This is a genomic window from Streptomyces sp. NPDC054834, assembly GCF_053611185.1.
On the sequence record NZ_JBSGZV010000003.1, the window covers coordinates 397,824 to 452,239 of the forward strand.

A 54,416-nucleotide genomic window follows, 5' to 3' on the forward strand; every position below is an offset into this window, starting at 1 on the left:
CACGTCAGGAGCCGACAGCGGCAAGGAGCACGAGATACCAGGCGACCAGTGGGGCGCACACCATCGCGGGGACGAGTTCGGGCAGCCGGTCTCCCTTGCGCACGTGCGTGGTCACAGCACTGGCGAGCAGCATCAGCAGGCCGAGGCCGGCCAGCTCTCCGAACAGCGGCAGGACCGGGCCGAGGGCCACGCCGATGGCGCCTGCCAGCTCCAGCGCACCGATCACCCGGTAGGAGGCGGTGGTGAAGCCGGCGTGGGCGGCCAGCTCGGGCATGGGACCGAGCGCCATGATCTTGGCTACGCCCAGCAGGGCGAAGATCAGCACGATGAGACAGGCCAGGGCGGCGGAAAGGCTCATGAAGCGTCCTTGACGGTGTGCGGGTTACGCGCCTGGCGGCGGTCGGCTCCCAGGGCGGCGAAGTAGGAGACGAGGTCCGGGTTGTCGACCGCCGAGGGATGGAGGACCTGCTCGGCGGGCGCGCCCTGGAGGAGGCGCTTGACCGGGACCTCGAGTTTCTTGCCGGTCCTGGTGTGCGGAATGGCCGGCACGGCGAGGACCTCGTCGGGGACGTGGCGGGGCGAGGCTCCGGTGCGGATGGCGTCACGGATCTTCTCGCGCAAGGCGTCGTCCAGCGTGACACCGGGCGCGGGAACGATGAACAGGGGCATCCAGTAGCCGCCGTCGGGTTCCTCCGCACCGATGACGAGGGCCTCGGTGATCTCGGGGAGGCGTTCGACGATGTCGTGGATGTCGGCACTGCCCAGGCGCACGCCGTTGCGGTTGAGAGTGGCGTCGGAGCGGCCGTGGACGATCAACGAGCCGTGGGAGGTGAGGGTGATCCAGTCGCCGTGCCGCCACACGCCCGGGTAGGAGCCGAAGTAGGCGTCGCGGTAGCGGCTACCGTCCGGGTCGTTCCAGAAGTACAGCGGCATGGACGGCATGGGACGGGTGACGACCAGTTCGCCGACCTGGTCGACGACCGGCCGTCCCGTGCCGTCGTACGCCGCGAGCGCCACGCCGAGGTTGGGGGCGGACAGCTCGCCCGCCCACACGGGGGTCGTGGGGGCACTGCCGGCGAAGGCGGAGACGATGTCGGTGCCGCCGCTGGTGGAGGCCAGTTGGATGCCTGCGCCGACGTGGTCGCGGACCCAGGGGTAGGCGGAGGCGGGCAGGGCGGAGCCGGTGCAACCAATGGCCCGGATCGCCGAGAGGTCGTGTACGGAGGGTTCGATGCCCACTTTGGCCATGGCCAGCAGGTACTGCGGGCTGGTGCCGAAGACGGTGACCTTGTGGCGGGCCGCCAGCTCCCAGAGGATGTCAGGGCGCGCCACCGGCGCGGGGCTTCCGTCGTAGGTGCAGGTGGTGGCGCCGGTCAGCAGGGTGGAGACGACCAGATTCCACATCATCCAGTGGGTGGTGGTGTACCACAGCAGGCGGTCTCCGACGCTCAGGTCGCAGTGCAGGCCGAGGATCTTGAGGTGCTCCAGCAGGACGCCTCCGTGGCCGTGGACGATGCCCTTGGGCAGGCCGGTGGTGCCGGAGGAGAAGACGATCCACAAGGGGTGGTCGAACGGCACCGGGGTGATGGTGAGGTACTCGGTGCGGGTGGCGGCGTCGGCCCAGGGCACCGTCAGGCCGGTGTGCCGGGTCTCGGGCCATGCGAGGCCCAGGTGGTCCACGAGCACCGTGGCCTTCAGCGTCGGGAGGGCGTCGGCCAGTTCGAGGGAGGCGGCACGGCGGTCGTGCGTGGTGCCGTTGAAGAGGTAGCCGTCCGCCGTGATGAGCACCGTCGGTTCGAGCTGGGCGAAGCGGTCGGCCGCGGCCTTGGGGGCGTAGTCCGGGCCGCACACCGACCACACCGCGCCCAGGCTGGCCGTGGCGAGGAAGGCGATGATCGCGTGAGGGGTGTTGGGAAGATAGCCGACCACCCGGTCGCCCTCTCCGACGCCCAGATCGCGCAGGGTGGCGGCGACGGAGGCGACCTGGGCGCGCAGCTGCCGACCGGTGATCTCGTAGCCGGAGCCGGTCTCGTCCAGCGCGGTGATCGCGGGTGCGTCCGGGTGGAGGTTGCGCAGCGCGTGGTGGGCGTAGTTGAGGGTGGCGCCGGGGAACCAGCGCGCGCCGGGCATGGTCTCCTCGGCCAGCACCCGCTCGTACGGGGTGGTCGAGTCGACGTCGAAGTACTCCCACACCGCGGTCCAGAAACCTTCCAGGTCGGTGACGGACCAGTGGTGCAGGCCGTGGTAGTCGGTGGGGTCCTGGATCCCTTCGGCGCCCTGGTGCCGGGAGGCCCAGCGGGCGAAGTCCGCGATGCGGCTGCCGGCGGCCGCCTTCGGGTCGGGCGGCAGGAACGGTTCCGGATACGGCGTCGGGTGCGGGGTGGTCATGGTGCGGTGCTCCTCGGCAGGGGGACGGGCCGGGCATCGGTGGTACGGCGGGCCGTGTGCAGCAGGGAGGCCCAAGCGGTGGAGTCCGGGAAGGCGCCGGTGCCGACAGGGACGGTGTCCATCACGACGCGGTCGGGCCGCAGCAGAACTGCGTCCTCCCGGCCCCGTACCAGCCAGGCGGCCAGCGTGCCGTCGTCGCCCAGGTCGTCGACATGGAGCGTGGGTGCGTCCAGCGCCGTGGCCACGGCCGTCATCTGCGCGGTGGGCGGCACAGCGGTTACGACGGCGAAGGAGTCTGCGAGGACGTCGTCCAGGCGCACTCGCCTGCCGTCGGCGACCACCCAGGGCTGCGGGCAGAAGGTGCCGGCCAGCCCGCGTCCGATGAGCCCGTTACGGCGTCGTACAAGCGGGCCGGCGGTCAGCGCGGGGCTGAGGTCGCGGCTCACCGCCGCGGTCACGCCGGGGACGCGGCAGGCCACGCCCACGACGGCCCGGCGGAGTGCCGCGCCGCGGTCCTGTCCACCTGTCATGGCCCAGCCGATGGCCACCGCGAGCCGGATCACGTGGCGGGCGTGCGGTTTGCGCTCGCGCTCGTAGGTGTCCAACAGCCCGTCGTCCGCGCCCTGTCGGAGAACGCGGGCGAGCTTCCAGGTGAGGTTTCGGGCGTCGCGCAGGCCCGCGCACAGACCCTGCCCGATGAAGGGAGGCGTGAGGTGGGCGGCGTCGCCCAGCAGGAAGACGCGTCCCTGGCGCCACCGGTCGGCGAGGCGGGCCCGGAAGGTGTACCGCGCCTGCCGGATCACCTCGAAGCCGTCGCCCCAGGAGGTGTCGGAGGGGAGCTCCACCCAGGGAGCGACCAGCTCGCGCAGGCGCTCCCGTCCTTCCGAGCCGTCCAGGGCCTCGTCGTCGTCCAGCCGGAACTCCCAGCGGTAGCGGTCCTCGCCGAGGCGCATGAAGGTGGCGGGCTGGGTGGGGCAGCAGATCTGGTCGACGCCTTCCCAGGTGCGCACCGGGCGGCTGGTGCGTACGTCGATGACCCGCCAGCTCTCTTCGAAGTGCAGGTCCTCCCATACGGCGCCGATGGCGTCGCGGGTGAGGCTGCCCGCGCCGTCGCAGCCGAGGACGGCGTCGGCCCACACGTGCTCCTCGTCGGTGCCGCCCTCCCGTCTGAAGGTCACCCGAACCGGAGCCGTACCGTCGGTGTCCTGGGGGGTGACGGACACGACCTCCACCCCGCCCCACAGCTCACACTCCGGGCGGCGCGCCAGAGCGTCGCGCAGCAGGCGCTCCAGGTCCGGCTGGTCGAACATGCTGGTCTGGGGGAAGCCATGATGCCCGTGCGGGGATCGGGTGAATTGGGCGATCACGCGGTGCCGGGCGTCCAGCAACCGCAGCCCGCGCGCCGGTCGGGCGAGGGCGGCGAACTCTTCGTGGATGCCGACGCTCTGCAAGATCCGGCGCGCCTCGTCGTCCACGACGACGGCGCGTGGCAGGGGGTAGACGTCCCGGTGGCGTTCCAGGACGAGGCTTGGCACTCCGTGCCGGGCCAGCAGGAGTGCGGCCGTGACTCCCACGGGCCCGGCGCCGATGATGACCACCGGTCTCCGGGATGGGGCGCTCACGTCGCGTCCGCCACAGCGGTCCGCTGCTCGCCGAGGTCGATGCGTCCGTCGGGGGTGGCGATCGTGGCGGTGACGAGGTCGCCGTCGCGCAGGTAGCGGGGGTTCTTCGCCTGGCTGTTGAAGAACGCCTTCCACTTCAGCGAGGGCGGCAGCAGGGCTGCGATCTTCTCGACCGGCTTGGGCGGGGCCTTCAGGGCGGTGCCGCCGGGAGTGCCGGTGAGCAGCAGGTCGCCCGGATCGAGGGTCTGGAAGCGGGCGAGCAGGGTGAGTGCCTGCGCCGGTCGTACGATCATGTCGGCGAGGGTGCGGTCCTGGCGGGGTACGCCGTTGACGGACAGCCGCAGCCGCAGGTCGATCAGCCGGGCGAAGTCCTCGGGCTCCAGCAGGGTCAGGTACGGCCCGGTCGGCGTGAAGGTCGGGTAGGACTTGCTCTCGTAGAACTGGGTCTTGGTCAGCTGCACGTCGCGGGCGCTGACGTCGTTGGTGAGGACGAGCCCGGCCACGTACCGCGGCAGGTCCGCCTCCTCGACGAAGGTGCCCACCGGCAGGGGCGCTCCCATGACGAGGCCGAGCTCGACCTCGTAGTCGAGGAACCTCACGTGTGCGGGGCGGACGATCGTCTCGTGCGGGCCGCTGACCGAGCCGGACGCCTTGCGGAAGAAGGTGGGCGGGATGTCGCCGGTGAACCCCGAGTCCTTGGCGTGACTGCGGTAGTTGACCATCTGGGCCACCACACGGCAGGGGGTGGTGACCGGGGGCAGCGCCACCAGGTCGGCGACCGGTGTGCCGCTCTCGCCGGAGGCGGCGGCCTCCCTCACGGCACCCCGGTCGGCGAGCAGCTCGGCGGTGGTGACCGCCTTGGTGTCGATGCGGACGGCGCGCTCGTCCCGGACGACCCACCAGCCTCCCCCACTCTCGTCTTCGCTCGAGCGGGAGGTGCCCCCACGGGTGCGCAGAACGTTGGTGCTCATGAGCTCATCGCTTTCATCAGGCCCAGCAGACGTGCGGGGTCGAGTTCGTTGTCGCCGCGCAGGGCCGTCATGACCTCGCGCAGCTTGGCGGGGGACGGGTTGGTGCCCAGGAAGTCACGGGTGACCGGCGGGCCCCACTGGGCCAGGCCGCTCGCCGACATCGGCGCCCACCCGGGTTCGAGGTCGCAGGAGAACAGGTCGCCGTCGGCGAAGTGCTCCAGCATGAAGCGGTCGGGGTCGCGCCAGTAGTCGAAGAGCTGGCTGCCCTGGATGTGCCGGCCGATCCCCCAGCTGCGCCGGTAGCCGCGCTCGGCCAGGTACTCCCCGCCGGCGGCGATCGCGTCGAGGTCGGTGACCTGGTAGGCGGAGTGGACGTACCCGGTACCGGGCCCGAGGTGCAGGGCGAGGGTGTGGTGGTCCACGGGCGTGCTGCCCTGGTCACAGCGGATGAACGCCATGGTCGGCCCGCGCTCGCGCTGCCCGTCCAGGAACAGGAAGTCGGACACGATCATCCCGAGGGTGTCCAGGTACCAGTCCAGAGTGCGGGCGAACGCCCGCGTCTCCAGCACCACATGGCCCAGGCGCTGGATGCGGGACGGCTCCCGGGGCGGACGCTGCGTGGCGTTCGTACGGCGGGGCTCGGTGCCGGTGTTGAGGATCAGTGGCGGCTGCCCGGGTAGCGCGGGCAGCGGTTCGGCGCAGTGCACCACCCGGACCGGAAGGCCCGACGGATCGAACAGGGCGACCGACCGACCGCCGCCCGGTACGTCGATGTCCCGGACGGTGTGTCCGACGGCGGCGGCCAGCCGGTCCACATCGGCCGGCTCGGCCGCGCGGAACGCCGGCCCGAGGAAGCGGGAGGCACGGCCACGCCGGATGACCATGCAGGGAGAGCCCGCGCACGTGCCGCGCAGCCACAGCTCGCGCTCGGTGCGGTAGGCGGTCGCGAAGCCGAAGTCGTGGGCGAACACCTCGGCCCGGTCGAGGTCCGGCTTCTCGAACTCCAGCCAGGCCAGGTCCGCCACCTTGATCACGGGGTTGCGGGCTCGTCCGGGGTGCTCTCCGCGCAGGGCGCCCTGCTCACTGTGGAGGTCTTGGTGGGGCGTCAGGGGACCGCCCTTGTCAACGGGGATGTGGGACATGGTGTCCTCCAAGCAACACTGCCGTAATGAGGAAATCATCAACTCTGTCGTTTCTCATCGTCAATAGGGGTAGCCCAAATAATTGAGGATCTCATCAGTAATGCCAGTGTCATCGCGCTGGCGGTTACACTGGGCCGCATGCCGACGTCAGCCCCGCCCAAGAACCGCTTCGAGCGGCGCCGCGCCGAGACCCGTCAGGCGCTCGTCCGCGCGGCCCGGCAGATCCTCGCGGAGACCGGGGACACCAGCGCCAGCATCCAGGTCATCGCCGAGCGGGCCGATGTCGGTTTCGGGTCCTTCTACAACCACTTCGAGTCGAAGACAGAGCTCTTCGACGCCGCGGTGACGGACGCCCTGGAGGAGTTCGGGCAGGTCATCGACGTGCGCGTGGAAGGTATCGATGACCCGGCCGAGCTGGTCGCGGCCGGTTTCCGGCTCACCGCCCGGATGGCCGACTCCCACCCGGAACTCCTGCGGATCCTGCGCGACCGCGGGCTGTCCCACATCCACTCGGACAGCGGCCTCTCCCCGCGCGCCCTTCGCGACCTGGAGGTCGGCATCGCCTCGGGGCGCTTCACCTGCGACAACGCGACCACCGCCCTGTCCGCCCTGGGCGGCACCCTGCTGTCCCTCGTGGCCCTCAGGCTGGACCGCCCGGACCTCGACGGCGACGAGGCCGCCTCCGACCTGGCCGAGATGGTCCTGCGCATGCTCGGCGTCCCCCCGGACGACGCCCGTGAGGTCACCCGGCGCCCGCTGCCCGACCCCGCCTGACAACGTCCTGCACCTGGAGCGCAGCCGCCTGAGGTGCCACACCGGCGGCGACAAGGAACGCGGTGGCCGCGGCCTCACCCGTGGGGTCCGACCACGTGCACGCGGCGTTCTCCCCGGCGAGGGCCGCCATCAGTGCCGCCAGCGCCTGGGCGAGGAGGGGTGCTGGAAGGTGGTCCACGAAGACGCCTTCGCGCTGACCACGTCGTGGGGTCTCGACGGCCTCTTCGCGGGCCGGTGCCAGGGCGACGCGGATCGCATCCACTCCCAGGTGGCGCCGCCCCAAGGCGATGAGCAGGTACTGGTCGCCTACCGCCCATGCTGCCAGCACCATCCGCGCCATCGCCTCGATCGGGTCGGCAGCCGGGGGACGGTGCATGGTGCTGTCTCTCCACGGTTGCCGGAAAGCCGTGGGCGCCGGTGCTCCCTCACGCACCGGCGCCCACTCACCCCTGCCCGAGGTGGCTTTGATGTCCCGCTGGACGTGTCAAGGGACGAGAATGAGGCGGATCGGGTCGCCGATCTTGTTCTCCAGACGGCTGACCGCGTCCGCCGCGTCGATGAGGGGGATGTGGTCCGTGATGGAGGGGGCCAGGTCGAGGCGGCCTGCCGCGGTCAGCCGCACGAGCTCGGAGACGGACTCGGGGCTACCGCCGTAGTGACCGCGGACCTGCTTGCACAGGTAGTTGAAGGTCAGGCCCTCGGTGATGGTGAGCGGCCTGGGCGTGATGCCCACCAGGATGAGGGAACCGCCCAGGCCGAGCACGGAGGCGGCCTGCTCGCGGACGGCGGGCACGCCGGCGCAGTCGAAGGCGAAGTCCAGGCCCCGTCCGTCGGTGGCGGCGCGGACCTGGTCGGCGAAGTCGGGGACAGCCGGGTCCAGGGCGTAGTCCGCGCCGAAGGACAGGGCGCGCTCGCGGGCGCTGGGCAGCGGGTCCACGGCGATGATCGGTGCGGCGCCGACCAGGCGGGCGAGGCGTACGTTGTGCGCGCCGACTCCGCCCACGCCCCAGACGCCGACGGACTGGGCGGGACGGACGCCCGCGGTGGTGACGACGGCGGCGTAGGGGGTGGAGACCGCGTCGGGGATGATCGCGGCCTGGTCGAAGGGGAGGCTGTCGGGGATGGGGATGAGGGTGTCCTCGCGGGCGATCACATACTCCGCCCAGCCGCCGTCGTAGTCGATGCCGGCAGTGAGCATCTGGGTGCAGGGGCGGCGGCGCACGCATCCCGCGCACTTACCGCAGGTCTTGCCGGCCTCCAGGGTGACACGGGTGCCGACGGGCAGGCCGCGCTTGAGGTCGGGGCCGAGTGTGTGGACCACGCCGGAGACCTCGTGGCCGACGGTGACCGTGTCGGAGGTGGCGAACAGCGGGACGAGGGAGCCGTCGATCAGATGGACGTCCGAGAGGCAGACGCCCGCGGCCTTCACCTCGATGAGGACCTCGCCCGGGCCGGGTACGGGGATGGGGACCTCTTCCACGGCGAACTTCTTGCTGTCCAGGTGGAAGCGTCCGGCGAGCATGGTGTCCATGAGGGTCTGCTTTCTGTGAGCGGCACTCCCGGCGGTTCGGGCCGATGGGCGCCGTGTGGTCTCTGGTGGGCTTGTGGTGGCCGGCAGGCGTGCGGAGTGGCAGGACCGGGCCGCACGCCTCCCGGCGTCGGGGGGTCGCACGCCTCGGCGGCATGCGACGGTCAGGCGAAGACGTCCTGCTGGTAGCGCTCGTCGGCCTCGAGCTGAGCGAGCCACTGCTGGGCGGTCTCGTCGTCGTAGCCGGTCCGCTGGCGGTAGATGGCGGCCAGGGCCTCGCGGACGGCGGGTGCCATACGGCGGCCGTCACCGCAGACGTAGATGTACGCGCCGTCTTCGATGGCCTGCCACACCGTGTCGGCGGCGCCTGCGATGGCGTTCTGCACGAACCGGGCCGGATGGCCGGCCACCGCGGAGAAGGCGGTGTGGATCCGCGCGATCCCGGCCTGCTCCCAGTCCTGCATCTCCGGGCGGTAGAAGTAGTCGTGCTCGGGGTGGCGGCAGCCGACGAAGACCTGCGACAGGCCGACCTGCGTGCCGTTGGCGTGCTGCCAGGCGCGCTCCTCCAGGAAGCCGCGCAGCGGCGCGATGCCGGTGCCGGGGCCGATGAGGATCAGCGGAGTGGCGGGGTCGGCGGGCGGGGCGAACGTCGGGGAGGGGACGCGTACGTAGCCGTACACGACGTCTCCGGTCTCCAGGCCCGCGATGTAGGAGGAGCAGGTGCCGCGGTACTGGCCGTCGCCGGACAGGGCCGGTCCCTCCAGCAGGCCGACGGTCAGGCGCACGTGGCGCGGGTTGGCCGACGGGGCGGAGGAGATGGAGTAGAACCGGGGACGGATCGGGCCCATCATCTCCAGGAAGACCGCCAGCGGCAGTTCGACCGCCGGGAAGCGCTCCAGCAGGCCCAGTACCGAGACCCGCTTGCCCAGGATCTCCTTCTGGTAGTGCTCTTCGGCCTCCTCTGTGTCGGCGGTGTAGGCCTGGAGCTGCGGCCGGGTCCAGGGGCACTGGGTGTACTCGGCCAGGGTCTGGATCTGGGAGCGGGTGGCTACGTCCTGCAGTTCCAGGAACTCGGTGAGCAGGATGCCGGCGGTGACGGGGACGCCGACCGGCAGGTGGGTGCGGCCGCCTGCGGGCTGGTCGAGCCGGAGCACCTGGTCGTACGCGACGCCGACCCGCGTAAGCGCGCGGTCCACCAAGGCGAGTTCGTTCTTGGCGAAGACGGCCAGGTGGTTGCCGGTGTCGTAGGTGACGCCCTCGGGCAGCTCGAAGGTGATGGACTTCGCCGACGGGCGCGGCGGCTCGATGCTGAAGTCCCACAGGCCGGTCGCGTCGGCCACGAGCTCCTCGTTGGCCACCACCGTGAGCGCGTAGGCCTGCTCGGAGACGATGGCGGGGCGTACATCGGCCTCGGTGAGCATCTGGACCTGGTAGCGCGGGCCGCTCGCCTCGGAGGTGTCGGCGGCGTACTCCTCGGCCAGGGTGGCCCACAGGGTGTCCATCCAGCGGGTGGCCATGCCGTCGAAGTCACCGGCGGCGTCCGCGATGCCGCGCTCGACGACCGGTGTGGCACCGGCGGCCAGCAGGCCCTCCTCGATCCGCTTGGGGAAGGCCTGGAAGGTGGCCACCCACTGGGTGTTGCCGGCACCCAGCAGCGCGAACCGCACGTTCGACAGCGAGCCCTCGGGCAGTCCGGCGGCGAGCAGGTCGTCGAATCGCTGGGCGTTGTCGGGGGCCTTGCCGTTGTAGCTGGCGGCGGCGACGACGAGCAGGCCCTCGGTGGGCAGGTTGTCGCCCAGGTCGTCCAGGCTCACCAGCGTGGTCCCGAAGCCGGAGCGCTCGCCGCGGTCGGCGATGGTACGCGCCAGGTCCTCGCAGGAGCCGAGGCTGGAGCCGTAGGCGACGGTGAGGTTGACGCCGACGCCGCTGACCGCTGTCTGCGCCTGCGTGTCGCCGGCCTGTAGGTCGGCGGCACCGAAGACGGTCCGCTGGTGCTCCTGACGCTTGCGGACGACCAGCTGGAAGTCGCCGGGCTTGCGCGTCAGCGCCTCACGGACGTCCATCTTGTAGTCGGTGGTGTCGGAGAACCTGAACTTCTGCAGCACCAGCGCGAGCGCCAGGCGGGCCTCGGTGAGCGCGAACTGGCGGCCGATGCAGGCACGCACACCGTTGCCGAACGGCTTGTAGGCGTGCGGGTGCTGTTCCGCACGGTTCTCCGGCAGCCACCGGTCGATGTCGAACTCCTCCGGCCGCTCCCACGCCTTGGAGTGGGAGTGCAGGGCGCCCATGAGGATGTTGGCCCTGGTTCCCTTCTTCAGCTCGTACCGGTCGCCGATGACGGTGTCGTCGATGGGCGCCTTGGCGATCAGCGGGATGGGAGCCCACAGGCGCAGGGTCTCCTCCAGGATCCGCGGGATCACGTCGAGCTGCATGACCGTGTCGTAGTCCGGGACCGTGTCCCCGGGCAGCAGGCGGTCCACCTCGGCATACGCCTGAGACAGCACGTGCGGGTTGCGCATCAGCGAGTACGTGGCGAACGACAACAGGCCACTGGTGGTCTCGTGACCGGCGATCAGGAAGGTCACCACCTGGTCGCGGACGTTGTCGTCCGCCAGCAGCTTGCCGGTCTCCGGGTCGGTGGCCTCCAGCATCAGGCCGAGCAGGTCCTCCTCGCCGGTGCCCTTGCCCTCACGGCGCTCCTTGATCACGCTCTCGACCAGGTCGCGCATCAGCTGGATGTTCTCGCGGTACTTCCTGTCGTCCGCCTTGCGGAGCTTGGTCATCATCGGCAGCTCCTGGGAGCGCCGCATCGACTCGATCAGCGCCTCCAGCAGTGCGTTGAGGAAGGGGTGCAGCTCCTCCTTGTCGAAGGACCGGAAGCGGTAGCCGAAACCGGACAGGGCGATGGTGTCCAGGGTGAGCCGGGTGTAGTCGTCGGTGATGGCGACCGGCTGACCCTCCCGGCGCTCCCACTTGCCGACCAGGTTCTGGGCGATCTCCAGCATCTGACCGAAGTAGGTCTTCATGGCCCGCTGGCTGAAGGCCGGCAGGAGGATCCGGTGGGCCATGGCCCATTCCTCTTCGTGCTGGTGGGCCGTGAACAGTCCCGCCCCTGTGTAGTCCCGCACGTGGCTCAGCGGCGTCTTCTCGATCTGCTTGAAGAACCGCGTCTCGTCGCAGACCTCGGCCACCAGGTCGGGGTCGTAGACGAAGACCTGCTCGATGCCGGCGATGTCCATGCCGTAGATGCCCTCGGGGAACTGCTTGGACAGCTCGTTGAAGTACTCCACCGGGTTGGTGTCGGGGATCTGCGGCGTGTGGCCGAGCAGGGGGATCCCGCGCGGGGACCGGATGGGGCGAAGGTCGTTCGCGGAGTGCGTGGTCATGACTGCTCCTCTGCGTGGAGGGGGTGGAGGGGATGGGCAAGGGCGCGTTGCGCTGGTCAATGCCATGGCGCCGCACAGAAACATACGCCGTATGGAATTGGTACCGTACGCCGTATGGAAACCTGGTGCAACCCCCGACCGCAGGAGCGACCGCCGCGGGCGAGGCTCTTTCCATACAACGTACGAAACTGGTACCGTACGGGGTATGGAAAAAAAGGTGAGGCGTCCCCCCCGGGGCACGAGGAAGAGAGACGTGCCTCTGACCGAGGCCGGCATCTATGCCGCCGCCCTGCGGCTCATCGATGAGGACGGGGTCGAGGCGCTCACCATGCGCAAGCTCGCCACCGTGCTCGATGCGAACCCGATGTCGCTGTACCACCATGTGCCGAACAAGGAAGCCGTGCTGCGCGGCGTGGCGAGAATGGTCGGCGCCCAGTTCCGCACCGTGACGCTTCAGGACGCTCCCTGGCAGGAGCGCATGCGCCTGCTCGCCACGGACTTCCGGACCCTGGCGCACCGTCACCCCGAGCTGATGGTCTACTCGTTCAGTCACCAGCCGGACTTCATCCAGCCCGACGACCCGTTCTGGACCGCGCTCACCGCGATCGTGGCCGCTGCCGGGGTGTCGCAGCCGGAGGTCCCGGAGATCGCCGCTCTCATGGTCGCCGTCGTCATCGGTGTCCTCAGCGCCGAACTCAACGGCTCGCTCCAGCAGTGGGCGAGCCTCAAGCCCCCCGGTGCGGCTGCCGGCGCGGACGAGGTCACGGACGTAGACCGTGCAGGCCTTGATCAGGACCACATGTTCCGGCTGGTGATCGACACGCTCATCACGGGCCTGGAGGGCCGGCTCGCCGCCGGTCGTAACGGCCAGGGTGCCGGCCGCTGAATCCGTGGTCCGACGGCGTTGCGGCCTGGGCACGTCCATGGCCGGGCGAGTCCAGGCCGTGATGCGCCGTGACGCACAAGGAGCACCCCATCCCCTCCGGAGCGTCCTGCGCCCCGGTTTCCCGCCTGCTGCTCCCAAGCGCACGGGTCGCGGTCGGCTGCGCCCTGGCCGGATCGTCCTCACTGGCGCTGGGCGCCGCGCCGGCCGCCGTACCGGGCCGCGGTCGCCGCCGCCTCGGTCTTCCAGTCCAACCTGGCCCTCACCTGGACACGCGCCTTCGACCGGGTCTTCGGCAGCTTCGTCGGCCTCGCGTTGTTCGCCGCCCTGCTGCCGGTCATCCGTACCGGAGGATCACTCGCCCTCGTACTGGCCGTCCTGTTCTTCCAGGCCGCCACCAAAGCGACGATCAGCCGCGGTTACCGGCTCGGGCAGGTCTGCGTCGTCCAGATGTCGCTGCTGACACCCCAGTTCGCGCATGAGCCGCCCGTCGGCGAGTTGCTGAGGGGCCGGGCCCTCGATACCCTCACCGGCTGCACGCTGGGACTGCTCGTCGCCGTCCTGATCACCGACCGCCGCGCCGCGGACCGCGTCGAGACCGCCCTGGCGGCGGTGAACGCCTCACGGGCGGCCATGTCACGGTTGACGGACCCGACGTCCAGCCCCGAACTCGCCGATCTCGCTCATGCCCGTTGCCATCTGGCGAGCGCCTTGGCCGAGTTGCGCCAAGCCGCCGAAGTGGCCTCCGGCGAATGGGGGCGATGCGCTCTTCCCGAAGAGCGCATCGCCGTCGCCGAGCATGAGAGCCGCCGGACGCTGGCCCTCCTGGCCGCGTCACTCGTCGCAGATCGACCGTCAGCGCAAGGGTGAGTCCACGGTGGGCGTCAGCAGGGTCTCGTCGAGGCCGACGATCTGGCTGATGTCGAAGCCCTCCATGTCCGCGCGGAATTCAGGACTCGACAGGTACACCTCCAGCCGCTCCTGCACGTCGTCGGCATCCCTGTAGGAAACGAGGGCGTACAGCCGGGGAGTCTCGCTTCCGGGCGCCGCGGGCACCGTCCACACGCCGTGCGTGGTGATCCGGTGCTTGGCCATACCGGGAATGTGCTGGGCCCAGATCTTCTCGTAGGCGGAGAGCGCTTCGGGGCTGCGCAGGGTGTAGACGCGAAGCTGGTACTGGGACATGACACTGGTTCCTTTTCTTCTGATCATGGATGGTCGGCGGTCAGCCTCGGGAGAGGAGCTGCGCCAGTTCGGCATCCCAGTCGATGTGCCCGGACTCGGTACCTCGTGGCACCAGAGCCTCCGTGTCCTGAAGGAAGGACGTGATGTCCCGCACGGGGACCTCGAGCAAGGCGGTGCCTGCGGGAGACGCGAGGACGATGTACATCGACTGGTCACCACGACCCACGGCCGACCAGATCCGGACGTCCGCGCAGCCTGCGGAACCCTTCAGGCCGTCAGCCAGAAGATCCCGCCCCAGCACCCATTCGACCGGCTCGTCACAGTCGACGAGGAAGACGGCATGGACGACATAGGGATCGGTGGGCTCATACCGCAGACGTACGCACAGGGGCACTGAGCAGTCGTGCGAGACGACCAGCTGCACGGCTACCCGCCGCTCCACGGTCTTCAAGGACTTCTTCATCGACTTCCGCTCCCAGGCGTGGCTCAGCGGTGCCCCATGTCCCGCCTGTGGCAAAGAGGCAGCACGGGGGGAGGCGGTACAGCAGGGCGCGGGCGCGGGACGGCACCGGCGCACCGCACGATGAGTGGCGCTGCACTCACTCAACCGGCGGTCGGGGACGCCGATCCCCGGCCGCCGGGCGCGTCCCTGCCGCCGGCAGGGACCGGACCGAGGGGAACGGCCCGGGCCCACGGCCTCGACCGGTACTCGTCTCACCGGTCGTCGCTCAGGTCGTGGTGGTCCCTGCCCCGGCCGTCGCGCTCGAAGCGGTTCCCGTCGTGCCGGTAGGACCTGTCGGACTTCCAGCCGTGTCCCTCGCCCTCCCAGCGGTAGAAGTGCCCATCGCGGTAGAAGAGACCCTCGCAGTCGTGCCGGGTCGAATCGGTGACGCGGTGGTCCTGGTGCCAGCCACGGACCTCGTCGCAGGAGTAGCCGCGCTCGAGCAGGAAGCCGACACCGTGGTCCCAGCTGTAATCAGCGACCTCGCCCCTGACAGTCGGGCGCTCGATGTGCGCGGACGCGGGGGGCGCGGCCGAAGCGGTGCCCCCGGCACCGAGAACGGTGACGCCCGCGACCGCCACAGAGGAAACAGTGAGGGCGATGCGCTTGGTGAGCTTCTTCATGAACTTTCCTTCCCGATTGGCGTGATCTGCGCCAACGGCGATCTGGTCAGGCGACGGGTGCTGCCTGGCGTGGTCCGGCGACCATTTCCATACGACGTATGGAACCGTTCCCACCATTATTACCATACGACGTATGGAAACGGCGACGTGACGAAGCCGACCGGGATGACCAGCACCTACGAGGTTCGACAAAACCGCTGCCCACAGGCGAGTTGGTCACCGCCTTGCCGCCGGTGCGCCGGGGTTGCCCGTCCTGCGGCCGCGACGTGCGGGCGCGTGGTTCCCGGCCCATGCTGGAAACGAGGGGGGTGAGACAACGGAGGATGTGGTGAGGATGCGGACCGTTGTCGACCTCACGCGCTGCCAGGGCTACGCGCAGTGCGTGTTCCTCGCGCCGGAGGTGTTCGAGCTGCATGGCGAGGAGGGCCTGTTGTACGCCACGGCCGTCCCCGACGACCAGGTGGAACGCGTACGGCAGGCCGCAGCGGCCTGCCCGGTCCAGGCCATCCTCCTCGGGGATGAGGTGAGCACTGGTGCCCGGTGACCTCAAGGACGGCCGTATCGTCATCGTCGGCGCGTCTCTGGCCGGGCTCAGGGCCGCGGAGGCGCTGCGCGAGGAGGGCTTCATCGGCTCACTGACCGTGGTCGGGGACGAGCCGCACGCGCCCTACGACCGGCCGCCGCTGTCCAAGCAGGTGCTGCTGGGTCAGGCGACGGCGGACACCACCGAGCTGCCGATGCGCCGCGACCCCGAGGCCGAGTGGCGGCTGGGCGTCCGCGCCACCGGTGTGGACCTGCTCGCCAAACGAGTGCTGCTGGAAGACGGCGAGGCGCTGCCGTACGACCGGCTGCTGATCGCCACCGGCACCCGGGCGCGGCCCTGGCCCAACCCTGAGGAAGCCGCCCTGGACGGGGTGTTCACCCTGCGCACGCGCGAGGACGGGAAAGGGCTGGCCGAGCGGCTGGCCGCCGGGCCGGAGCGGGTGCTGGTGATCGGCGGCGGATTCACCGGCTCGGAGATCGCTTCCGCCTGCCGGGAACTGGGGCTTGAGGTCACGGTCGCCGAACGCGGCCCCGCGCCCCTGGTGGGCGCGCTCGGCGGCACCCTGTCGAAGCTCGCGGCCGTCATGCAGCGCAACCACGGCGTGGACCTGCGCACCGGGGTGACGGTCACCGCCCTGAACGGCAACGGAGCCTTCACCGGCGCGGAACTGTCCGACGGCGGCCGCGTCGAGGCGGACGTCTGCGTCGTGGCACTGGGCGCGGTCCGCAACGTCGAGTGGCTGGCGGACTCCGGGCTGGCGGCGGGCCCGCGTGGGATCGCCTGCGACGCCGGGTGCCGCGCCTTCAACATGTACGGGATCGTCACCGACGACGTCTTCGTGGCCGGCGACGTCTCCCGCTTCCCTCACCCGCTGTTCGGCTACCAGATGCTCTCTCTCGAGCACTGGGGCAACGCGGTCGAACAGGCCGAGGTGGCGGCCCACAACATGGTCAACCCCGGTCCGTTGCAGCGCCCGCACCTGGCCATCCCGACGTTCTGGTCGACCCAGTTCGGACTCAACATCAAATCGGTCGGCGTGCCCACCTACTCCGACCACATCGTCATCGCCCAGGGCTCCCTGGAGGCGCGCCGTCTGGCGATGGTCTACGGCTACCAGGGGCGGGTCACCGCCGCGGTCACCGTCGACATGGCCAAGTCGCTGGACTACTACCGGCGCCTGATCGAGACGGCGGCTCCGTTCCCGCCCCCGCCGGGCGCGCAGGACCGGGCGATCGCGGCCGACATACCGATCCCCTCCCTCGTACCGGATCCCTCGGGGCTGTCGCACGGCCCGACCGTCGCGCTCACCGGCCACCTTCCCGACCGCCGGCTGACGGTGGTGTAGCCCGCGTCCCGCCCGACCACGAGGAGCCGTCATGGACTCCGCCACCTTGCTGGCACGCATCACCGACTACGCCAGCCGCCCCAACCCCTATCCGCTGTACGCGGAACTCCGCGGGGCCGGTCCCGTGGTGCGGCAGGCAGACGGCAGCTACCTGATCGGTACCTACCACGAGATCGCCGCCCTGCTCCACGACCCGAGGATGAGTGTTGACCCCCGCAGCCGCGGCGAAGTGACACACAAGCCGCCGTTCCTGCGGCTCGACGACCCCGAACACCACAGACTGCGCACCCTGGCCATGCGGCCGTTCGGCCCGCCGCACAGCCCGGGCCGGGTCGACGCCATGCGCGGCGAGATCGACCGGATCACCAAGGAACTGATGGAGCCCTTCCAGGCGGGTCGGCAGATCGACGTCGTCGACGATGTCGCCTACCCGCTGCCCGTCACGGTGATCTGCCGACTGCTCGGCATACCGCGCGAGGACGAGCCGCTGTTCCGTGCCTGGTCCGACGCTCTGGTCGCAGCCGCCGACGTCAGGCCCGAAGCGGACACCACCGAGACGGACAAGGCGGGCGACCAGGCGCGCATCGAAATGGGCGGATACCTGGTGAACCTCGCCGAGCAGCGCCGTGGCCGACCGGGCGACGACATGCTTTCCGCCTTCGTCAACGAGCCGGACCCCGCGCTGCGGCTCACCCAGGAGGAACTCGCGGAAACCGCCGTGCTGCTCCTCATCGCGGGACACGAGACCACGGTCAACCTGATCGCCAACGGGGTCCTCACCCTGCTGCGCCGGCCCGAGCACCTCGACCAGCTGCGCCGCGACCCCGACCTGCTGCCCCGAGCGGTGGAGGAACTGCTGCGTTACGAGCCCCCGGTCCACATGCGCGAACGTGTCCCGCGCGCCGACATCGAGATCGCCGGCACCCGGATCCCCGAAGGCACCTCCGTCGTCCTGGTGCTGGCCTCGGGCAACCGCGACCCCATGCGGTTCCACGAGCCCGACCGGTTCGACCCCACCCGCCCGGACAACGAGCACCTCGGCTTCGGCAGCGGCATCCACCTCTGTTACGGCGCCCCCCTCGCCCGCATCGAAGCCCAGGCCGCACTGGGCGCACTGCTCCCCCACCTCGGCACCGCACGCCTGGTCCAGGACCCGCCGCCCTACCGGCAGAACGCCATGCTCCGCGGGCCGCGCCACCTGCCCATCCAACTCTGAGGACGGTGGTGGCAGACAGCACGCAAGAGAGGCCATCCACCCCGGCACCTTGCGCAGGCCGCGGGAACCAGTGCGCAGTCGGCGCCGGTCGGCCGGTGCGCGACAGGGTCCTCTTCAGGCGGCAGCGGGAAGGGGCTGCCGGGCGAGGTCGCGGGCCTCACCCCGGGAGAGGCCGAGCATGTGCAGCAGCATCTCGGTCATGGTGCCTGCGGCCTGGTCGCCGTCGACTTCGGGCTTGTTGAACCCCAACTCCAGGAGCGCCAGCAGACTGCCGTTCAGCGCGGTCAGGGCGATGACCGGGTCGACCACGGTGAAGCGGCCCCGGGCCATGCCCTGCTCCACATCGCGCTTCGCGCGCGGAGCCAGTCCATGGCCGGCACATATGCGACCGAGCTCGCTGTGGCACAGGATCCGTATGATCTCCGGGTGTGACTCGGCCATGTATGTGCTGAGCCGCAGGCCTCCAGCGAGACGCTCGGCGGGATCATCGACACCGTGCAGGCGTTCTTCGACGGCTTGGGCGTACTCCTCCAGCGCATCGGCCACGGCCGCGTCGAACAGGTCCGGCTTGCACGCGAAGTGGTTGTAGAAAGACCCGAAACCCACGTCCGCGCGCTCCGCGATGGCACGGATGCTCGCGCTCGTATCGCCGGACTCGGCCAGGATCTGCCGCGCGGCGCGGACGAGTGCCTGGCGGGTCTCGGCACGCCGGCGTTCGAATCGGTTTCTGCGTGAAGCTGGCATCGGCATGCCCCATGAACAAGAGCAGCAGTTCTGATGAATTCATCATTGCACTGGCCGGCCTTGACTGTCCACCCCTGGACGCCCTCGACGAGTCAGTAACCACGCGGGGCATCACAGGCGTGGCGATGCGGACCACGCCCCTGTGTAGCTCATGCCTGATGGTTCGATCAATCTTGGCGGTCTTGACGATTATGCGATCGTCGTTGATGCTTTCATCAGAAATTGGGACAAAGCGGCCTCGATCTGCGAGGTGCCGCGCTGGTGGCCGCTCAATCGCTCGGCCGTCGCGCTCTTGCTCCGCACCCCCACGGAAGGAATCCCAAGGATGAACACAGACCACACGCCACTCACCGAGCCCGTAAGCCCCCTTGAGATACCCGACGCAGCGATAGCGATGATCGATACGCACGGCACGTTGGTGGGGTGGACGCAGGCCGCCCAGCAGCTTGTCGGGTACTCCGCTGAGGAGGTGGTGGGCCACTCCGCCGCTCATGTTCTGGCGACCCCTGAGGACGAGGACGCCCTGAGCGCTTCAGTGTTCGCCGAGCGGTGCCGTGCACAGGGTGGCTGGTCCGGCACCGTGACGGTCCGCCACCGCAACGGCCACACGCTCCAAATGACGCTATGGGTCTCGTTGCTGTGGGGACAGGGCGCCGACACCCGGTGGCTGGTATCCGTGACCGACATAGGCACCCTCTCCTCGGGAGCGACCAACGGACCAGTGCGGGAGTCGCTCCTTGCCCACGCACCGATCGGCATCGTCGTCTACGACCCGCAACTGCGCTGCACCTGGGTGAACGACGCCATGGAGCGCCACGACGGCATTCCTGGGGACCGACGGTTCGGACGCCGTCTGAAGGACTCGGCGCCCGCCGTCGAGGCCGAAGCACTCGAGGTGGTGATGCGGCAGGTGCTGGAGAGTGGCACCACCATGGTCCACGAGTACCGGGCGTGGTCGACGGCGGACACGCACCGGGAACACGCGTTCTCGGCCTCGTTCTTCTGCCTCCAGGACGCGAGCGGCCAGGCGATGGGGTTGTGCTCCATGAGCGTGGACGTCACCGGCAACCGGCGGGCCCGGGAGCGCCTGGCCATCCTCAGCGAAGCCAGCACGCGCATCGGCAGCACCCTCGACTTCATGCAGACCGGTCAGGAACTGGCCGACCTCGCCGTGCCCCTGCTGGCCGACATCGCCGTCGTCGACCTGGTGGAGTCGGTTCCGTTCGGACTCGAGCCCTCCGCACGGATCAGCACGGCCAGCGGCCGCCGCCCTGTGTTGCGCCGTGCCGGGGTGTCCTCCATCGACCTGAACGTCCTGGAATTGCCGGCGGTGCGCGAAGAGGTGATCCACGCACCCCCGACCTCGTCATTCGCCGCCGCCCTGCGCACGGGCAGCTCTCACCTGGAACCCGTGCTGGACACCCATGCCGGCCCATGGGTCGACCACGATCCCACGCGGGCACGGAAGGTCCGCGACAGCGGGATCCACTCGTTGATGGTCGTACCCATCCGTGCGCGGCGTTGCGTGCTGGGATTGGCGCTGTTCGGCCGCTCCAAGGAACTGACGCCGTTCCAGGACGACGACCTCCTCCTCGCCGAGGAACTCGTCACCCGGGCCGCGCTCAGCCTGGACAACGCTCTGCAGTACGCCCGCCAACGCACCGCGGCCCTCACACTCCAACGCGACCTGCTCCCGCACCGGGTGCGAGGCGGCGCCGCCGTCGAGGTGGCTTCGCGCTACGTGCCGGCTGACATGGACCACGGCGTGGGGGGCGACTGGTTCGATGTGATCGAGCTGTCCGGCGCCCGGGTGGGCCTGGTCGTCGGCGATGTGGTCGGGCACGGCATCAGCGCCGCGGCGACGATGGGCCGGCTGCGCACCGCCGTGCGCACGCTCGCGGACCTGGACCTGCCGCCCGACGAACTGCTGACGCACCTCGATGACACGGTCCGGCGGCTGAACGAGGACGATGTCGACGACCCGGACCAGGTCCCCATGGTGGTGGGCGCCACCTGTCTGTACGCCGTCTACGATCCGGTCACCCGGCGGTGCACGATGGCGCGGGCCGGGCACCCCCCGCCCGCGATCATCGACCCGCAGGGCCGTGTCACCTTCCCCGACATGTCCGCTGGATCCCCGCTCGGCCTCGGGCTGGTTCCCTTCGAGTCCGTGGAGCTGGAACTGCCCGAGGGAAGTCTGCTCGCGTTCTACACCGACGGCTTGGTCGAGTCCCGCGACGACGACATCGACGTCGGCCTGAACCGCCTGGGCGCCGTCCTGGCACAGTCCGGCCGGTCCTTGGAAGAGCTGTGCTCCGAGGCGATCGACGCCCTGCCGGCCCAGGCACACTCCGACGACGTCACCTTGCTCCTTGCGCGAACCCGCGCACTCCAACCGGCCCGGGTCGCGTCCTGGGACCTGCCGAACGATCCGACCGCCGTGCGCACCGCCCGGCATCTGGCTGCCTGTCAGCTCAGCGAATGGAGGATGGAGCACCTCATGACCAACGTGGAGCTGATCGTCAGTGAACTGGTCACCAACGCCGTGCGTTACGGCGGCGGGCTGATCCGCCTACGGCTCATCCAGCACCAGGTTTTGACGTGCGAAGTCTCCGACGGCAACAACAGCCACCCACGCCCCCGCCAACCCCAGGTCCTCGACGAGAACGGCCGCGGTCTTTTCCTCGTCGCTCAGCTGTCCCGCAGGTGGGGCTCGCGCTCCGCGATGAACGGCAAGGTCGTCTGGGCCGAACAGGACCTGCCCTCCACAGCCGTTGCGGTGTGACGCGCTGCCGACCGGGCGGCCGACGGCCGCAACCGCCTTCTGCCTGGGGGATGCGCGAGGACACCCCACAACGGTCAGCCCGTCGTGGAGGGGATAGATCCGTCGGCATGGGACATGCGGTGCGGATGGCGCGAGGGGGTGCGTTCGATGATCAGGAAAGCGGCTTCGTCAGTGAGTCGCTCGCCGGTGTGCGCGAGCAGGTCGCGGTGAATGCGGTGCAGCAGGACGTCGGGGCTTGAGGCGGGGAAAGAGGCGACCCGTTCGGCGAGCGGGTAGAACGCTCCGGCCGGTGAGCGGGCTTCGATCACGCCGTAGGTGCAGAGCAGCAGCATGCCGCCCGTTTCCAAGGTGAACCGGTCGGTGCGGTCGTGCCGTACGCAAGGAGCACACGTGCCCAACGGGGTGCCGCCCGACGGGAGTTCAGGACGGTCACCTGGCCACCACGGACCAGCAGAGGCGGCGGATGGCCGCAGTTGAGCTTTTCAGCCTGCGGGCCCTGATGCCCCAGTACCTGTTCCGGCGGAGCGAGGGCGTCATCGGCATCCTCGGCCGGCTCATCACCGACGCAGCCCAGGAAGCCAAGGACAGCGGGCGGGAGACGCTGGACGAGACCTTGCTCGACGAGATCATGATCGGCAGAGAGGACCGCCCCGCCGACGGCGTCGCAGACGAGACTGAACGCGCTGTCCCTCAGTCGCGCACCGAACGGTGTCCGGGTCGAAGCACCGTCTTCGACGACCTCGGTCCCAGGCCGGAGACGGCAACAGGATGAGCACGCCTCCCGACGAAGGCGCTCGCCGACCGCGGCCGGCCTCCGTCCGGAGTTCGCGCAGTTCTGCGGCGAACCGGAGGCGCCGTCTGCGGCTGGAGTCTCGATGCCGTGCCCGTGACCTGCGGGACCGCCATTGATCAGGGTGGCGGAGGCGGCTGCCCATTCAATTCCGGGGCCGCTGAACTCGGTGGTGCACGGCGGTCGCACAGCCTCTGGCGCCGGCCTCCCGGACGTACGGCGTCCGGGTGGGCGCACCTTGGCAGCGCGGCCGCCCACCATCCGCAACCAACCGATTTCAGGAGACGCGCTCATGAGCGAGAGCGAGCAGACCCCGCCGTACCCGGCCGCGGGTGCCGGGGTGTTCGACGTCGACCCGGACCAGGCCGGCGTCAGCCAGGACCCGAACCACGAAGTGACCTCCGACATCGACGCCCTCGACGAAGACTGGGAGCTGTGACATGGGAACCGCCACGGGCATGATCGCCGCCGCCCGCAAGCTGCTGGGCACCACCGAGCACCCGCCCGGCTCGAACCACAACATCGTGACCACCTGGTACGGCTTCTCCGGCGCGTGGTGCGACATGTCCATCAGCTACGAGGCCGCCCACTCCGACAACCTCAAGGCCGTGATGGGCAAGTTCGCCCTCACCACCGCCCACGCCCGCGCCTTCCAGAGCCACGGCCGCTGGCACTACGGAATCGGCGGCATCCGGGCCGGCGACGTCGTCTTCTTCGACTGGTCCGGCGGCCGGTCCATCGGTGGCATCGACCACGTCGGGCTGGTGGAGGCGGTGCACTCCAACGGCACCATCACCACCCTGGAGGGCAACACCTCCGACGCCTTCCGCCGCCGTCTGCGCAACTCCGCCTGCGTGGTGGGTTACGGCCGGCCGGCCTACGACGGCGGCGCCCCGATGCCCTCCCACGACGGCATCCTGCGCAAGGGTTCCACCGGCAAGGCGGTCAAGACCCTTCAGAAGAACCTCAACACCGTGCAGAAGGCCGGTCTGACCGTCGACGGTCAGTTCGGCGCCGCCACCGACAAGGCGGTGCGGGTCTTCCAGACGCAGCACAAGCTGACCGTCGACGGCGAGTACGGGCCGCACACCGCAGCGGTGATGAAGGCCGCCCTCGCCGGGAAGCCGGGCGTCATCAAGCCCAAGGCGCTCGTCGCCGCGGCCGCGCCGCTTGTCGTGGACGGCCAGTTCGGGCCGGCCACCTGCGCAGCCCTCCAGCGTGCCCTGAACAGCAAGGCCGGCGCCGGCCTCGACGTCGACGGCGCGTTCGGCCCGCTGACGGTCAAGGCCCTCCAGGCCTACGTCGGGGTCACGGCCGACGGGATCACCGGACCGGGCACGGCGACCGCCCTCAACAAGCACCTCGGGCTCCCGCCGCACGACACCTGGGACGACACCACCACGGCCCAGCTCCAGAAGGCCCTCAACGCGGACGCCTTCTGACCGCTGGCGGGCCGGGTGCCCCCGCACTCACGGGGGCACCCGGCCCGCCGGAGCGGCAGGGGCCAGGCGGACGCTCCGTCAGCCGAGCCCCTGGCGCGTCCACGTTGGTGTGCCACTTGTCGTCGAGCGGAGCGCCGTCCTCCTCTGTGCAGGGTGCCCGCCGGGACGTACAGGGTCTGTCCGGCCCGCACGGGCAGCCGGCGCAGTACGGCGTCGAAGTCGTGGGCCAGCAGGGCCTGCCGCAACTGCCACGGTCCACGCCGGGTTGGGCTCCGACGAGGGCGGAGGCGCCGGGCTCCGCCTCGAGGATGTGCCAGGCCTCGGTCTCGCCGTCGGGTTCCCCCGGTTCGTCCGGCCCGGACGGTCTTGCCGTCAGTACAGCATCTTCAGTGCGCCGGGCAGTACCTTCGCCGTGACGGGCAGGACCGCCTCGACCTCTCCGTCGGCGCCGTAGGGCACCTCGCGGTCGGCTTCGATACGGATCTCCCGGCCGCGCAGGATGTGGACCTCGGGCCGTTCGACGTGGGCGCCGGAGGCCAGCTCGTTCATCAGGGTGAAGAACAGCCGGCGGGGCGCCTCGCGGATCATCACGACCTCGAGCAGGCCGTCGTCCACGCGGGCGGCGGGGGCGATCATGCGCCCGGAGCCGTAGTAAGGGGAGTTGGCGGCGACGACGGTGTAGCCGCGGTGTGCGTGCGGCCGGCCGTCGACGGTGAGCCGGTAGTTCACCGGGCGCCAGGTGGTCACGGCCCGCAGGCCGCCCGCGTAGTAGGAGGCGGCACCACGCAGCAGGCGGGCGTGGTTGGCGTGGCGGTTGGCCAGGGCGTCGACCCCCGCGTACACGCTGCCCAGCACGGCGGTGCCGGCGTGGACGGCCGACCGCAGTTCGATGGTGTCCACCGCACGCGGCTCCCTCTCGAGCAGGAGCCGGGCGAGGGCGTCGGGGTCGGCGGGCAGGCCCAGGGCCCTGGCGAAGTCGTTGCCGCGCCCGGCCGGGACCAGGCCGAGCACGGAGTCGGTGCCGCTCAGCGCGCCGCCGATGCCGCCTGCGATGCCGTCGCCGCCGACCGCCAGCACCACCCGCCCCCGTTCCCCCGCACGGCGGGCGATGTCCTGGGCGTGTGCCAGGCTGCGGCTGTACTCGGTCTCCAGTTCCGCCCCGGCCTCCCGGAGCACGCGGGCCACCCGGAGCAGGGTGGCCGCCGCGCCCGCTGAGCCCGCGGTGGGGTTGACGACGGCGGTGAACTGTCGCATGGGGTGCGCCTCCGGGGCGGGTCGTGCGGTGGGCGGGTCGTGCGGTGGGCGGATGCGGCGGGTCGTGCGGTGCGGCCGGGCGGGTCAGTCCGTGGGCAGCAGGACGCCGGGGTTGAGGATGTGGCCGGGGTCAAGGCGCTGTTTGACGGCCCTGAGCGCGTCGACGCCCAGCGGGCCGGCCTCGCGGACGTACCAGTCCCGGTGGTCGGTGCCCACGCCGTGATGGTGGCTGATCGTGCCGCCCGCGGCGAGGATCGCCTCGCCCGCCGCCCGTTTGGCCGGGGCCCAGTGGGCGACCGGGTCGTCACCCTGGGCGGAGACGACGGTGAAGTACAGCGAGGCTCCGTTCTCGTAGACGTGCGAGATGTGGCACATGACCAGGGGCGGGGTGCCGGCGTCGGTGAGCGCGGTGGTCAGTGCGGTGCGGACGGCGGCGTACAGCTCGGGGACGCGCGACCAGAAGGCGGCGGTCTCCAGCGTTTCCGCGAAGGCTCCCGCGTCGAGCAGGGAGTCCCGCAGGTACGGCGCCGAGTAGCGGCCGTGCGCCCAGCGTACGCCCGGCTCCGTACCGGCGTACGTGCCGCCGCACTCGCGCAGGACGGCGGCGGCCCGTTCCCGGCGGTGGGCGGTGTCTCCCTCGGTGCCCTCGTATCCGACGATGGCCAGGCATCCGGCGTTCGGCGGTGCCCCCTCGGCGCCGATCGCGTCGGGCTGGGCGAGACCGATCAGGGTCTCGGTCTCGTCGGACAGGCGCAGCACCGTGGGGCGCGGGCCGTCCTGGGCGAGCCGCCGCAGCGCGGTGGAACCCTCCTCGAAGGAGGCGAAGCGCCAGCCCTCGTACCGGCGGACGGCCGGCAGGGGGCGTACGCGGACGGTGACGGAGGTGATGACGCCGAACGCGCCCTCGGAGCCGAGGATCAGCTGGCGCAGGTCGGGTCCGGCGGCGGAGCGGGGAGCGCGGCCGGTCTCGAGGGTGCCTTCGGGGGTGGCGAGGGTGAGGCCGAGCACCATCTCGTCGAAGCGCCCGTATCCGGCGGAGGCCTGTCCGCTGGAGCGGGCGGCGGCGAACCCGCCGATGGTGGCCCACTCGTAGGACTGCGGGAAGTGCCCCAGCGTGAAGCCGTGTTCGGCCAGGAGCGCTTCGGCCTGTGGTGCGCGCAGGCCGGGTTGCAGGGTGGCGGTGCGGGAGACGGGGTCGACGGCGAGCAGCCGGTTCATGCGGCGCAGGTCCAGGGCGACGAAGGGTTCTCGTCGTGCGGGGGCGAGGCCACCGACCACGGAGGTGCCGCCACCGAACGGGACGGCGGCGAGGCCGTGCTCGGCGCACGCGCGCAGGACGGCGAGTACCTCCTGGTGCTCGGCGGGGAGGACGACGGCCGCGGGCGTGTCCTGGACGTCCCCGGCCCGGATCCGGAGCAGGTCGGGCGTGGACTTGCCGCGGGTGTGCCGGATCCGGGTCTCCGGGTCCGTCCGGACGTGTTCGTCGCCGCCCACGGCCGCGGACAGCGCCTGTCGGGCGGCCGGGTCGAGCGGTGCGGCGGGGACGGGAATGTCCGCCAGCCGCAGCGGTTCGGCCTGGCGTGGCTTGACGCCCAGCACATCGCGCAGCAGCCCGGTCACCGTCTCGGGCAGCGGTGCCGCCTTGGCCGGGTCGCCCCAGCCACTCCACAGCATGTCCATGACGGTTCGTCCTCATCACTCGCTTCCGGGGGCGTTACACTGTGACACATGACGCCTATTCGTCACAACCAGCGGAACGACAGCCGGGACGACAACCAGCGAGACGACAGCCGACGGGACGACGACCAGCGGGACAGCGACCAGCGGGACAGCGATCCGGTGCTCGACGCGGTGCGCGACTGCGTGCTGGCCGTCGGTGTCCGTCGCACGACCCTGACCGACGTGGCACGCCGGGCGGGTGTCTCGCGTATGACGCTGTACCGGCGCTGGCCCGATGTCCGCTCGCTCGTCGGGGACCTGATGACGCGTGAGTGGGTCGACGTGGCCACCCGGGCCATGCCGGAGCGCAGGCCGGACCGGTCCGCGCGTGACCTGGTCGTCGACGGGCTGGTGGACGGAGTGGAGGCCTTCCGCGCCCACCCGCTCTTCCGCAAGATCATCGACGTCGATCCGGAACTTCTCCTGCCGTACGTGCTGGACCGCCGCGGCGCCAGCCAGGACGCCCTGCTGGAGCTGCTGACCGGCGCCCTGCGCGACGGGCACGCCGACGGTTCGGTGCGGGCCTGCCACCCGCAACGGCAGGCCCGCTCCCTGCTGTTGATCGTCCAGTCCTTCACCCTGTCGCTGCGGACCATGACCGACGAGGACGACCCGGACCTGACCGGCGCCGCCTTCCTCGCGGAGCTGCGGACCATCCTGGAGAGGACCCTCACGCCATGAGCCCCACCAGCAGCTCGTCCCTGTCCTCCGGGCGCCGGCAACGTGAGCTGGCCGAGACCGTCGGCGGCCCGGCGGTGGACGTCCTGGTGGTCGGACTCGGTGCCACCGGCGCCGGAGCCGCCCTGGACGCCGCGGCCCGCGGGCTGTCGGTCGTCGCCGTCGACGCCCACGACCTCGCTTTCGGCACCTCGCGCTGGAGCTCGAAGCTCATCCACGGCGGCCTGCGCTACCTGGCGTCCGCACAGCTCGACGTGGCCCACGAGAGCGCGGTGGAACGGGGCGTGCTGATGCAGCGCACCGCGCCGCACCTGGTCCGGGCCCAGCCGTTCGTGCTGCCGCTCACCCCCCTGGTCTCGCGCGGCCAGGCCGCCCTCGCCCAGGCCGGTTTCCGGGCCGGCGACACCCTGCGCCTGGTGGCCCGCACGGCCCGCGCCACCCTGCCCGCGCCCCGCCGGCTGTCCGCGATGGAGACCCGTCACCTGGCCCCGGCGCTGCGCACCGACGGCCTGCGCGGCGGCCTGCTGTCCTGGGACGGCCGGCTCACCGACGACGCCCGCCTGGTGACCGCGCTCGCCCGCACCGCAGCCGCCCACGGCGCACGCGTCCTGACCCGGGTCAGGGCACTGCGGCTGTCCGCCACCGGCGCCCGCGTCCGTGACGAACTGACCGGCGAGGAGGGCGAGATCAGGGCCCGCGCGGTGATCAACGCCTCCGGCGTGTGGGCGGGCGACCTGGTCGACGGCATCCGGATCCGGCCCTCCCGGGGCACCCACCTGGTGCTGCGCGCCGAGCGGCTCGGCCCGCTGCCGGCGGGACTGCACATCCCGATCCCCGGCGAGACCAACCGCTTCGTGCTCGTGCTGCCGCAGGGCGACGGCCGGGTGTACGTCGGTCTCACCGACGAACCCGTCGAGGGTCCCGTCCCCGACGTCCCCGAGGTGCCGGAGACGGACATCGGCTTCCTGCTCGACGTACTCGGCTCCGTCCTGGACGACCCGGTCCACCGCGACGACGTGGTGGGCGCCTTCGCAGGGCTGCGCCCCCTTCTGGACACCGCGCCGGAGCGGTCGGGCGAGGCTGCCAGGACCTCCGACATCTCCCGGCGGCACGCGGTACTGACCTCCCCGGAGGGCGTCGTCACGGTGGTCGGGGGCAAGCTCACCACGTACCGGCGCATGGCCGAGGACGCCGTCGACGCCGCCGTCTCCGCCCGCCGGCTGCCGACCGGCCCCTCCACCACCTCCGCCCTCCCCCTCGTCGGTGCCGCGGCGCCGTCGCGGCTGAGCACGCTGCCCGCGCCCCGGCGCCTGGTCCGGCGCTACGGCACCGAGGCCGTGGCGGTGCACGGCCTGGCCGTCACGGACCGCCGGCTGGGCGAACCCGTCGTACCCGGTCATCCCGTCACCGGCGCCGAACTGCTGTGGGCCGCACGCCACGAGGGCGCGCTCGACACGGCGGACCTGCTCGACCGGCGCACCCGTATCGGCCTCGTCCCCGAGGACCGCGCCGCGGCGCTGGACACCGCCCGCCGGATTCTGGACGACGCCCGGGCGCACCTGAGTGACGGAGCCGATCGGGGGTAACCCGCGATGTCATGAACGCGTTGAGGAAACGGTTGAAGAAACGTCAGCCCCTTTCCGCCGCCCCGGCCGAAGGGAGGTGACCCGTGCTCTTCCTGGTCGCCGCCCTGCTCCTGCTGGGCATCGTCGTGGGGGCCGCCGCGTACCTCCCTTGGCCCGTCACGGTCGTCCTGGGCACGCTGATCGCCGTCTGGCTGCTGGTCTTCGCGGCGCGGGAACGGCGCCGGCGCGGGACGAGGGGGGTGTAGGCGATGCGGCTGACCGCACCTCCCTCGCGCCGGACGGGCCGGCGGGACACCGAGGGCATGGCTGTGGCCTCCTTCGTCCTCGGGCTCGTCGGCCTGCTCGTCCTCAACATCGTCCTCGGCCCGATCGCGATCGTGCTGGCCGTGGTCGCGCTGCGCCGCGACACCCCGCGCCGGTTCCGGGCACTGCTCGGTCTCGGTCTGGGCATCGCGGACCTCGTGGTGCTCGCCGTGCTGACGGCCGTGCACGGTACGGCGTCATGGGGTTTCTGGGGCGGATAGGTGCCCACTCGGTGCCGGGCCCCCCGTCCGACGGCTTGCTCTGCGGCTCCTCGGGTAGGGCGAGGGAATGAGGTGACACCCGGATGGCGCGGAGCTGAGGGAAAGTGATGTCGTGACCCATGTGGGCGGGCCCGGCGAGGAGCGGGTGGACGGACCGGGCGACGGCCCGGAGGCCATCGCCCTGGAGCTCTCCGACGCCGTGGAGAGCCTGACGGCCCTGTGGTCACTCGCCGCCCAGGAAGCGGCCCTGCGCTTGTCCCTGCACCAGTTGCGCGCGCTGCGGGCCCTCGAGGCGGCGCCGGGTGTGAACCTGACCGCACTGGCACAACGGCTGGACCTAGGAATGCCGACCGCCAGCCGGCTGTGCGACCGGCTGGAGGCGGCCGGACTGCTCGAGCGCGCCCTGCATCCGCGCAAGCGACGCGAGGTCCGGCTGAGCCTCACCGCCCACGGGCGGCGCGTACTGGGCGATGTCGCGGCCCGCCGCGAGCAGGCCCTGGCGGCGGCCCTGGCCACGATGCTGCCCGCCGAACGCACGGCACTGAGGCGTGGCCTGAAGGCCTTCCTCGCGAGCCGGGACACCGGGCTGCCCGGGCAGGGGGAGCCCTAGCCCGCTTCGGGCGCGGTGCGGCACAGCAGGAGGCAGATGTCGTCGTCGCGTTCGGAGTCGTGCAGCATCGGCTTGAGCAGCGAGTCGGCGGAGGCGTCGAGGTCCTCCAGTTCCGCCGGGCTCAGCGCGGCCAGGGCGTGAGCGAGGCGGTCGATGCCCGGATCGATTCCGTGCGCCCGGCGCTCGACCAGTCCGTCGGTGTACAGGGCGACGGTGGAGCCGGGCTCGACACGGACGACGTGGTCCTCGTACTCGTAGGCGAGGGGCACCCCCAGCATGATGCCCGGCTTGGTGTCCAGCACCCGTACCTCGCCGTCGGGCGAGCGCACCACGGCCGGCGGGTGCCCGGCGGCCGCCCAGACGACGTCGGGGTCGCCGGGCCGGAATTGGGCGATGACGGCGGTGGCGTACAGCTCGGGCTGCTGGTGGCGGAGCATGTGGTGCAGCCGGGTCAGGATCCGGGCGGGACTGTCGCCCTCGACGGCGTAGGCGCGCAGCGCGGTGCGCAGTTGCCCCATGATCACTGCCGCGCGCAGCCCGTGCCCGGTGACGTCTCCTATGACGGCGAGCACGCTGCCGTCGGGCTGGGGGAAGGCGTCGTACCAGTCACCGCCGATGTTGAGGCCGTGGGTCGCGGGCAAGTAGCGCGCGGCCAGGAACAGCCCTTCGGAGGCGGGTAGTTCGGTGAGCTGCGCGCGCTGGAGGGCCTCGGCGGTGTCCCGGTGCTGTGCGTAGCGGCGGGCGTTGTCCAGGGCGACGGCCAGGCGCCGGGCCAGTTCCAGGAGCATGACGCAGGTGTCCGGGTCGAAGCGGGGACCGGGCGCGGTCAGCGTCAGCACACCCAGGACACCGCGCGCGGTGAGCGGAATGCACAGCAGCGGCCGGTCCGGGGAGAGCACGGAGGGCGGGTGGTCATCGACGCCCGGAAGGTCGCCGGGGTGGTCGGCGGCGAGCTGGGGGCGCCCGGTGCGGGCGGCGGTGACGGCGGCGGCCGGCCGCCCGCCGTGGTGAGGTGCCCGGTCGTCGTCGAAGATCCAGATGTCGGCCCGGTCGGCGTACTCGGGGACGAGGAGCCGGGGCAGCCGGCGCAGGATGTCCTCGTGGTCGAGCGAGGTGGTCACGACGGCGCTGGCGGTGGTCAGGAAGGTCAGCAGGCGCCGCGCGTTCTCCGCCGCGGCCCGGGCGGTCCGTTCGGCGTCGAGGAGTTCCCGCTGGGCGCGGGAGACGGCGTCGAGCTCCGCGTGGAGGGCCAGGACGCCCTGGTTCGTCTGGTGGAGTTCCTCACGGTGGAAGCGGACCAGATCCTCCAGCTCGTCGAGTCTGTCGAGGGCGGCCGCGGTGTCCTCGTCGGCGGCCAGGAGGGCTTCGGCGAGCTCCGTGCCGTCCGGCCCGGCCGGGTGGCCGGGCGCGGACGGCCGTACGGGACGGGGGCAGGTCAGTGTGAACTGCCAGGGCGGTCTTCCCTCCCCCGGCCGGCCGGGGGTACGTACGTCCACCCGTACCCGCCGGTCCGGGTCACCGGCGGCCTGCTCGGTGGTGACGACGAGTTCCGCACCGCCCTGGGCGAGGCACTGCCGCAGCCGGTCGGTGAGGGCCGTCAGGAAGCGGGCGCGTTCGAGGGCGGGCGCGCCCGCCGCCACCGCGAGACGTGCGGCGGCGGCGCGGGCACGGGCCGCGTCGGATACGGATGCGATGTGCCAGACATCAGAGGCTGTGGTCATGGATACGGGTCCGGCGGTCGGGGGCGAGTACGGCCACACTGGTGTCGTCGCGTACGGGTCGGGCGGGGCTGCTGGCGTCCCGCAGGATGACCGCGGCGACCACCGCCGGGTCGTGGGTGAGGAGCCGCGGGTCGTCGGGTGGTGTCCAGCGGCTGGGCAGTCCGTCGCTGTGCAGGACGAGCAGACTGTCCGGGTGCCACGGCACCCGTCGCAGGGGTACGCCGGCCGGGAAGTGGGCGCCGACGATGCCGGGATGGGAGACGAGCGGCTGCCAGCTGCCGCCGTCGTGCAGCCGGGCGCCGATGTTGCCGACGCCGGCGAAGCGGAGTTCCCCGGCGTCCTCGTCCAGTTGGGCCACCGCGACGGCCGCGCCCCGGGTGCGCCGCAGGGCGGTGTGCAGGTGCCGCAGGAGTTCGGCGGGCGGCAGGTGTGCCGTGCGGCGCAGCTCGTCGACCGCGGTGGCCGATGCCTCGGCGGCCTTGACGCCGTGGCCGAGCCCGTCGGCGAGCATCAGGGTCGTACGCGGTCCGGAGCGCACCCAGCTCCAGGCGTCCCCGGAGTGCTCGGCCCGGGCGAGGGGCACGTTGATGCCCCCGGCCCGGGTACGGGGCGCGCCGGCCGCCCGCCGGTCGGTGGACCGTCCGTCGATGCGGGCCGTCACCACGGTTCCCCGGCCGCGTGCGCTGTGCAGGTCGAAGGCGCTGGACTTGCGCAGGCAGGTGCCCAGGCCCGCGCCGAGCGAGGTGTCGACGGTGGTGTAGCCGTCGCGCAGGGCGGCCCCGACGTCGGCGATGCCGGGGCCGTGGTCGAGCGCGAAGAGCTGCACCGACGGTCCCCGGACACCGTCGTCGGCCGGCGGCAGCTCGACGAGGTTGATCAGCACCCGGCCGCCGCCCGCATGTCTGAGCAGGTTGGTCGCCAGCTCCGTGGCGGCCAGCGCCGCGACCGCCGTGCGGTGCGCGTCGAGGCCGGCGTACGCGCCGGCCTCCTCTGCCGCGACACGGACGTCCCGTACCCGGGTCGAGTCGTGCACCGGGATGTCCCACACCCGGCTCATCCGAACCCCGGACGGGAGGCGGGCACGCCGGCGACCCAGGCGATGACGGTGACGGTGGTGCCCCGGCCGGGCTCGGTGTCGACGGTCAGCTCGTGCACCAGCCGCTTGGCTCCACTCAGGCCGAGGCCCAGGCCGCCGCCGGTGGTGTAGCCGTCGGTCATCGCCAGTTCCAGGTCCTGGATGCCGGGGCCGTTGTCGGTGAAGGACAGCCTGAGGCCGCGCGCGTGTCCGCTCTCCAAGGGCGTGATCTCCGTCTGTCCCCCGCCGCCGTGGACGAGGGTGTTGCGGGCCAGTTCACTGGCGGCGGTGACCAGTTTCGTCTGCTGCACCAGGCCGAAGCCGAGGTCGGCCGCCGTCTGGCGCACCTGCTGCCGTACCCAGGCCAGGTCCGCGTCCGAGCCGATGGGCAGCGTCATGGCCGTGGCGGGGCGGGAGGCCGGCGTCATCTGCCTCCCTTCCTTTTGGCGGAGGCCGTCGGTACGGGTACGGGCTGCCCGAGCAGCTCCATCGCGCGTTCGGTGTCGAGGGCGGTGGCCAGTCCGGGCAGGGTGAGCCCCAGCTCGACCAGCGTTATCGCCACGGCGGGCCGCATCCCGGCCAGTACCGTGCGGGCCGCCAGCAGCCGGGTGCTGGCGGCGATCTCGGCGAAGATCCGGCCGAGGAAGGAGTCGACGATGTCCACACCGGAGACGTCGATCACCACGCCGGTCACGCTGCTGCGGGCGATGCGTTCCGTGATGTCCTGCTGGAGTTGCTCGGCCATCCCGTCGTGCAACTCCCCCTGGAGAGTGACCAGCAGAACGTCGCCCAGTGCCAGCACGGGGACCGTGGGACCGAGGTGGCCGGCGCTCACCGCGCGCTCACTCCGCCGTCCTCGCTCGGTGAGACCTGGATGCCCTGCCTGCTGAGCGCGTAGGCCAGGGCGTCAGCCAGGGAGGCGCGGGTGAGCACCGAACCGAGGTCGATCCCGAGGTGCACGATGGTCTGCGCGATCGCGGGGCGGATGCCGGAGACGATGCACTCGGCGCCCATCAGCCGGGCCGCGGCCACCGTCTTCATCAGGTGCTGGGCGACGAGCGAGTCGACCGTGGAAACGCCGGTGATGTCGAGGATGGCGTACCGGGCGCGCTGGTCGACGATCGCCTCCAGCAGGCTCTCCATGACCACCTGGCTGCGGGCGCTGTCCAGGGTCCCTATCAGGGGCACGGCGACGACGCCTTCCCACAGTTCGATCACCGGGGTGGCCACTTCGAGCAGTTGCTGCCGCTGGCGTGAGATCAGTTCCTCGCCCGCGCTGAGGGCGGTCTCCATCACGACCAGGCGCAGGGTGTCCAGCAGCACGGTCAGGGCCAGCAGGCTCTCGGTGACCTCCGGGCCGGACGGGCCGGTGAACTCGCCGCGCAGCAGCTCGAGGGACGGGCGGCGCAGGGCGGCGACCTCGTTGGCGATGTGGGCCGGGCTGAATCCGGTGCGGGCCAAGGACGCGGAAATCCGGCCGAGTTGGTCGCGCACCTGGTCGAAGCCGGTCGCCGTGACGTCCTCCAGCCTTCCGGCGCGGGCCACTTCGGACAGGGCGTCCACCACGGCCCTGCACGCCTCCACCGCCTCGTCCCGGGACACGGTGAAGACCGTCCGGAACAGGGTGGCGTCCGCCCAGCTCTGGGCGATCTGCTCGCGGCGCCGCTCCAGGAAGTCGCCCACCTGGCGTGCCGCCGGCGCGTCCGCCGCATGCTGGTCCGACACGTACATCGTCTCCCTACTGCACCGGCGGGTGCCTGCCGGTAGTCGTCGGCCGTCCTGACCGATTGTTGCCATATGACAAACATTAGCGCCGCGCGTACGTCGTGAACAACACGTGATCGTCACGGGCGCGCGGCCCTCTCTTCTTGCTCTGCCCGTCAACGCCCGCGCCAGTCCAGACAGACCACCAGAGCGTCGTCCAGCGGCACGCTCCCGCCGCGGTGGCCCGACAGTTCGCGCAGGACGGCGCGCGGGACCTCGGCCGCGGGCAGCAGCCGCGTGGCGGTGATGGCCCGCGTGAGGGCACTGTCCCCGTAGGCCTCTCCACCGGGGGAGGCGACCGCGTGGACGCCATCGCTGACGAAGACGAGACGGTCGCCGGGCTCGACCTGGAACTCCTGTGCCACGTAGTCGGTCTCCTCGAACATGCCCAGCGGCAACTGGGCTTCGAGAGTGACGCGTTCCACGGTGCCGCCGCGCAGCCGCAGCATCTGCGGGGAGCCCGCGTCGACCACCCGGGCGCGTCCCGTGGCGAGTTCGAAGTCGAGCATGAGTACGGAGAGGTAGCAGCGGCCCCGGTAGTGGGCGTAGACGGCCTGGTCCGCCAGGGCCGCCTGGTCGGCGATCGGGATGCCGGCCCGCCGCGCGTTGCGCAGGGCGTTGACGGCCAGGTTCGTCAGCAGGGAGGCCTCTATCCCCTCCCCCATGCCGTTGGTGACGTACAGCGTGAGGTGGTCCGCCGTCGCCGACCAGTCGAAGTTGTCGCCGAAGACGGCGTACGCCGGTTCCAGCTGCGCGCCGAGTTCGTACTCGGGGCGCGCGCAGGCGCGGCCCGGCAGCAGCTGCCACTGCATCTCGGCGGCGAGGGTGAGCCGGTCCTTGCGCCGCGCCTGGAGGTACACGTCGGTGTCCCGTTCGGCCACGATCACCTCGTGGCCGAGCACCTCCGCGACGTCCGCCAGCTCGTCCAGGCAGTCGCGCGCGTGTTCCCTGTCCGGCAGGGTCACCGACAGCACGCCCAGCCGGTCGCCCCGTACGGTGACCGGCAGGTGTACGCATACCCGGCCGTCGTGGACGGTTTCCACGTGCGGCTCCTGGGCGCCGAAGGCGCGGCCGGCCGGGCCGTTGTGCACCGGGACCGGCTCGGGGTGGCACGGCGGCGCGGTCACCGGCTGGAGTACGGTCCGGCCGTAGTCGGCCATGAGCAGCTCGACGGACTCCGCCGCGTACTGTTCCGTCAGTACGCGGCGGGCGGCGTCGAGCAGGGCGTGGGGTGCCGCTCCGCGCAGAGCGCGCTCGGCGGCCACAAATCTGTTCACGAGGGTAAACGCACCAATCCTTCACCGGGCACCTACGGTTCTCGTTCCCCGTAGAGGGCCGTTCAGTTCCACCGGGCGACGACTCGGGCGTCTCCGGCCGGGCGGGTCCTAGTAGGCTGACGACCGTCCCGGTGTCTGCGAGAGTGTGACAGTGACTGCCTTCCGTCCCCGCCCGGAGCCCGCCGAGGTCGCGCGGGTGACCGCGACGGCCGCGGAGCTGCTGGAAGTCCTGTGGGGCCGGGCGTCGACCGCGCCCGCCTCGGCCTCGCAACTGCGGGTCCTGCTCATCCTGGAACACCACGAGGGCATCAACCTGCGCACGCTCGCGGATTCCCTCGCCTCCACGCCGCCCTCGACCAGCCGCCTGTGTGACCGGCTGGAGGCGGCCGGCTTCGTCCGGCGCCTGCTGAGCCCGGTCGACCGGCGCGAGGTGCGTCTGCACCTCAGCAGCCGGGGCCGTGCCTTCCTCGCCGATCTGCGGACGCGCCGGGAGAGCACCCTGGAGGCGGTGCTGGAACTCATGCCCGCCGCCAGGCGGACCGCGCTGCTGGAGGGGCTGGAGGCGTTCTGCGACGCGGCCGCCGCGCAGATACACGACGAAGCCCAGGGCCCCGGCAGCCGGACCGCCTGAACCGCGAGCCGCGGCATCGGGCACGCAGCGGCGTGAGCCGACCGGAACATTCCAGATCCTTCCCCTCTGCGGTGCTGTCCGCACTCCGGGTACCCCCGCTCCGGGCTCCTTGGCTCCAGTGTGGTCAAGGTCTCGGACATCGCCAGAGGGGTCGGGGGGCGCGTGGGCCTGTTTCGTCCGGAGGGTTCCCCTGTCCTCTCAGGCGCGCCTGACCGCCGTGAGCAGACCGTCCCCCACCTCGTGCAATTCGACGGCGAAGGCCCCGTTCCGCCGCACCAGCTCGTCGAACACGGTGAGCTGCTCGCGGTGGCTCACCGCGTTGTCGACCGCCACCAGCCCGCAGGGGGTCAGCACCCGGCGCAGGTGCGGCCAGTACTCCACATAGGCGGGCCGTTCGGCGTCGAGCACGACGAGGTCGAAGGAGGCGTCCGGGGCCTTCGCCAGCGCTTCTCCGCCGTCGCCGTGCACCACGTCCACATGGTCCGCGAGTCCGGCGCGCGCGAGATTGCGCCGCGCCGCCGCCACCCGCTCCGCGTCGATCTCGACGGTGGTCAGCCGGCCCCCGGTGTCCCGCAGCGCGTCGGCGAACCAGAGCGCCGAGTAGCCGTTGGACGTGCCGATCTCCAGCACGCTCCCGCTGTGCTGGACGCGGATCAGCAGGGCGACCAGCCGTGCGGCCGCGGGCGTCATGTTGCGCAGCCGCAGCAGCCGGTCGGCCAGCGGCTCGTCGTGGGTACGGCCCTCCACGTACAGATCGTCCAGAAGTTCGGCCAAGCGGTGGTCCACGGCGGCTCCCCGAATACCTTCGACGCGTTCATCAACTGTTGATCACATTCAACGGGCGGTCACCGGTGCGGCACCCGGATCCGGCCAGGCGTCCCGCCGGGCGAGGCCGAGGACCAGGGCGGCGATGTTCCAGGCGTCGTCCTCGCCCCGGTGGTGGCGGCCCTCCAGCGGCAGACCCGCGACCCGCAGGGCCTCGGCCATGCCGGGACGCTTGCGCGGTCCGTGCGCCGCCGCGAAAGCCTCCTTGGCGTTGACGTGCCGCCGTCCGAAGGGGTACGTCACGCCCGTCGCCCGGCACTGCCGCTGGAACTGGCGGCGGTCGTACTCCCCCCAGCTCGTCCAGGGCCGGATCCCGGACCGGTGCTCGGTGGCCAGCAGCCGGCACGCCTCGCCGAAGGACAGCCCCCGGTCCACTTCGGCCTGCGTCAGCCCGGTCAGCTCCGTGCAGAAGGCGCTGACCGTGGACCGTACGGGCCGTACCAGGACGCGGTGCCGCCCGGTCCGTTCACCGGTCGCCAGATCGACGACGGTCAGCCCGATCTCGATGATCTCGCTGACCGCTCCGGCCGGCGGGCGGCCCTCCCAGCTGGAAGAGAATGGTCACGGCCGCGGCGGGAACCGGCAGTCGAACGAACTCGCGCAGCGCGCGGGTGGCCTCCGCCCGGGTGGCCCAGGCACTGAAGTCCGCCTGCGTCACCGGCTCCTCGCGCCACCGCCCCGCCCCGGACACCAACTGCCGGGCCGCCCAGGCCTCGGCGTCGATGGTGCGGATGCGCAGGTCCAGGGGGCCGTCGGGCGTCAGGTCGACGCTCTCGCCGCGCCGGATCCGCGCCACGGCGCCGGCGATCTCGCCGTAGCCGCCGACGCGGGTCTCCGCCGCCAGCCGCGCCAACTGCGCGGCCATGGCCGTACGCAGCCGCTCCGGCGGGGTCCGCTTCACGAGCCCGGCCAGGTCGAAGTCCCGCACCTCGTCGACGTACCGGTGTGCGTCCGCGTCGATGTCGTCCAGCACCGGCAGGAGCAGCCCACTCGTCAGCTCCGCGTCCGCGTCATCCTCCGGCCGGTAGCGGATGCCGAAGTCCCGCTCGAGCTCGGTCAGGAAACGGGTGTACGCCGCCGAGGACCCGGGCCACAGATCCGCGCCGAGGTCCTCGCGCGGCGAGTCGACGCGCCGGTCCTCCTCCGGACAAGGGGCGCCGTCCTCGGTGACGGTGACCCATACCTCCGGTCCCCGCTTGGTCAGGGCGACGGCCCGGGTGCCCACCGAAGCCCTGCGCAGCACCTCGTGGCGCACGAGCTGGGGGACGACTCCGTCCCGGGTGCCGTACGCGCCCTCCTGGGTCGCGTACGCCCACCCTCCGACCGTGCCCGCACGCGCCATCGGACGGTACGCCGCCCACAGCGAGCCGGCCGACTCCCGCGCCCGCTCCCGGGTGCGGGGCCGGAGCGTCCCGGGTATCGCGCCGATCCTGCGCAGCAGTTCGTCCGGGCTGATGCCCGCCGCGAAGACCACGTCGGGCTGGACCGGCGCGGGGGCCGGCGGGCCGCTGAGGCGGAACCTGACGAAAAACAGCCTCTGCCCGCCCTCCGGCGTCCCCGCGGGGACCGGGTCCGGCACCGCCGGGGCCGGCCGCTCCGGCTCCGGCTCGGGGGTCGCGGCGGCGAGGGCGAGCGGGGAGACCGGGTCGGGGACGACGGTCTTCCCGCCGTCCCACAGCAGGACGCCGTCCACGGCCAGCGGCGTACGGCCGTCGAACTCGGTGCCGTTCTCCAGTGCGTCCGCGTAGTCGGCAAGGAGGTGGCGCAGGGACGGCCACTCGGTGAAGGAGGGGGCGTCCTCGTCGAAATAGCGGCCCACGCTGCCCCAGTCGGGCCCGGGACGGCAGGAGAGGAAGAGACCGTCGGAGGACTGCCACCCGACGCCGAGGGTGATCAGCAGCCAGTCGTGGTGCCAGTACTCGGCCAGTTCGTCGTAGTCCTCGTCGTCCTCGTCCAGGACTTCGTCCGGCTCGAAGTCCGCGCTGACGTCGCGCAGGAACCGGGTGCTCCTGACGATGCCCGCGACGCCGGCCGGCGGCCCGTAGTACGCCAGCACGGGCGCCCCTGCCTCCAGTTCCACACCGTCGTGGCAGCGCAGCGACGCCTTCAGGTCGGGGTGGAAGCCGACGCCCAGCGTGCGCTCGGCGGCCTGGATGTCCGACGCCTGGGCGGGTGGTCTCAGCCGGGCGTGGCTGACGGGGGCGTGCCGGGCCAGCCAGGCGTCGATGCGGGCCCAGGAGTCCTCGACTGCGGCGGGAATACGCATGTCCGGACCATAGACTCCGCCACTGACATCAGCTGAAGGTGCGGCGGTAGGTGTGCGGGCTGACGCCGGTGGTGCGTTTGAAGCGGTCGCGGAAGGCGGTGGGTGAGCCGAAGCCGACCTGGCCGGCGATGCGTTCGACCGAGTGGTGCGTGGTCTCCAGGAGGTGCTGGGCCTGGCGGATGCGGGCGCGGTGCAGCCATTGCAGCGGGGTGGTGCCGGTCTGTTCGCGGAAGCGGCGGATGAGGGTCCGGGTGCTGGTTCCGGCGTGGGCGGCGATGTCGGCAAGGGAGAGGTCGCGGCCGAGGTTGTCCTGGAGCCAGGTGAGCACGGGTTCGAGGACGGAGCCCTGAGGGGTCGGTGCGTGGTCGTGGACGATGAACTGCGCCTGCCCGCCCTCGCGTTCGAGGGGCATCACGGACAGCCGGGCGGCGTCGGCGGCGACGGCCGAGCCGTAGTCGCGGCGGATCAGGTGCAGGCACAGGTCCAGTCCCGCGGCGGCACCGGCCGAGGTGAGGAACTGGCCGTTGTCGACGTACAGGACGCCCGGGTCGACCTCGATCCGCGGGTGGAGGGCGGCCAGCAGGTCGGCCGCGGTCCAGTGGGTGGTGGCCCGCAGGCCGTCGAGCAGTCCGGTGGCGGCCAGCGGGAAGGTGCCCGAGCAGATGGAGGCGATGCGCGTGCCGTCCTCGGCCGCCGCGCGCAGGGCGTCACGGACGGCGGGCGGGAGCGGGGCCGCGGGGTCGGCGGTTCCGGGCACGATGATCGTGTCCGCGCCCTCGAGCCCGTCCAGGCCCCAGGGCGCGCGCAGGACGAAGGACCCGGCGTCGATCTCCGGCTGCTCGGCGCACACGCGGATCTGGTAGCCGGGGCGCCCGTCCGGGAGGCGGGTCCGGGTGAAGACCTCGATCGGTGTGGACAGGTCGAAGGGGATCACCTGGTCCAGCGCGAGAACGGCGACGGTGTGCATGGTCAGAACATACCTGTCGCTATCTCGTTGGAAGGTGTCATTAATGCCACTGGGGCGGCGGGGCGACAGCTGGTTGGCTTCAGGGCACCAGCCGGCACAGGCCGGTCTCCCCGTATCGAAGGACCCTCAAGAATGCCCGCGCACCTGCGGCCCCTGCGTATCGCGGCACATGCCGAACTCGTCTCACTGGTCATCCTGTTGGGCAATCTCGCCACCGCCCACCTCAGACCCGTCTCCTCGCTGATGGGCCCGGCCCACGGCTGCGCCTATCTGTTCGTGGTGGGCGCGACCTGGCGTCTGAAGGGAGCGAACCGCAGCGTCCGGGCAGCCGCCTTCCTGCCCGGCGTCGGCGGCCTCCTCGCGCTGCGCCTCCTCAATGGCCCGGACACGACCCCGCGGCACACCGAGAAAGCGACCCGGTCTTGAGCTACATCGCCCCGATCCTGATCGGCATCGTCTACGTGCTGCTGATGTCACTCGTCCGCCGCCCGGACAGTCGCCGCCGCCTCAACGCGCTGATGGTGGGAGGCGCCGGAGCCGCCTACCTGAGCGGCGGCGGCTTCGGCGGCTGGGAGTTCCTCTACACCGTCGTGGCCACGTACGTCGCCTACCGCGGCCTGGAGTCCTGGACCTTCATCGGCATCGGCTGGCTGATGCACACCTCGTGGGACCTGTTGCACCACTTCAAGGGCAACCCGATCGTGCCCTTCGAGCACGGCTCCTCCATGGGCTGCGCGATCTGCGACCCGGTCATCGCGCTGTGGTGCCTGCGCGGCGGTCCCCGCGTCACGCTCCCCTGGCGGGCGTCGCGGACGCGGGAACCGGTCGCCCCTCAGTAACTGCTGCCGAGGGTCTGCTTCGTGTAGGCGCATTCCGTGTAGATGTAGCCGGAGCGGAGCTTGGCGGTGTCCGAGGCGGGCGTCGCCGTGCTGTCACCGTGCGGCTTGTGCACGAAGTACGTGGTGCCGACCGGGAGGCTGATCGTCCGCTGCGGATAGTTCTTGCCGCTGCTACAGGGCTTGAACCCGATCGCGAGCGTGTCGGCGAAGGTGTATGCCTTGCAGCTGCCGCATCCCTTGAGCGTGAAGCTGCCGGTGACCGGTCCGGTGTAGAGGACGGTGACGTCGTCCGGGCTGTCGTTCTTGACCGTGACGGAGATGCTGCCGCCGGAGGCGGTGGTGGGCAGCTTCTTTCCGGCGGCCGGGATCGTCTGGGCGACCTCGGCGGCGATGGACACCTTCTTGGCGCGGTCCCGGTTCTTGCTGTGCTTGTTGTCGGCGACGAACTGGTCCAGGGTCTTCTGGGCAGCGTCGAAGTCGCCGTCCTTGTACTGGTCGACTCCGCAGGCGTACTCCCCCGCGTCGCCGCTCCTGGCGGCCCGGTCGGCGGACTTCCCGAGGCCGCCGGCCACGTCCGTGGCCGCCCCCGACAGTTCGGTGATCCGGGTGTTCAGAGAGCGCAACTGCTCGACGGCCGTGCAGGGTTCGCTCCCGCCGACGGCCTTCTCCGCCTTCTTCACCGCCGAGTCGACGGCGGGTACGACCCTGCCCGCCGGCTCGGACTGCGGGAACGTGTCCAGCAGGTCGCCGAACTGTGTGACCCAGCCCGCCTCGCCGTCCGCCAGGCTGCTCGAGCCGCACTCGTACAGCGAGGTGGCCAGCCGGTCGTCGGGCCATCGCGTCAGCCAGCCGAGCTGCTTCTTCGGCATGGTGCGGGGCACCGTACGCAGGTACTTGAGCGGCTCGACCGCGGCGCAGTAGTCCTGGTGGCCGTACGCGGCGCCGACCGTCTCGTAGTAGGTCCTCAGCCGGTCGGGGACCTGTCCGGCCGCGCGGGAGCCGGAGTGGTTGACCGCGAGGTCCTTGTACACGTCCAGGGCGGTCCCGTAGTCGGACCTGGCCGTGGTGAACGTGTGCCGGCTGCCCGCCGTCACCAGGTGGTCGGCCCGCTCCAGGCGGTCGAGGAGCGACTGCTCCACGGCTTCCTTGTGCGCGCCGTCGTACCCGACGGCGGCACCGGCCGGTACGGCGAGGAGCAGCACCCCCAGCAGCAGCGCGAGGGGCGCTCTCCCGGGCCAGGTGAGCCGGGTGCGCAGCCCGGCGAGCGCGCCGTGCACAACCGCCAGCAGCAGGACCACGGCGTAGCCGGCGAGCGCCGCCCCCGGGACACCGTCGGCGTCGGCCGGCAGCGCCACGAGCAGCAGTACGACGGTCGCCACGCAGCACGCGGCCATCGGGATCCATCTTCGGACGAGCGCGTACCCGAGGCCGAGGCCGCTGAGGTTGAGCAGTGCGACCGCGGCCGCCCGCAGGCGGTCCGGCGGCGCCGGCGGCGGGCTCGACGGCATGGGCGGTACGGCGAACTGCTGATACGGGCCGTACGGATTCCCGGACATGGTGGCTCCCCCCACATAACTATGCCCGCATGTCTGCGGGTTGGCAGTGTACGGCCAGGGGACGCGAACCCGACAGAGGTGTCCATAACGACGGCCCGGGACACCGCGCGGCAGCGGGATCAGGCCAGGATCGTGCGGACCACGCTCCTCGACGACGCCATGACGTCGGCCACGAACCGCAGGCGGCCGACGCCGAGTTCGCGCAGGGCCGCGCCGTGGTCGGCGGCCACCACGAGACAGACCGCGCACAGCAGCAGCCGCCAGGCGGCCGTCACCGGGCGCCGCAGCGGACGGGGCAGTTCGCGGAAGGAGGCGTGCAGCCGCTCGCAGTGGAAGGGCACGTGACGCTGCTCGTCGGCCAGGATACGGCCCGCCACGTCCGAGGTGAGCGGGTCCCCGGCGCCGTCACGCAAAGCCCGGTAGTAGCGCAGGGCCACCACTTCCGCGATCATCAGCACCAGCAGCTCCGTGCGCAGCCCCATCAGGCGCCGCAGCCGTACGAAGACCCGGTCGCTCCAGTGGCCGGCCAGTGTCGGCCTGCCGCCGGCGGTCAGCAGGCGGGCCAGCAGCCGGGCGTGGTTCTGCTCCTCGGCGACGAACAGCTTCACCGCGTGCGCGTAGTCGGGGTCACCGGCCTCTTCCGCCTTGGCGATGAGGTTGGCGCCGTCACCGTCCTCGCCGACCTGGAAACGCTGGACGCTCGCCCACACCGCGCGGGGGAGGGACGCCCCCTGTGCCCAGTGCGGGTCCGGCTCGGCCCGTCTGCGCCGGTCCTCCTCCTCGAACCGACGTGTCCAGTCCGCGGATCCGCCCGTCAGCACCCGGTCTCCCCTCGCCCCTCGGGCACGGTCGCGTGCCCTGGTCGAGAAGGACGCGGACGGTGGCCGAATCGTTCCGCCTCAGTACGGGGCGACCGCTCGCCGGTTCAGGTCTCGCCGGCCCGCCGCCGTCCCTCGTATCATGTTGTGCTGCTCGGTGATCACGGCCGACAGCAGGAGGGCGGTCAGGGCCATCGTGCCGTTGAAGGCCTGGAGCTTCATCCTCACCTCGACATCGGACAGCCGTTCGAAAGGCCCGGTGTGCCGTGTGGCCGCGACGGTGGCCAGGACCGAGGTGAGGAGGGCGCACAGCATGCTGCCGGCCAGATGGAAGCGCAGCGCCGCCCAGACGAGCAGCGGATAGACGATCCGTCGTGGCCCACGACCAGTACGGCCGCGTCGTCCTCGTGTCCCACCTGGTCGGCGCCCTTGATCACGGCGGCGGCGAGCGCGTTCGCGTCCAGGCGTGCGACCGCGGCGATTCCGGCGAGCCGTGCCACCTGGTCGAGTCGCTCCTCCAGGCTCAGGTCGGGCCCCTCCACCACGCCGTCCGTCAGCAGGATGAACACCCCGCCCGGGTCGAGCCGGAACCGGGCCACCGGGTGCTCCGTCCCCTCGGCGATGCCGAGCGGCGGTCCGCACTCGTCCTCGGCCGTGCCGGACTTCCCGTCGGCCGTGGCCCACACGAAGGGGATGTGACCGGCCCGCGCGCTCTCCAGCACCCCGGTGGACGGGTCGAGCCGTACGAACGTGCAGGTGGCGAACAGGTCGCTGCCCAGGGAGAGCAGCAGCTCGTTCGTGCGGGCGAGGAGCTCGCCCGGTTCGCTCGTGACGGACGCGAGCGCGCGCAGCCCGGCCCGGACCTGGCCCATGAAGGCGGCCGCCTCGATGTTGTGGCCCTGGACGTCGCCGATGGACAGGCCCACGCGGCCGTCGGGCAGGGCGAAGGCGTCGTACCAGTCGCCGCCCACGTTGAGCCCGTGGCAGGCGGGCGCGTAACGCACGCCCAGGCGGACCCCCGGGGCGGCGGGCAGGTCCCTGGGGAGCATGCCCCGCTGGAGCGCGATGGCCAGCTCGGCCTGGGAGCGCTGGAGCTCCGCGCGCCGGCGTGCCTGGGCGGTGAGCGACCCGAGTCTGGCCAGCAACGCGTCGCCGTCGTCCATTGGGCGCTTGCGGGGCATCGATCACTCCGGCGGGGCGGCGGCCCTCAGAGGGCAAACCCCCTGGTTTTTGCCTTTGGAGGCTCATGACGACTCGGGTGCGCGGCCCGCAGCGGCCGCCTCCCCGCCGCCGACGCCGGAGTGACGGGGCCGAACGGTGGGTTCAGCCGATGTCGGAGTCGATGCCGGTGATCACCGCGGGCCCCAGGGGCGCGCTGCCCGGATCGAGTCCCGCGTCGCGCAGCGCGGAGTCCGCGAGGTCCCGGGCACCCTCCTCGGCATGGGCGCCGCTGTCCGCCTCCACGGACAGCCGGATGGTGAAGGTGTTGTCGTCATTGACGGTGAGGGCGTCCAGGTCCTCGGTATTGCCCGTCCGAGTGGTGTGTGGATCGGCCGGCCGCAGTGCCCGGCTCAGCCGCGCTCGCTCGTCCTCCTCGATCCCGGTGGTGAAGGTGCCGGGAACGGTGATCAGGTACGTGGTCATGACGATCCTTTCCTCGGATGTCACACCGCCTACCCCTGAGAGCCCGTGGCCATCACGGCCGGCCGCAGTACGTCCTCGCACCACTGGCGGAATCCGGTGGGCGCGGTCTCCGGAGTACTCGGCGCGCCGGCCCCGTAGAAGCCCTGGTCGCGCAGGGCGTCCACCATGTCGGTGAGCCCCCGCGCCCAGGCCTCGCTCACGCCACGACTCAGCAGCGTCGCCCTGTAGTCCGTGCTGCTGACGGCCTGGCAGCGCACCGGGCGGTCCAGTACCTCGGAGACGACCCGTGCCATGCCCTCGGGGGTCAGGTCGTCGGGTCCGACCAGCGGGACGTCGTCCTGCCCGGTCCAGGTGCCGTCGAGCAGCAGCCGGGCCGCCGTGGCGGCGATGTCCCGGGTGGCACAGGTGCGCAGCACCCGGTCCTCGGCCGCCGCCAGGAAGAACACGCCCGCGGCGCGGATCGACTCGGCCTGGCCCAGCAGGTTCTCCATCAGGAACGGCGGACACAGTGCCCGGTAGTGCACCCCCATCCCGGCGATCGCCTCGTCCATGGCGAGCGACGCCGATATCTGCCCGGCGTTCTTCGCCACCCGGCGGCCCAGCGTCGAGACGCCGACGATCCGTTCGACGCCCCGGCCCGCGGTCACCTCCCGCAGCGGCTCGGTGAAGGCGCGGAAGTGGCCGTCGACGCTGTCGGCCGAGGGGGTCGGGGGCACCAGCCAGAACAGACGGTCGGCGCCGGCGCACGCCTCCTTCAGAACGGCGGGATCGGCATGCGATCCCGGCACCACCTCGACCCGCTCGCGCACCCGCGCGGGAAGGCGAGCGGGGTCGCGGGCGATCACCCGGACCCCGGGCGCGCCTTCCGGCGCGTCGAGAAGGCGGTCGACGACCTCCCGGCCGATCTGGCCGGTGGGCGTGGTGACGACGATCATGAACAACTCCAAGTCGGGCTGAGTCTCCGGGTGTTCCGGCTGCCGTCGAGCCTGCTGCGTCAGCCTCGCGAACTGAAGGACCGATCCGCTCCCGCTTGTTACCCTGACGGTAATACCGACCGCAGGAGAAACCCGTAGGGAGAGGCGTGGATTCCCGCCTGCTGCGCTACTTCGTCGCCGTCGCCGAGGAACTCAACTTCGCCAGGGCCGCCGAACGGCTGGGCATGTCCCCGCCGCCGCTGTCCCGCGCGATCCGCCAACTGGAGACGGAGCTGGGCGTCACCCTCCTCGCGCGGACCACCCACAGCGTGGCGCTGACCCCGGCCGGAACGGTGCTCCTCCAGGAGGCGAGGATCGCCCTGGACGCCCTGGAGGCCGCCGGTCGACGGGCCCGGCGCGCGGCCGCCCCGGAGCCGAAGCTGGTCCTCGCCGTCAAGGCCGACGGGGACGGGGGGCTGCTGGAGCCGATCCTGGCGCGCTTCGCCGCCGATCCCGCGGCCGTACCGGTCGCCGTCCGGCTGTGCGGCTGGCAGGAGCAGCCGCAACTGCTGCGCCGGGGGGAAGCCGACGCGGCCCTGGTGTTCGAACCCTTCGACCGTACGGGCCTGGACGCCGAGACGCTGGCCGCCGAACCGCGCGTCGTGGCCCTGGCCGCCGGGCACCCGCTCGCCGCCCGGGACCGCCCGGTCCTCGCCGACCTCGGACTGCGCCCAGGCGATGTGCACCGGTTCATCGACGAGACCCGCAGCGTGGGCCGCGACCTGGCCCAGTTGCTCACGCTCGTCGGTCTCGGCGACCTCACCCCGCTGCTGCCCGCGTCGGTCGCCGCGCGCTATCCGCGTCCGGGCGTGGTCTACCGGCCGGTCCCGGACGCGCCGCCCGTGCTCTTCGCCATCGCCTGGCCGCAGCAGTCCCGTTCGACGGCCGTGGCGGCGCTCGTCCGTGCGGCCACAGCCGTGGCCGAGTCCGGCCCGGGGTCCGCACGGGAGGAGAGCTACTCCCCCGCACACCGCGGATAGAACGAACTCAGCTTCAGATACGGCATGTTGTCGGGCCTGGGGTCGTCCGTCTGTTCCGCGGTGACGACGTACTTGCCGGTGTACCCGCCGATGCCCGCGGACTTCTCGCCGAGCCGGCCGCGGGTCTCGTACACGCCGTCACCGGCGTAGGTGTAGGCGGCGAGGTCGGGGTACCGGTCGTGGTTGTAGTCGGCGACGGCGACGCCGCGGGTCTCGCCGAGGTCCAGGTGCCGGGGGTCGTGGCCGCGGCCGGTGCGCGCGAAGGGGCCGCGTCTGAGTTCCGCGAGGCGCGGCTCGATCGGGTCGTCGCCCTGCCACTTGCCCGTGGCGACCACGACGAGGTCGGCCCATCCGTCGCGGTCGAAGTCCGCCACGGCGGCCAGATCGGTCTCCCCGCCGCCGGAGCCGCCGGCCAGTTCCCGGACGCCGACCCGCTTCCCGTGGCCGGAGGCGGTCCCGAACGTGATGGTCAGCCGGGCACCGGCACCGGAGGGGTCGGAGACCCGGTCGGCGCGGCCGTCGGCGTCCAGGTCCGCGATGAGGTCGCCGGACCTGGTCACGCACGCTGTGATCGCGGACGGCGCCGCCGGACGCGGCGGCGCCGTTCCCCGGAAGGTGTTGATCGAGCCGACGAGGAGCATCGCGACGGCCGCCACGGCGAGAACGATCCGGGGCCGCCGTCCGGCGGGCACTGACCACGACATCGGTGCATGATGTCACGTCACCCGGTGGCGAACTCCCGCAGTTTGTCGGCAGAGCCGTTGAACCTGTCGTGGTCGCCCACCGTCGCTCCGGTCGAGGTGTACTGCCACATGGTGTACGTGGACCAGCCGGGCGGCAGGTCGCCAACCGTCGACGCGTACCGGGCGATCCACAGCGGGTTGGCCGCGGCGAAGCCCGCGTAGTTGCCGGTGCAGGTGTTCCACCAACTGGTGGCCGTGTAGATCACGGCGGCGCGGCCGGTGCGGGACTTGTACCGGTTCAGGAAGTCACGGATCCAGGTCACCATCGCGCTCGGTGTCTTGCCGTAGCAGTCGTCGCCGTACGGGTTCCACTCGATGTCGAGCACGCCGGGCAGGGTGATGCCGTCCCGGCTCCAGCCGCCGCCGTGGTCGACGAAGTAGTCGGCCTGGGTGGCGCCGCCCGCGGTGTCGGGGGTGGCGAAGTGGTAGCCGCCGCGGATCATGCCGGCGCCGGTCGCACCGGTGTACTGACCGGAGAAGTAGGGGTTGGTGTAGTAGGTGCCCTCGGTGGCCTTGGTGTAGGCCCATCTGACGCCGCTGCTCCACAGGGTGGACCAGGCGACGTCACCCTGGTAGCTGGCGACGTCCACGCCTTCGGTCTGGCCGGCGCGCGGGCCGCCCGGGGCGGGGCTGGAGCCGTCGTGGGCCTCGACTCCCATGCCCATGTGGGCGGAGCCGCGGGCAGGAGTGGTGTCGTCGGCGGCGGCGGGGACGGTGAACGGGGAGGTGAGCAGCGCCAGCAGGGCGGCCGGGACAGCGGCGGCGAACAGGCGGGCGCGCATGGGGTGAAGGGCTATGAGTGGTCGCACATACATCATCCGACCGGCAGTCGGTTCTCGCCGCACGCCAAGTACCGCCGTATGACGGCCCATCGGGCCCAGAAGGCTCCGTACGAGTGACGTCAGCCCTGGTCGGCATGGGTGTGGCTGTGCGACACCTCGGGCTTGCAGGGCAGCGAGGCCGCCCTGCGGTCGCGCAGCCAGTCGTGGACCGCCAGACCCAGTGCGCACAGCACGGGCAGTACGCCGCAGCCGACGGCCAGTGCGACGGCGGTGCGGTAGTCGTGGGGATGGGTGCCGAGCACCACGTAGAACAGGCCGGGCAGTGCCGCCGTACCGACCGCCCCGCCCAGCCGCTGCCCCGTCTGGAGCGCCCCGCCGGCGGCTCCGGCCATCCGCACCGGCACGTCCCGCAGCGTCATCGTCACGTTGGGGGAGATCACGCACCCGCTGCCCACGCCGCCGAGGAACAGGGCGGGAAGCACGAGCCACACCGAGCCGTCGCCGGGCGCGAGACGCAGGATCAGCGCCGTCGCACCCAGCCCCAGGACGACGGCGGCCAGCCCGCACACGGTCAGCAGCCGGCCGAGCCGCTCCACCAGGCGGCCGGCGATCGCCGCGGCCAGGGCGGAGCCGATGGCGAACGGTGTCACCACGAGTCCGGACCGCAGCGGGCTGTAGCCCTGGCCGTTCTGGAAGAAGAGGGCGAACACGAGCCACACCCCGCTGAAGCCGACGAAGTACAGCGTGGCGATGGCGGCGCCGACGGCGTACCCGCGGGTCGCGGTCACCAGCCGCGGGTCGAGCAGCGGCCGGCCGTCACGCACCGCGACCCGCCGCTCCCACCGGGCGAACGCCGCCAGGAGGGCGAGCCCGAGGAGGAACAGCCACCACAGCCGCCGTACCCCGCCCGATTCCGCCAGCACCAGGGGAAGCATCAGCGCCAGCACCCCGCAGCCCAGCAGCAGCACACCGCCCAGGTCGAGCCGCTCGCGCCGGCCCGGGGCCACTTTGGGCAGCAGCCGGAGGCCGAGGAGGAGTGCGAGGACGCCGACCGGTACGTTCACGTAGAAGATCCAGCGCCAGCCCTGGGGTCCCTCCGCCAGCTTGAGGATCAGCCCGCCGGCGACCGGGCCCACGGCGCTGGAGATGCCCACGGTCGCCCCGAAGAGGCCGAAGGCCTTGCCGCGGTCGGCGCCGCGGAACATCTGCTGGATGAGGGCGGAGTTCTGCGGGGCGAGACAGCCCGCGGCGACCCCCTGGGCCAGCCGGGCGGCGACGAGCAGGGCGATGGTGGTGGCCGCGCCCGCCGCGGCGCTGCACACGACGAACGCCCCGAGCGCCAGCAGGAAGACGCGGCGCCGGCCGGCCGTGTCCCCGATCCGCCCGGCGGTCACCAGCACCAGGGCGAAGGCCAGGGCGTAGCCGGAGACCACCCACTGGATGGCCGGTGCCGACGCGTGCAGGTCCCGCTGCATGGAGGGCAGCGCGACCGCGACGATCGTGACGTCCAGCAGGCTCATGAACCCGGCGACCAGCGTGACCGCCAAGGCCTTCCAGCGCCTGGGATCGCGCCCGTCGTCCGCCCGTGTGCCCGGTTCCACTGGTTCGCTCCTGTGCCTTTTCGTCACGTCATCGGGGCGAGTACCCATTTGTTTTGTGCGATGACTCCAGAACCTTTCCAAATCGATCAAGAACTCTCGTATAGTGACGCCCAGTTGAGCACCAGGCGTCACCACTCACTCACATCTGCCGGCGACCTCGCCGGCAGCTGCCCTAGGACCGACTGATGACCGCGCCCACGCCTGACGGCGAACGCCCCACCTTCCGCACGATCGCCCCCGCACTGGCGCTGACCGGCATCCTGTCCGCGTTCGTCATCGTCACTGCGGTCGACCTGGCGCCGCCGTCGGTACGTACTCCGCTCGCCTGGGGGGCGAGTGCCGCGGCGCTGGTGCTGTGCGCGGCGGTGGTGTCCGCCGTGCACGCCGTGCAGGGTGAGCGCGGCGCCCGGCGCAGGCTGGAGACCGTGACACAGGACCTCGGCCGGCTTCTCCAGCAGCAGGCCCGGGCGACCGAGGAGTCCCGGCAGGAGCAGCAGCGCCTGATCGACGAACTCGCCGCGCAGCGCGCCGAGTTGACAGCGTCCTTCGACCAGGAGCGGACCCGGGTCGAGACGGGGGCGGCCCAGGAGCTCGACCGCCTCGACCGGGACAACGCCCGCCTCGCCGCGCAGCTCGAGCGCGCCACCCGGGAGCGGGCGGCGGCGATCGCCGCGACGTCCAGCGCGGCCGGCCGTATGCAGGCCCTGGCCACCGCCACCCTCGCCGACCTGCGCGCGATGGAGGACCGCCACACCGACGAGGAGGTCCTCGCCGACCTCCTCCACCTCGACCACCGCACCGCGCAGGCCGGCCGGCTCGCCGACTCGATCGCCGTACTGACCGGCGCCCGCTCCGGCCGGCGCTGGGCGCGGCCGATCGCGATGGAATCGATCCTGCGCGGGGCGATGGGCCGGATCAGCGGTTACCAGCGGGTACGCGTCCACTCGGTCAGCGACGAGGCCGTCGCCGGTCACGCGGCCGAGGGCGTGATGCACGCGCTGGCCGAGCTGCTCGACAACGCCGCCAACTTCTCGCCCCCGACCGCCGAGGTCCACGTGTACGTGGAGGAGGTGCCGGCCGGCATCATCGTGTCCGTCGAGGACAGCGGACTGGTGATGGGTGACGTCCAACTGCGCCGCGCCGAAGAGGCGGTGGCCGGTGACAGCTCCGAGCTGGGCGGTCTGACCGGCACCCGGCTGGGACTGGCCGTGGTCGGCCGGCTGGCCCGCAAGCACGGCCTGAGGGTGTCCTTCCGGCCGTCCGCGCGGGGCGGCACGGGCGTACTGATGCTGATCCCGCAGGAGATCCTGACCAGCCCGCACACGGCCGAACCGCCGGCCGCCGTCGCCTCGCCCGCCACCGAGCGCACGCGTCCCGCCGAGCCGGACGCCCCGGCCATCGAGGCGCCCGCGGCGGGCCCCACCCCGGTCCACGAGGCCGCGGACAGCGATGCGGACGACCCGGCCGAACAGGACGACCCGTCGGCGGCCCTGCCCAAGCGGCGCCGGGGCCGCACCCTCGCCGCCGCCGAGCGAGCGAGGCCCGCGCCCGGGGTCACCGGGCCGGGCAGTACTCCCCCGGCCGCCGAGCCGGGCCGTACCCCCGCCGTCGACGACGCCAAGGTCCGTGCCGCCCGCTTCAGCAGCTTCCGTCAGGCCGTACGCGCACCGGCCGCGGACCACACCGTGTCCGCTGTGTCCGACGCGTCCGACCACACCGCCTCCGGCGACACCGCGCCGCCGAGCACGAACCCCTCCCACCCGCAGGCCCACCCGGAAGGCGACACCACTTCATGACCGGCCAGACCACCGCCGACGAGAAGCTCACCTGGCTCATCGAGGGTCTTCTGGAGCGCACCCCGGGCGCGCGCCACGCGCTCGTGCTCTCCCGCGACGGGCTGAAGCTGTGCCGCACCCCGGAGCTGACCGTCGACCAGGCCGACCAGCTCGCGGCCATCGCGGCCGGCATCCAGTCGCTGTCGCACGGGGCGTCCGTGGAGTTCGGCGACGGCAGCGGAGGCGTGCGGTCGGCGATGACCGAGTTCTACGGGGGCGTGCTGTTCATCGTGGAGGCCGGCGAGGGTGCCCACCTCGCCGTCGTGACCACCGAGGACGCGGACCCCGGGCTGGTGGGGCACAACATGAGCGAACTGGTGGAGCAGCTCGGCGAGCACCTGAGCGCTCCGCCCCGCACCTCATGAGCCGCCCCGGCCGGGACGACGCTCCCGACCGCCTCTACACCATCACCGGTGGCCGCAGCAGGTCCGCTCCCGACAACCCCTTCGACCTGGTCACGCTCGTCGTCGCCGAGTCGGCGCCGGCCCCCGGGATGCAGTCGGAGCTCGCGGCGATCCTTCGGCTGGCCGAGTCCCCCACCTCCGTGGTGGAGATCGCCGCCGAGCTGCGGCTGCCCGTGAGCATCACCAAGGTCCTGCTGTGCGACCTGCTGGCGGCGGGCCGCGTCAGCGCCCGCCACCCCCGCAGAGCGGCCGTTTACGACCCCGACATCCTGGAGCAGGTGCTCGTTGGACTTCGTAACCTCTGACGCGCGCACCCCGCTGGGTGCCTCCGCCGACAACGGTCTGAAGATCGTGGTCGTGGGCGGTTTCGGCGTCGGCAAGACCACACTGGTCCGCTCGGTCAGCGAGATCCGCCCCCTCAACACCGAGGAGACGATGACCCAGGCGGGCGAGGCGGTCGACGACATCCGGGAGGTGCGCGGCAAGACCGCCACCACCGTCGCCTTCGACTTCGGCCGGATCTCGCTGGACGCGCGCAACGTGTTGTACCTGTTCGGCGCGCCGGGCCAGGAGCGGTTCTGGTTCCTGTGGGACCGGCTGTTCTCCGGCACGCTCGGCGCGGTCGTCCTCGTCGACACCCGGCGGATCGACGACTCCTGGTACGCCATCGACCGGCTCGAGCACCACGGCACGCCGTTCATCGTGGCCTGCAACGACTTCGGCGGCCCCGCGCACGCGCCGGACTCGATCCGCGAGGCCCTCGATCTGGACCCGCACGTGCCCCTGATCGACTGCGACGCCCGCTCCCGTGAGTCGAGCAAGCACGTGCTCATCACCCTGGTCCAGCACATCCAGCAGCACTACGCCGGCCGGTCCGCCCCGGCGGCCCTGCCCCGACAGGAGTTCGTGTGACCCCCGACGCCGTCCCCCTCAGCGGCCCCCGGTTCCAGACCGAACCCGCCCGTCTGTACCGGGAGATGCGGCGCGAACACGGCGCCGTCGCCCCGGTGCTGCTCGACGGCGACGTGCCCGCCTGGCTGGTGCTCGGCTACCGGGAACTGCACCAGGTCACCGGCGACCCGGTGCTGTTCAGCCGCGATTCCGACCTGTGGAACCAGTGGGACATGATCCCTGCCGACTGGCCGCTGCTGCCGATGATCGGCCGCAAGCAGCCGTCGATCCTGTACACCGTCGGCGAGCGCCACCGGCAGCGTGCCGGGATGATCAGCAACGCCCTGGAGGCGGTGGACCCGTCCGCCCTGCGCGGCCACGCCGAACGGTTCGCCGACGAACTCGTCGACGCCGTGTGCACCGTGGGCACGGCCGACCTGATCGGGCAGTACGCGATGCTACTGCCGGTGCGCGTCCTGGCCCGGCTCTACGGCTTCTCCGACGAGGAGGGGCCGGGCCTCGTCACCTCGCTCAACGACATGATCGACGGCCGGGAGCGGGCCATCGCGGGCCAGACCCATC

General features: G+C 71.8%; 56 protein-coding genes and 2 pseudogenes (1 of these 58 only partly in view). 24 read left to right on the forward strand and 34 right to left on the reverse strand.

The features are described 5' to 3' along the window. Positions 1-4: 4 nt before the first annotated feature. Genes ACWGJM_RS06785 through ACWGJM_RS06805 form a run of 5 tightly spaced genes read right to left on the reverse strand, consistent with a single transcriptional unit; the run spans position 5 to position 6,123 of the window. Entirely contained in the window at positions 5-358 is a 354-nt protein-coding gene (locus ACWGJM_RS06785; RefSeq protein WP_453410581.1) for a DoxX family protein, read from the reverse strand. Next, the gene (locus tag ACWGJM_RS06790) at positions 355-2,388 is read right to left on the reverse strand and encodes an acetoacetate--CoA ligase (RefSeq protein ID WP_453410582.1); all 2,034 of its coding nucleotides are present in this window, start codon (positions 2,386-2,388) and stop codon (positions 355-357) included. The genes ACWGJM_RS06785 and ACWGJM_RS06790 overlap by 4 nt, the downstream gene beginning before the upstream one ends. Beyond that, a complete protein-coding gene (mhpA, locus tag ACWGJM_RS06795; protein WP_453410583.1) occupies positions 2,385-4,010 on the reverse strand; it encodes a bifunctional 3-(3-hydroxy-phenyl)propionate/3-hydroxycinnamic acid hydroxylase MhpA in 1,626 nt (541 codons plus the stop codon). The genes ACWGJM_RS06790 and mhpA overlap by 4 nt, the downstream gene beginning before the upstream one ends. Then, positions 4,007-4,981, reverse strand: a complete 975-nt coding sequence (locus ACWGJM_RS06800) for a fumarylacetoacetate hydrolase family protein (protein WP_453410584.1) — start codon at positions 4,979-4,981, stop codon at positions 4,007-4,009. Before ACWGJM_RS06800 ends, mhpA begins: the two co-directional genes overlap by 4 nt. Then, a complete protein-coding gene (locus ACWGJM_RS06805; RefSeq protein ID WP_453410585.1) occupies positions 4,978-6,123 on the reverse strand; it encodes a VOC family protein in 1,146 nt (381 codons plus the stop codon). Before ACWGJM_RS06805 ends, ACWGJM_RS06800 begins: the two co-directional genes overlap by 4 nt. 138 nt (positions 6,124-6,261) lie before the next feature. On the opposite strand from ACWGJM_RS06805, the gene ACWGJM_RS06810 reads away from it, so the two are divergent. Next, positions 6,262-6,897: a TetR/AcrR family transcriptional regulator gene (locus tag ACWGJM_RS06810; protein WP_453410586.1), complete on the forward strand. Its 636-nt coding sequence runs from the start codon at positions 6,262-6,264 to the stop codon at positions 6,895-6,897. On the opposite strand, the gene ACWGJM_RS06815 is transcribed toward ACWGJM_RS06810, so the two are convergent. The 3 genes from ACWGJM_RS06815 to ACWGJM_RS06825 all read right to left on the reverse strand — a co-directional run bounded on the left by ACWGJM_RS06815 (position 6,866) and on the right by ACWGJM_RS06825 (position 11,811). Further along, complete coding sequence (locus tag ACWGJM_RS06815) at positions 6,866-7,273, reverse strand: hypothetical protein (protein WP_453410587.1); 408 nt, start codon at positions 7,271-7,273, stop codon at positions 6,866-6,868. The genes ACWGJM_RS06810 and ACWGJM_RS06815 overlap by 32 nt on opposite strands. Positions 7,274-7,381: 108 nt before the next feature. Next, complete coding sequence (locus ACWGJM_RS06820; RefSeq protein ID WP_453410588.1) at positions 7,382-8,428, reverse strand: zinc-binding dehydrogenase; 1,047 nt, start codon at positions 8,426-8,428, stop codon at positions 7,382-7,384. 161 nt (positions 8,429-8,589) lie between these two features. Then, the gene (locus ACWGJM_RS06825) at positions 8,590-11,811 is read right to left on the reverse strand and encodes a bifunctional cytochrome P450/NADPH--P450 reductase (RefSeq protein WP_453410589.1); all 3,222 of its coding nucleotides are present in this window, start codon (positions 11,809-11,811) and stop codon (positions 8,590-8,592) included. A gap of 253 nt (positions 11,812-12,064) precedes the next feature. Between ACWGJM_RS06825 and ACWGJM_RS06830 the strand changes: the two genes are divergently transcribed. Next, positions 12,065-12,697, forward strand: coding sequence for a TetR/AcrR family transcriptional regulator (locus ACWGJM_RS06830; protein WP_453410590.1), 633 nt, complete (start codon positions 12,065-12,067; stop codon positions 12,695-12,697). A 219-nt stretch (positions 12,698-12,916) separates the two neighbouring features. Next, positions 12,917-13,564 (forward strand): annotated as a pseudogene (locus ACWGJM_RS06835) (FUSC family protein); the annotation flags it as partial. Here ACWGJM_RS06835 and ACWGJM_RS06840 read toward each other — a convergent pair. The 3 genes from ACWGJM_RS06840 to ACWGJM_RS06850 form a co-directional block, all read right to left on the reverse strand. After that, positions 13,550-13,879 (reverse strand): NIPSNAP family protein, encoded by a 330-nt coding sequence (locus tag ACWGJM_RS06840; protein WP_453410591.1) that lies wholly within the window; start codon positions 13,877-13,879, stop codon positions 13,550-13,552. The pseudogene ACWGJM_RS06835 and the gene ACWGJM_RS06840 overlap by 15 nt on opposite strands. 40 nt (positions 13,880-13,919) lie before the next feature. Further along, positions 13,920-14,342: an SsgA family sporulation/cell division regulator gene (locus tag ACWGJM_RS06845; RefSeq protein WP_453410592.1), complete on the reverse strand. Its 423-nt coding sequence runs from the start codon at positions 14,340-14,342 to the stop codon at positions 13,920-13,922. Between the two features lie 251 nt (positions 14,343-14,593). Then, positions 14,594-15,004 carry a hypothetical protein gene (locus tag ACWGJM_RS06850; RefSeq protein ID WP_453410593.1) on the reverse strand — a complete coding sequence of 137 codons (411 nt, stop codon included), beginning with the start codon at positions 15,002-15,004 and terminating at the stop codon, positions 14,594-14,596. Between the two features lie 334 nt (positions 15,005-15,338). Between ACWGJM_RS06850 and ACWGJM_RS06855 the strand changes: the two genes are divergently transcribed. The 3 genes from ACWGJM_RS06855 to ACWGJM_RS06865 are packed head-to-tail and all read left to right on the forward strand — an operon-like array spanning position 15,339 to position 18,109. After that, on the forward strand, positions 15,339-15,548 hold the full coding sequence (locus tag ACWGJM_RS06855) for a ferredoxin (protein WP_453410594.1): 210 nt from the start codon (positions 15,339-15,341) through the stop codon (positions 15,546-15,548). Next, on the forward strand, positions 15,538-16,893 hold the full coding sequence (locus ACWGJM_RS06860) for an NAD(P)/FAD-dependent oxidoreductase (RefSeq protein ID WP_453410595.1): 1,356 nt from the start codon (positions 15,538-15,540) through the stop codon (positions 16,891-16,893). The genes ACWGJM_RS06855 and ACWGJM_RS06860 overlap by 11 nt, the downstream gene beginning before the upstream one ends. Before the next feature lie 31 nt (positions 16,894-16,924). Next, positions 16,925-18,109 carry a cytochrome P450 gene (locus ACWGJM_RS06865; RefSeq protein ID WP_453410596.1) on the forward strand — a complete coding sequence of 395 codons (1,185 nt, stop codon included), beginning with the start codon at positions 16,925-16,927 and terminating at the stop codon, positions 18,107-18,109. Between the two features lie 114 nt (positions 18,110-18,223). Here ACWGJM_RS06865 and ACWGJM_RS06870 read toward each other — a convergent pair whose 3' ends face one another. Beyond that, a complete protein-coding gene (locus ACWGJM_RS06870) occupies positions 18,224-18,859 on the reverse strand; it encodes a TetR/AcrR family transcriptional regulator (RefSeq protein WP_453410597.1) in 636 nt (211 codons plus the stop codon). Positions 18,860-19,004: 145 nt separating this feature from the next. Here ACWGJM_RS06870 and ACWGJM_RS06875 point away from each other — a divergent pair, with 145 nt between their 5' ends. Further along, positions 19,005-21,638: a SpoIIE family protein phosphatase gene (locus tag ACWGJM_RS06875; protein ID WP_453410598.1), complete on the forward strand. Its 2,634-nt coding sequence runs from the start codon at positions 19,005-19,007 to the stop codon at positions 21,636-21,638. 74 nt (positions 21,639-21,712) lie between these two features. Here ACWGJM_RS06875 and ACWGJM_RS06880 read toward each other — a convergent pair whose 3' ends face one another. Then, entirely contained in the window at positions 21,713-22,036 is a 324-nt protein-coding gene (locus ACWGJM_RS06880) for a SpoIIE family protein phosphatase (RefSeq protein ID WP_453410599.1), read from the reverse strand. A gap of 65 nt (positions 22,037-22,101) precedes the next feature. Between ACWGJM_RS06880 and ACWGJM_RS06885 the strand changes: the two genes are divergently transcribed. From ACWGJM_RS06885 to ACWGJM_RS06895, 3 genes are all read left to right on the forward strand, one after another. Further along, positions 22,102-22,410 (forward strand): hypothetical protein, encoded by a 309-nt coding sequence (locus ACWGJM_RS06885; protein ID WP_453410600.1) that lies wholly within the window; start codon positions 22,102-22,104, stop codon positions 22,408-22,410. Positions 22,411-22,720: 310 nt separating this feature from the next. Then, the gene (locus ACWGJM_RS06890) at positions 22,721-22,867 is read left to right on the forward strand and encodes a hypothetical protein (RefSeq protein ID WP_453410601.1); all 147 of its coding nucleotides are present in this window, start codon (positions 22,721-22,723) and stop codon (positions 22,865-22,867) included. A gap of 1 nt (position 22,868) precedes the next feature. Beyond that, complete coding sequence (locus ACWGJM_RS06895; RefSeq protein WP_453410602.1) at positions 22,869-23,870, forward strand: peptidoglycan-binding protein; 1,002 nt, start codon at positions 22,869-22,871, stop codon at positions 23,868-23,870. A gap of 372 nt (positions 23,871-24,242) precedes the next feature. Here ACWGJM_RS06895 and ACWGJM_RS06900 read toward each other — a convergent pair whose 3' ends face one another. Next, positions 24,243-25,124, reverse strand: coding sequence for a YegS/Rv2252/BmrU family lipid kinase (locus ACWGJM_RS06900; protein WP_453410603.1), 882 nt, complete (start codon positions 25,122-25,124; stop codon positions 24,243-24,245). An 84-nt stretch (positions 25,125-25,208) separates the two neighbouring features. Continuing rightward, on the reverse strand, positions 25,209-26,804 hold the full coding sequence (locus ACWGJM_RS06905; protein ID WP_453410604.1) for an FAD-binding oxidoreductase: 1,596 nt from the start codon (positions 26,802-26,804) through the stop codon (positions 25,209-25,211). A 159-nt stretch (positions 26,805-26,963) separates the two neighbouring features. On the opposite strand from ACWGJM_RS06905, the gene ACWGJM_RS06910 reads away from it, so the two are divergent. From ACWGJM_RS06910 to ACWGJM_RS06930, 5 genes are all read left to right on the forward strand, one after another. Beyond that, positions 26,964-27,524 (forward strand): TetR/AcrR family transcriptional regulator, encoded by a 561-nt coding sequence (locus tag ACWGJM_RS06910; RefSeq protein ID WP_453410669.1) that lies wholly within the window; start codon positions 26,964-26,966, stop codon positions 27,522-27,524. Beyond that, positions 27,521-29,107, forward strand: coding sequence for a glycerol-3-phosphate dehydrogenase/oxidase (locus ACWGJM_RS06915; protein ID WP_453410605.1), 1,587 nt, complete (start codon positions 27,521-27,523; stop codon positions 29,105-29,107). Before ACWGJM_RS06910 ends, ACWGJM_RS06915 begins: the two co-directional genes overlap by 4 nt. Before the next feature lie 83 nt (positions 29,108-29,190). Further along, entirely contained in the window at positions 29,191-29,352 is a 162-nt protein-coding gene (locus tag ACWGJM_RS06920; RefSeq protein ID WP_390738588.1) for a hypothetical protein, read from the forward strand. Between the two features lie 3 nt (positions 29,353-29,355). Further along, complete coding sequence (locus ACWGJM_RS06925) at positions 29,356-29,631, forward strand: DUF4190 domain-containing protein (protein WP_453410606.1); 276 nt, start codon at positions 29,356-29,358, stop codon at positions 29,629-29,631. A gap of 112 nt (positions 29,632-29,743) precedes the next feature. Further along, positions 29,744-30,241, forward strand: coding sequence for a MarR family winged helix-turn-helix transcriptional regulator (locus ACWGJM_RS06930; protein WP_453410607.1), 498 nt, complete (start codon positions 29,744-29,746; stop codon positions 30,239-30,241). Here ACWGJM_RS06930 and ACWGJM_RS06935 read toward each other — a convergent pair. From ACWGJM_RS06935 to ACWGJM_RS06960, 6 genes are all read right to left on the reverse strand, one after another. Then, positions 30,238-31,962 (reverse strand): PP2C family protein-serine/threonine phosphatase, encoded by a 1,725-nt coding sequence (locus ACWGJM_RS06935; RefSeq protein ID WP_453410608.1) that lies wholly within the window; start codon positions 31,960-31,962, stop codon positions 30,238-30,240. The two genes, ACWGJM_RS06930 and ACWGJM_RS06935, sit on opposite strands and share 4 nt — an antisense overlap. After that, positions 31,946-33,019, reverse strand: a complete 1,074-nt coding sequence (locus tag ACWGJM_RS06940) for a SpoIIE family protein phosphatase (RefSeq protein WP_453410609.1) — start codon at positions 33,017-33,019, stop codon at positions 31,946-31,948. Before ACWGJM_RS06940 ends, ACWGJM_RS06935 begins: the two co-directional genes overlap by 17 nt. Further along, on the reverse strand, positions 33,016-33,465 hold the full coding sequence (locus tag ACWGJM_RS06945) for an ATP-binding protein (RefSeq protein WP_453410610.1): 450 nt from the start codon (positions 33,463-33,465) through the stop codon (positions 33,016-33,018). Before ACWGJM_RS06945 ends, ACWGJM_RS06940 begins: the two co-directional genes overlap by 4 nt. Continuing rightward, positions 33,462-33,872 carry an STAS domain-containing protein gene (locus tag ACWGJM_RS06950; protein WP_453410611.1) on the reverse strand — a complete coding sequence of 137 codons (411 nt, stop codon included), beginning with the start codon at positions 33,870-33,872 and terminating at the stop codon, positions 33,462-33,464. Before ACWGJM_RS06950 ends, ACWGJM_RS06945 begins: the two co-directional genes overlap by 4 nt. Beyond that, complete coding sequence (locus tag ACWGJM_RS06955; protein WP_453410612.1) at positions 33,869-34,768, reverse strand: STAS domain-containing protein; 900 nt, start codon at positions 34,766-34,768, stop codon at positions 33,869-33,871. The genes ACWGJM_RS06950 and ACWGJM_RS06955 overlap by 4 nt, the downstream gene beginning before the upstream one ends. Positions 34,769-34,917: 149 nt before the next feature. After that, the gene (locus tag ACWGJM_RS06960; RefSeq protein ID WP_453410613.1) at positions 34,918-36,078 is read right to left on the reverse strand and encodes a PP2C family protein-serine/threonine phosphatase; all 1,161 of its coding nucleotides are present in this window, start codon (positions 36,076-36,078) and stop codon (positions 34,918-34,920) included. A 145-nt stretch (positions 36,079-36,223) separates the two neighbouring features. On the opposite strand from ACWGJM_RS06960, the gene ACWGJM_RS06965 reads away from it, so the two are divergent. Continuing rightward, entirely contained in the window at positions 36,224-36,709 is a 486-nt protein-coding gene (locus ACWGJM_RS06965) for a MarR family transcriptional regulator (protein WP_453410614.1), read from the forward strand. Positions 36,710-36,907: 198 nt separating this feature from the next. On the opposite strand, the gene ACWGJM_RS06970 is transcribed toward ACWGJM_RS06965, so the two are convergent. The 4 genes and pseudogenes from ACWGJM_RS06970 to ACWGJM_RS06985 form a co-directional block, all read right to left on the reverse strand. Next, positions 36,908-37,495 (reverse strand): O-methyltransferase, encoded by a 588-nt coding sequence (locus tag ACWGJM_RS06970; RefSeq protein WP_453410615.1) that lies wholly within the window; start codon positions 37,493-37,495, stop codon positions 36,908-36,910. A 48-nt stretch (positions 37,496-37,543) separates the two neighbouring features. After that, a pseudogene (locus tag ACWGJM_RS06975) lies at positions 37,544-38,089 on the reverse strand (exonuclease domain-containing protein); the annotation flags it as partial. Beyond that, positions 38,001-39,800, reverse strand: a complete 1,800-nt coding sequence (locus tag ACWGJM_RS06980) for an SMI1/KNR4 family protein (protein WP_453410616.1) — start codon at positions 39,798-39,800, stop codon at positions 38,001-38,003. The gene ACWGJM_RS06980 and the pseudogene ACWGJM_RS06975, both read right to left, overlap by 89 nt. Before the next feature lie 28 nt (positions 39,801-39,828). Then, entirely contained in the window at positions 39,829-40,767 is a 939-nt protein-coding gene (locus ACWGJM_RS06985; RefSeq protein WP_453410617.1) for a GlxA family transcriptional regulator, read from the reverse strand. Positions 40,768-40,899: 132 nt separating this feature from the next. Between ACWGJM_RS06985 and ACWGJM_RS06990 the strand changes: the two genes are divergently transcribed. Beyond that, entirely contained in the window at positions 40,900-41,193 is a 294-nt protein-coding gene (locus ACWGJM_RS06990) for a DUF3817 domain-containing protein (RefSeq protein WP_453410618.1), read from the forward strand. Then, positions 41,190-41,606: a DUF6010 family protein gene (locus ACWGJM_RS06995; RefSeq protein WP_453410619.1), complete on the forward strand. Its 417-nt coding sequence runs from the start codon at positions 41,190-41,192 to the stop codon at positions 41,604-41,606. The genes ACWGJM_RS06990 and ACWGJM_RS06995 overlap by 4 nt, the downstream gene beginning before the upstream one ends. Here the strand turns inward: ACWGJM_RS06995 and ACWGJM_RS07000 are convergent. The 6 genes from ACWGJM_RS07000 to ACWGJM_RS07025 all read right to left on the reverse strand — a co-directional run bounded on the left by ACWGJM_RS07000 (position 41,600) and on the right by ACWGJM_RS07025 (position 46,559). After that, positions 41,600-43,162, reverse strand: coding sequence for a hypothetical protein (locus tag ACWGJM_RS07000; RefSeq protein ID WP_453410620.1), 1,563 nt, complete (start codon positions 43,160-43,162; stop codon positions 41,600-41,602). The genes ACWGJM_RS06995 and ACWGJM_RS07000 overlap by 7 nt on opposite strands. Before the next feature lie 119 nt (positions 43,163-43,281). Beyond that, positions 43,282-43,983, reverse strand: a complete 702-nt coding sequence (locus ACWGJM_RS07005) for a ferritin-like domain-containing protein (RefSeq protein ID WP_453410621.1) — start codon at positions 43,981-43,983, stop codon at positions 43,282-43,284. 78 nt (positions 43,984-44,061) lie between these two features. Next, on the reverse strand, positions 44,062-44,295 hold the full coding sequence (locus ACWGJM_RS07010; RefSeq protein WP_453410622.1) for an MASE1 domain-containing protein: 234 nt from the start codon (positions 44,293-44,295) through the stop codon (positions 44,062-44,064). Then, a complete protein-coding gene (locus tag ACWGJM_RS07015) occupies positions 44,205-45,161 on the reverse strand; it encodes a PP2C family protein-serine/threonine phosphatase (RefSeq protein WP_453410623.1) in 957 nt (318 codons plus the stop codon). The genes ACWGJM_RS07010 and ACWGJM_RS07015 overlap by 91 nt, the downstream gene beginning before the upstream one ends. A 142-nt stretch (positions 45,162-45,303) precedes the next feature. Next, on the reverse strand, positions 45,304-45,624 hold the full coding sequence (locus ACWGJM_RS07020) for a hypothetical protein (RefSeq protein WP_453410624.1): 321 nt from the start codon (positions 45,622-45,624) through the stop codon (positions 45,304-45,306). Between the two features lie 29 nt (positions 45,625-45,653). Continuing rightward, positions 45,654-46,559, reverse strand: coding sequence for an NAD(P)H-binding protein (locus tag ACWGJM_RS07025; protein WP_453410625.1), 906 nt, complete (start codon positions 46,557-46,559; stop codon positions 45,654-45,656). Between the two features lie 146 nt (positions 46,560-46,705). Here ACWGJM_RS07025 and ACWGJM_RS07030 point away from each other — a divergent pair, with 146 nt between their 5' ends. Continuing rightward, a complete protein-coding gene (locus ACWGJM_RS07030) occupies positions 46,706-47,578 on the forward strand; it encodes a LysR family transcriptional regulator (protein WP_453410626.1) in 873 nt (290 codons plus the stop codon). Here the strand turns inward: ACWGJM_RS07030 and ACWGJM_RS07035 are convergent. The 3 genes from ACWGJM_RS07035 to ACWGJM_RS07045 form a co-directional block, all read right to left on the reverse strand. Beyond that, positions 47,554-48,282 (reverse strand): FG-GAP repeat domain-containing protein, encoded by a 729-nt coding sequence (locus tag ACWGJM_RS07035; RefSeq protein WP_453410627.1) that lies wholly within the window; start codon positions 48,280-48,282, stop codon positions 47,554-47,556. The genes ACWGJM_RS07030 and ACWGJM_RS07035 overlap by 25 nt on opposite strands. A gap of 17 nt (positions 48,283-48,299) precedes the next feature. Beyond that, a complete protein-coding gene (locus tag ACWGJM_RS07040; protein WP_453410628.1) occupies positions 48,300-49,103 on the reverse strand; it encodes a lysozyme in 804 nt (267 codons plus the stop codon). Positions 49,104-49,222: 119 nt separating this feature from the next. Next, positions 49,223-50,704: an MFS transporter gene (locus tag ACWGJM_RS07045; RefSeq protein WP_453410629.1), complete on the reverse strand. Its 1,482-nt coding sequence runs from the start codon at positions 50,702-50,704 to the stop codon at positions 49,223-49,225. A gap of 185 nt (positions 50,705-50,889) precedes the next feature. On the opposite strand from ACWGJM_RS07045, the gene ACWGJM_RS07050 reads away from it, so the two are divergent. The 5 genes in view from ACWGJM_RS07050 to ACWGJM_RS07070 are tightly spaced (each overlapping or abutting the next) and all read left to right on the forward strand, a layout consistent with a single transcriptional unit that may run on beyond the window. After that, entirely contained in the window at positions 50,890-52,500 is a 1,611-nt protein-coding gene (locus ACWGJM_RS07050; RefSeq protein WP_453410630.1) for an ATP-binding protein, read from the forward strand. After that, complete coding sequence (locus tag ACWGJM_RS07055; protein WP_453410631.1) at positions 52,497-52,904, forward strand: roadblock/LC7 domain-containing protein; 408 nt, start codon at positions 52,497-52,499, stop codon at positions 52,902-52,904. Before ACWGJM_RS07050 ends, ACWGJM_RS07055 begins: the two co-directional genes overlap by 4 nt. Then, positions 52,901-53,248 carry a DUF742 domain-containing protein gene (locus ACWGJM_RS07060; protein ID WP_453410632.1) on the forward strand — a complete coding sequence of 116 codons (348 nt, stop codon included), beginning with the start codon at positions 52,901-52,903 and terminating at the stop codon, positions 53,246-53,248. The genes ACWGJM_RS07055 and ACWGJM_RS07060 overlap by 4 nt, the downstream gene beginning before the upstream one ends. Further along, positions 53,229-53,855, forward strand: coding sequence for a GTP-binding protein (locus ACWGJM_RS07065; RefSeq protein ID WP_453410633.1), 627 nt, complete (start codon positions 53,229-53,231; stop codon positions 53,853-53,855). Before ACWGJM_RS07060 ends, ACWGJM_RS07065 begins: the two co-directional genes overlap by 20 nt. Further along, on the forward strand, positions 53,852-54,416 hold the start of the coding sequence (locus tag ACWGJM_RS07070; RefSeq protein ID WP_453410634.1) for a cytochrome P450. 644 nt of this gene lie beyond the right edge of the window; 565 of the gene's 1,209 nt are visible here — the first part of the coding sequence; the start codon lies at positions 53,852-53,854; its stop codon lies beyond the right edge, outside the window. The genes ACWGJM_RS07065 and ACWGJM_RS07070 overlap by 4 nt, the downstream gene beginning before the upstream one ends.

Excerpts from the sequence above, each read along its gene's own strand:
- ACWGJM_RS06785 (WP_453410581.1), bottom strand. The coding sequence starts at position 358 with ATGAGCCTTTCCGCCGCCCTGGCCTGTCTCATCGTGCTGATCTTCGCC.
- ACWGJM_RS06790 (WP_453410582.1), bottom strand. The coding sequence starts at position 2,388 with ATGACCACCCCGCACCCGACGCCGTATCCGGAACCGTTCCTGCCGCCC.
- ACWGJM_RS06800 (WP_453410584.1), bottom strand. The coding sequence starts at position 4,981 with ATGAGCACCAACGTTCTGCGCACCCGTGGGGGCACCTCCCGCTCGAGC.
- ACWGJM_RS06805 (WP_453410585.1), bottom strand. The coding sequence starts at position 6,123 with ATGTCCCACATCCCCGTTGACAAGGGCGGTCCCCTGACGCCCCACCAA.
- ACWGJM_RS06810 (WP_453410586.1), top strand. The coding sequence starts at position 6,262 with ATGCCGACGTCAGCCCCGCCCAAGAACCGCTTCGAGCGGCGCCGCGCC.
- ACWGJM_RS06815 (WP_453410587.1), bottom strand. The coding sequence starts at position 7,273 with ATGCACCGTCCCCCGGCTGCCGACCCGATCGAGGCGATGGCGCGGATG.
- ACWGJM_RS06820 (WP_453410588.1), bottom strand. The coding sequence starts at position 8,428 with ATGGACACCATGCTCGCCGGACGCTTCCACCTGGACAGCAAGAAGTTC.
- ACWGJM_RS06825 (WP_453410589.1), bottom strand. The coding sequence starts at position 11,811 with ATGACCACGCACTCCGCGAACGACCTTCGCCCCATCCGGTCCCCGCGC.
- ACWGJM_RS06840 (WP_453410591.1), bottom strand. The coding sequence starts at position 13,879 with ATGTCCCAGTACCAGCTTCGCGTCTACACCCTGCGCAGCCCCGAAGCG.
- ACWGJM_RS06845 (WP_453410592.1), bottom strand. The coding sequence starts at position 14,342 with ATGAAGAAGTCCTTGAAGACCGTGGAGCGGCGGGTAGCCGTGCAGCTG.
- ACWGJM_RS06850 (WP_453410593.1), bottom strand. The coding sequence starts at position 15,004 with ATGAAGAAGCTCACCAAGCGCATCGCCCTCACTGTTTCCTCTGTGGCG.
- ACWGJM_RS06855 (WP_453410594.1), top strand. The coding sequence starts at position 15,339 with ATGCGGACCGTTGTCGACCTCACGCGCTGCCAGGGCTACGCGCAGTGC.
- ACWGJM_RS06865 (WP_453410596.1), top strand. The coding sequence starts at position 16,925 with ATGGACTCCGCCACCTTGCTGGCACGCATCACCGACTACGCCAGCCGC.
- ACWGJM_RS06870 (WP_453410597.1), bottom strand. The coding sequence starts at position 18,859 with ATGCCGATGCCAGCTTCACGCAGAAACCGATTCGAACGCCGGCGTGCC.
- ACWGJM_RS06875 (WP_453410598.1), top strand. The coding sequence starts at position 19,005 with ATGCCTGATGGTTCGATCAATCTTGGCGGTCTTGACGATTATGCGATC.
- ACWGJM_RS06885 (WP_453410600.1), top strand. The coding sequence starts at position 22,102 with ATGGCCGCAGTTGAGCTTTTCAGCCTGCGGGCCCTGATGCCCCAGTAC.
- ACWGJM_RS06890 (WP_453410601.1), top strand. The coding sequence starts at position 22,721 with ATGAGCGAGAGCGAGCAGACCCCGCCGTACCCGGCCGCGGGTGCCGGG.
- ACWGJM_RS06895 (WP_453410602.1), top strand. The coding sequence starts at position 22,869 with ATGGGAACCGCCACGGGCATGATCGCCGCCGCCCGCAAGCTGCTGGGC.
- ACWGJM_RS06900 (WP_453410603.1), bottom strand. The coding sequence starts at position 25,124 with ATGCGACAGTTCACCGCCGTCGTCAACCCCACCGCGGGCTCAGCGGGC.
- ACWGJM_RS06905 (WP_453410604.1), bottom strand. The coding sequence starts at position 26,804 with ATGGACATGCTGTGGAGTGGCTGGGGCGACCCGGCCAAGGCGGCACCG.
- ACWGJM_RS06915 (WP_453410605.1), top strand. The coding sequence starts at position 27,521 with ATGAGCCCCACCAGCAGCTCGTCCCTGTCCTCCGGGCGCCGGCAACGT.
- ACWGJM_RS06925 (WP_453410606.1), top strand. The coding sequence starts at position 29,356 with ATGCGGCTGACCGCACCTCCCTCGCGCCGGACGGGCCGGCGGGACACC.
- ACWGJM_RS06935 (WP_453410608.1), bottom strand. The coding sequence starts at position 31,962 with ATGACCACAGCCTCTGATGTCTGGCACATCGCATCCGTATCCGACGCG.
- ACWGJM_RS06940 (WP_453410609.1), bottom strand. The coding sequence starts at position 33,019 with ATGAGCCGGGTGTGGGACATCCCGGTGCACGACTCGACCCGGGTACGG.
- ACWGJM_RS06945 (WP_453410610.1), bottom strand. The coding sequence starts at position 33,465 with ATGACGCCGGCCTCCCGCCCCGCCACGGCCATGACGCTGCCCATCGGC.
- ACWGJM_RS06955 (WP_453410612.1), bottom strand. The coding sequence starts at position 34,768 with ATGTACGTGTCGGACCAGCATGCGGCGGACGCGCCGGCGGCACGCCAG.
- ACWGJM_RS06980 (WP_453410616.1), bottom strand. The coding sequence starts at position 39,800 with ATGCGTATTCCCGCCGCAGTCGAGGACTCCTGGGCCCGCATCGACGCC.
- ACWGJM_RS06985 (WP_453410617.1), bottom strand. The coding sequence starts at position 40,767 with ATGCACACCGTCGCCGTTCTCGCGCTGGACCAGGTGATCCCCTTCGAC.
- ACWGJM_RS06990 (WP_453410618.1), top strand. The coding sequence starts at position 40,900 with ATGCCCGCGCACCTGCGGCCCCTGCGTATCGCGGCACATGCCGAACTC.
- ACWGJM_RS07000 (WP_453410620.1), bottom strand. The coding sequence starts at position 43,162 with ATGTCCGGGAATCCGTACGGCCCGTATCAGCAGTTCGCCGTACCGCCC.
- ACWGJM_RS07010 (WP_453410622.1), bottom strand. The coding sequence starts at position 44,295 with ATGCTGTGCGCCCTCCTCACCTCGGTCCTGGCCACCGTCGCGGCCACA.
- ACWGJM_RS07015 (WP_453410623.1), bottom strand. The coding sequence starts at position 45,161 with ATGCCCCGCAAGCGCCCAATGGACGACGGCGACGCGTTGCTGGCCAGA.
- ACWGJM_RS07020 (WP_453410624.1), bottom strand. The coding sequence starts at position 45,624 with ATGACCACGTACCTGATCACCGTTCCCGGCACCTTCACCACCGGGATC.
- ACWGJM_RS07025 (WP_453410625.1), bottom strand. The coding sequence starts at position 46,559 with ATGATCGTCGTCACCACGCCCACCGGCCAGATCGGCCGGGAGGTCGTC.
- ACWGJM_RS07035 (WP_453410627.1), bottom strand. The coding sequence starts at position 48,282 with ATGTCGTGGTCAGTGCCCGCCGGACGGCGGCCCCGGATCGTTCTCGCC.
- ACWGJM_RS07040 (WP_453410628.1), bottom strand. The coding sequence starts at position 49,103 with ATGCGCGCCCGCCTGTTCGCCGCCGCTGTCCCGGCCGCCCTGCTGGCG.
- ACWGJM_RS07050 (WP_453410630.1), top strand. The coding sequence starts at position 50,890 with ATGACCGCGCCCACGCCTGACGGCGAACGCCCCACCTTCCGCACGATC.
- ACWGJM_RS07055 (WP_453410631.1), top strand. The coding sequence starts at position 52,497 with ATGACCGGCCAGACCACCGCCGACGAGAAGCTCACCTGGCTCATCGAG.
- ACWGJM_RS07060 (WP_453410632.1), top strand. The coding sequence starts at position 52,901 with ATGAGCCGCCCCGGCCGGGACGACGCTCCCGACCGCCTCTACACCATC.